The sequence below is a fragment of the Dawidia soli genome, assembly GCF_018598185.1.
In the GTDB taxonomy this organism is placed as follows: domain Bacteria; phylum Bacteroidota; class Bacteroidia; order Cytophagales; family Cyclobacteriaceae; genus Ohtaekwangia; species Ohtaekwangia soli.
Genome location: NZ_JAHESC010000015.1, coordinates 57672 through 115342 on the forward strand (window position 1 = coordinate 57672; position 57671 = coordinate 115342).

The following is a 57671-nucleotide window of genomic DNA, read 5'->3' on the forward strand; positions in this document are numbered from 1 at the left end:
GACCTTTTTCGGCGCCTTTCCCTCTGTCCATTTCAGTACCGCTTCCTCGGCCAGCACGACCTTCTCCATGTCGGCCGTCGGCATGTCCAACGCGAAGTTCATCTTTGCCCGCACTTTGCCGTTGATCGAAATGGGATATTCGAACGAGCTTTCGGTGAGGTACTGCTCGTCCACCTTCGGGTATGCAGCCTGGAGGATCGACTCGGCGTGGCCCAGCTTGCTCCACAGCTCTTCGGTGATGTGCGGGGCGAACGGTGACAACGCAATGACCAGTGGCTCCAGCGCGGCGCGCTTGTTACACTTCAGCGTGCTCAGCTCGTTGCTGCAGATCATAAACTCGCTCACCGACGTGTTGAACGAGAAACGCTCGATGTCTTCGGCTACTTTCTTCAGCGTCTTGTGCACGACCTTCCACTCGTCGCGGGTAGGCTCGTCGTTACTCACCACGAAGTTGCTCTGGTTGTCGTGGAAGAGGTTCCAGAAACGGCGCAGGAATTTATACACCCCGTCGATGCCGGCCGTGTTCCACGGCTTTGACAGCTCCAGCGGGCCGAGGAACATTTCGTACATGCGCAGCGTGTCGGCGCCGTAGCCGCTGACGATATCGTCGGGGTTCACCACGTTGTAATAACGCTTCGACATCTTGTCGACTTCAGAACCGCAGATGTACTTGCCATTCTCGAGGATCAGCTCGATGTCTTTCAAATCATCGCGCCAGTTCTTGAACTTCTCAACGTCCAGCACATCGCCGTCGACAAAGGTCACGTCAACGTGCAGCGGGGTGACCTCATATTGCTTGCGCAGGTTATACGACACAAATTTATTGGTGCCGTTGATCCGATACGCCAGCTTGGAAACACCCTGAATGTGGCCCTGGTTGATCAGCTTGCGGAAGGGCTCTTCCGATTTCACATGCCCCAGATCTTTCAGCACCTTGCACCAGAAGCGCGAGTACAGTAAGTGACCCGTGGCGTGCTCGGATCCGCCCATATACAGGTCTACATCCTGCCAGTAATCGATGGCTTCCTTGCCCGCAAAAGCCTGGCTGTTCTGCGGATCCATATACCGGAACCAGTACCAGCTGGAGCCGGCCCAACCGGGCATGGTGGTCAGCTCGTAGGAAAAGCCTTTGTAGTTCCAGTCCTTCGCGCGGCCCAGGGGCGGCTCGCCCGTCTCTGTCGGTTTATAGGCGTCGATCTCGGGCAAGGTCACCGGCAGGTCGTTGGTGTCGACCAGCTTGGGGACGCCGTTTTCGAAATATACCGGGAACGGCTCGCCCCAATACCGCTGACGACCGAAGATCGCATCGCGCATGCGGAAGTTGACCTTGCGTACGCCGATGCCCAGCGTCTCCACTTTCTGCAGGGCCTTCTCGATCGCTTTATTCCACGGCAGGCCGTTCAGAAAATCGGAGTTGATCATCGTGCCCGACTTGGGCTCGAAGTTGTCTTTGGTGATATCGCTGGTAGGGCCTTCCAGTACGTCGACGACGGGAAGGTTGAAGTGTTTGGCAAAAGCATAGTCGCGTGTGTCGCTAGACGGCACTGCCATGACGGCGCCCGTGCCATAGCCCGCCAGCACATAGTCGGCGATCCACACCGGCACCTTGGCCTGGTTGAACGGATTGACGACATACGCCCCGGTAAAAGCACCGGTGATGCGCTTCACCTCGCTCATGCGGTCGCGCTCGCTGCGGTTCCTGGCCACCTCTACATATTTGCTCACCTCGTCGCGCTGCCCGGGCGTGGTGATCTTCTCCACCAGCTCATGCTCGGGCGCAATGACCATGAAGGTCACGCCGTAGATCGTATCGATGCGCGTGGTAAAGACGCGGATAGAATCGTCTGTGCCGTCCACCTGGAAATCGAGCTCGCAGCCGGTCGACTTACCGATCCAGTTGCGTTGCATTTCGCGCACGGGCTCGGGCCAGTCGATCGTGTCCAGCCCTTTCAGCAGGCGCTCGGCATAGGCGGTGATCCGCATGCTCCACTGCATCATTTTGATGCGCTCCACCGGGTAGCCCCCGCGTTCGGACACGCCGTCTTTGATCTCGTCGTTCGACAACACCGTGCCCAGCGCCGCGCACCAGTTCACCATGGTCTCGCTCAGGTAGGCGATGCGATATTGCTGCAGGATGTTCTCCTTCTCGGCAGCGTTCCATGCCTGCCACTGAGAGGCGGTAAAGGGCTGCGCGTTATCGTCGCATACGGCTTCGATGCCCTGGTTGCCCTGCTTTTCAAACGCGGCGATCAGGGTCTCGATCGGCTCAGCGGCGCCGTCGGGTGCCGGTTGGCCATGCACCGTGCGGGATTTTTTATTATACCAGCTGTTGAACAGCTGCATGAAGATCCACTGCGTCCATCGGTAATATGCCGGGTCGGACGTTTGTACCTCGCGATCCCAGTCGTAGGAGAAGCCGATCTGGCGCAGCTGGCGTTTATAGGTCTCGATGTTCCTGGCGGTCGTGACGGCCGGGTGCTGGCCGGTCTGAATGGCATATTGTTCGGCCGGAAGCCCGAAAGCGTCAAAGCCCATCGGGTGCAATACGTTGAAGCCCTGGATGCGCTTATAGCGCGCAACGATGTCCGAAGCGATGTAGCCGAGCGGGTGCCCTACGTGCAGCCCTGCGCCCGAAGGGTAGGGAAACATGTCCAGCACATAATATTTAGGCTTGGAAGTGTCGTTCGTGACCTTGTAGGCCCCGGTTTTTGCCCACGTCTCCTGCCATTTCTGCTCGATGCGTTTGATCTCGTCTTTGCTGTAATCGGCCATTTTTGAAGATTCTATTGATAACGAACGGCAAAAATAAACGAATTCCTGGTACTGTAAGGGCCTACGCGCGGGGAATGCCGGCATAGGATAGCAGGCGCCGGCAGCTTTCCCCGCCGGGCAGGAGAAAGCCCGGGGCCGGCATTTTACAGTTGGTCGCGCCGGTCCGACAGTTCGGTAACCCTTTTTTGAGCCGGTGGTCGCAAACGTGAATTTTTGGATCATAAATCAAATAATCCAATACCCACGGTCCTTATCCCGAAACTACCATGCGACTATTCTACACCGTCCTGCTGCTTATCACGCTCTCGTCCGCCCTTGCACAGACCAGGCTTACCGGCCGTGTGACCGACCGGCAAGGCAACGGCATACCCCTGGCCAATGTGATCCTGGCAGACACCTACGACGGTGCCACCACCGACAATGCGGGCATGTTCGCCTTCGAAACATTCGAGACGGGCACACAAAAGCTGGTCATCCGATTTGTGGGATATAAAGATTTTGAGCAGGCGGTTATACTGGGCGGCAAGCCCCTCGTGATACAGGCCACGCTGGAGGAGGCCATCAACGAGCTGGACGCCGTGGAAATCACCGCGGGCTCGTTCATGGCCAGTGACGAGTCGCGCCGCACGGTGCTCAAGGCGATCGACATTGCCACCACCGCCGGCGCGACGGCCGACATTGCCGGCGCGCTGAACACGCTGCCGGGCACCCAAAAGGTAGGCGAGAGCGGCCGCCTGTTCGTACGCGGCGGCGACGGTAACGAAACCAAAACATTCATCGACGGCATGTTGGTGTTGGATGCCTATGGCCCGGCCGCGCCCAACACGCCTTCGCGCGGACGCTTTCTACCGTTCATGTTCAAAGGCACCAGCTTTAGCACCGGGGGGTATTCTGCCGAATACGGCCAGGCATTGTCTTCCGCCCTGGTGCTGGACTCGCGCGACAAGGCCGAGATGACGCGTACAGACATCGGGTTGTTGTCGGTGGGTGGCGACGTTGCGCACACGCAGGCGTGGGAGCGCGGCTCCATCGCGGGCAAGCTGCAATACACCAACATCCGTCCTTACTTCGGACTGATAAACCAGGAGATCGACTGGAAAACACCGCCCGCATCGTGGGAAGGGGTCGGCGCCTTCCGTCACCAGGTCGGTAAGACCGGTATGGTAAAAGTATACGGCAACATGAGCCGCACCGACTTCTCGTTATACCAGCACGACATCGACAACCCCGCCAGCCGTGTAGCCTACGCGCTGCAAAACGACTACCGCTATATCAATGGGTTCTACAAAGACGTGCTGAGCGAACGCTGGACAGTGCGGGGCGGGGCCGCCTATACCTATCAGCGGAACGACGCGCACACCGGCACCACCGCTACGCTGGAGACGGAGGAAGGTATACATGCCAAAACGGTGTTCGAAGGCACGCTTACCGACAAGATCGAGTTGAAGACCGGCGCGGAAGTGCTGCAACGCCACTATCGCCAGGACATTCGCACAGCGGACATGCCCACCGGCGTCCGGGCGTTTGATGAAACCTGCGCGGCCGTATTTGCCGAAGCCGACGTGTATACCAGCAACCGTTTTGTAACACGCGCCGGTGTACGGGGAGAGTATAATACGCTGACCGACAAGACTTCCGTCGACCCGCGCGTATCCATGGCCTATAAAACGGGCAAGGTGGGTCAGGTGTCCCTCGCGTATGGCATCTTCCGGCAGACAGCCAATAACACCTGGGTGCGCCTGCAATCCGACCTGGAGGCCGAGAAGGCCGAGCACTACATCCTGAACTACCAGCGCATTACCGGCGGCCGTACCTTGCGCGTGGAAACGTACTACAAGCGCTATCGCGACCTGGTAAAGTATACCGGCACCGCGGACGAGCCGATCCTGTTAAACAATACCGGACATGGCTATGCGCAAGGCGTGGAGCTCTTCTGGCGCGACAATGAAACGGTGCGGGGCGTGGACTATTGGGTGTCATACTCGTATCTCGACACACGGCGCAACTACCTGAACTACCCGGCGTCGTCTATGCCCGCGTTTGCCTCCCGGCACAACGCTTCGCTGGTGGTGAAATATTTCATCGAGCCCTTAAAAAGCCAGGTGGGTACGACGTATTCGTATACCAGCGGCCGCCCGTATGACAACCCTAACCAGGCGTCGTTCAACAACGGGCGCACGCCGTACTACAGCGACCTGAGCCTGAACTGGAGCTACCTGCCCAAGCCTTACCTGATCGTATACCTCTCGTGCACCAACGTGCTGGGCCGCGACAATATCTTTGGCTATACCTATAGCGATACCCCCGGCACGGACGGTCTCTACAACAGCCGCCCCGTACGTCAGGCCGCGCCGCGCTTTTTGTTCGTCGGCATCTTCCTCACGCTGTCGAAAGACAGATTGGTCAATCAGCTACCGACGCTTTAATGAATACACCTTTTAATCTATCACGAATATGAAACATCTACGTCTTTCACTCCTCGTACTGCTGCTGAGCGGCATCAGCCTTTCCACCATCGCCCAGGGCGATCGTTATACGTCGGCCATGCAGCCGCACATCCACACGGTGTATACCGTCGATACGGTGCCGTCGCTGCAAAATGCCGTGAACGCCTTTGAGCGGATCGGCGCGGCCGAAAAGACCCGCTGGGAGCCGCACTACTACGCCGCGTTCGGTTGTGTGATGATGATGAACCACGAGCAGGACAAGCTTCAAAAAGACCGCTACCTCGACCAGGCGGAGAAAGCGCTGGCGCAGGCCACCGCCCTGGTGCCGCAGGAGTCGGAGGTGGTGGCGCTGGAAGGCTTCATCTATATGATGCGCCTGAGCATCGATCCCGCGGCCCGCGGTCAGAAGTACGCGGCCCTGGCTTCGCAGACGTTTGGCCGTGCCGTGGCGTTGAACCCCGAAAACCCACGGGCGCTGGCATTGCAGGCGCAGATGCAGTATGGCATGGCCCAATTCTTTGGCTCGCCTACCACCGAGGCGTGCGCCACCGCGCGTGCCGCTATGGAAAAGTTTGCTACCTTCCGGGCGGTAAGTCCGCTGGCACCCCAGTGGGGCCAGTCCCTGGCAGAGAAACTGCAGGGCGCCTGCAAAGAATGAAGCTGACCCGAAAGATCATACTCTCTGAGTTACGCGACATGGCGATCCTGCTCGTGGTCGGATTCCTGATGACGTATACCGGCCTGAGCTGCCGCGCGTGCGACATCCACACACAGCGGTTCTGGATCACGGCGTCTTTCACCGGACTCTCCTGGATCCTGCTGTTCAAAGGAAATTCATACCTGGCAGACGCCGTGTCGCTGAAGCTGTCGTGGTTCAAATACCCGGTGCGGCGCGTCGTGGCCGGCGTACTGGTAACGATAGCCTATACGACGCTGGTGATGTACCTGCTCAATGCGTTTTACTTCCTGACGTTCGATATCAAATTCGGGAACAGTGCCCTCTACACCATAGCCTTTACGCTGGTCATCTCGCTGGTCATGCACGGGCGGGCGTTTTTGCTCGGCTGGCGCCAGGCGGCGATCGACGCCGAGCGGCTGCAAAAGGAAAACATCGAGGCGCGGTATGAAAACCTGAAGAGCCAGGTCAACCCGCACTTTTTGTTCAATACGCTGAATGTGTTGTCCAACCTGGTGTATGAAGACCAGGACAAGGCCGTCAAGTTTATCAAGCACCTGGCCGAGGTCTACCGGTATGTGCTCGACACCCATAACCAGGAGGTTGTCACGCTGGAGGAGGAGGAGAAATTCCTCCATGCCTTTCTGTACCTGCAGCAGATGCGCTTTGGCCATAAGCTGGCTGTAGACATACGGTTGCAGGGTGTGCAGAGTATGGTCCCTCCGTTGGTGTTGCAGATGCTCTTTGAGAACGCCATGAAACACAACGTGGTCTCCGAAGAAAATCCCCTCACGATCCGGGTATATGCGGAAGACGCGTACCTGGTGGTGGAAAACAACTTCCAGCAAAAAATGGTCTTGCCCGAAGAGTCCACGGGGCTGGGCCTGGAAAACATCCGTCATCGCTACGAATTTCTGAGCAAACTGCCCGTGGAGGTCATTCAAAACGATAAATTTATAGTAAAGCTTCCCATCATCCCGGTAAACGCATGACGGTATTGATCATTGAAGACGAGCCGCAGGCCGCCCAACGACTGGAAACCCTTGTAAAAGGCCTCGAACCCACGGCCGCGGTACTGGACAAGATCGATACGGTCAAACGCGCGGTGGCCTGGCTGACCGACAACCCGCCACCGGATCTGATCTTTATGGACATCCAGCTGGCGGACGGCATCAGCTTTATGATCTTCGACCAGGTGTCCGTCAAGTCGCCGGTGATCTTTACCACCGCCTACGACGCGTACGCATTAAAAGCCTTTAAGGTCAATAGCATCGACTATATTCTCAAGCCGGTAGACAAAGACGAGCTGGGGGCGGCGTTGACCAAGTTCCGGGGCCTGACCCGGAGCGAACCGGATACACGCCACATGCTGGCCAATCTCTCACAGACCATTCAGGGGCTGACCAAAAAGCACAAGACGCGGTTTGTGATCAAGGTAGGAGAGCACCTGCGCACGGTGGAGGTAGACACCATTCTTTATTTCTATAGCCAGGACAAAACCACCTTCTGCTGCACGACAGACAACCGCAGCCACATCCTGGACTACACGTTGGAGCAGGTAGAGGAACTGTTGGATCCGGCGCGGTTCTTTCGCATCAGCCGGAAATACCTGGTGGCGGCGCCCGCCATTCAGGACATTATCAGCTATACCAATAGCCGGCTGCGGCTGGTATTAAAGGGATCGCAGGATAACGATATTATCGTGGCCCGGGAACGCGTACAAGAGTTCAAGGACTGGCTGGACCGTTAGTAAGGTGACTGTCAGGCTTTCACGATCAGCATTTTCAGCTCTTCAATGTCCTTTTGCTTGAGGGGCTTGGTAATGAACTGGATGACATTGTCGTACGAGAAGGCCTCTTCGCGGTCTTTCAGGTTGTTGGAGCTTGTCAGAACAACGATCCTGGACTTGGAGCGAACCGCCTGGGGAAGGTCGGAAAACGTCTTCAGGAAGGCAAAACCGTCGGTTTCGGGCATGTTCAGGTCCAGGAAGATGATGTCAGGCGCCGTGTCCTCGGTCAGGCCGCGCAGCCAGTCGAGGGCATCGTCGGCCGATTTATAAAGTACGAGTTGATTGGAGAAATTGTAAACTTCCAGAAATCTACGTTGGATGAACAGGTCTATGTCACTGTCATCGATCAACACTGTTTTATCAACAAGTCTTGCCATAACATCTTTTTCGAGGGTGCATCACTAAACTTACAAAAAAGTAACCGAAGGCGGAAAAAATCCCCCGAATTTGTAATCGGTCCGTTTTAAAGGATTGAAAAATGTATTAAACTTGAAACTCTAAAAACCTAAGCTTCTGTGTATGAAATTAAAACGACTGATTTTCTTCTGTTTGAGCGGGGCGTTGGCGGTCACGCTGGCATCCTGCGGTGGTTCTTCCGATAAAAATAAGAATGCTGACGAGTTTACGGCTTCGGAAGACAGCCTGAAAGAGCAGATTGAAGAAGTAGTCTACAATATACCTTCTCCTTCTGAAATTCCCTACCTGCTCCAGGCTACCGGCGCAGAATTTAACGAGTCGCTGCTGAATCCGCGCACCAAGGTAGATCAGTACGCTGCCCGCACCGACAAAGCAGCCCTCAACCTGGGGGTATATGCCGCAGATATCGGTTACCTGACGTCGTATGACAAAACCCAGGAAGCGATCGATTACCTGGGCGCCTGCAAGACACTGGCCGACAACCTGGGCATTATCGGTTCTTTCGATACCGAGATCCTGAAGAAGTTCGAAGCCAACATCTCGAACAAAGATTCCCTGACACACCTGCTGGATAAGTCTATCAAAAAGACCGAAATCTTCCTGAAAGACGACAGCCGCAATAAACTTTCGTCGTTGATCGTAGCGGGTAGCTTTATCGAAGGCCTGCACATCTCTACCGGCCTGATCAAGACCTATCCCAAGAACCTGCTGCCCACCGACCAGCGTGTACAGGTCCTGACCCCACTTACCCGCGTGGTGCTGGAACAAAAGAAATCCGTCGGCGAGCTGCTGAAGATGCTCCAGACCGTAGAGCAAACAGAGCCCGTAACGACCATGGTAGCGGACCTGACCGCCCTCGAAAAGGCCTATGCAGCCCTGAACATCGAGGAGCAGATCAAAGAGAACCGCGGTGACCTGATCCTGTCTGACAAGAACCTGGTAGAAATTACCTCGATCGTAGAAAAGCTCAGAAAGAACGTCACCGAATAAGCTTGGTACACATAGCGTAATGAATACAAAGAGGACTGGCCGACACCAGTCCTCTTCTCTTTGCAGCACATCTTTAACTATCTTCGCGTACCGAACGTAAGTGTATGAGCGAACCTTTACTGAAAGCCATTCTCCGGCTGTTTGCCGTTGTAGCCAAAGAAGACGATGTTACGCACCAGGAGCGGGAGCACATCCGCACATTTATAGAAGACCACGTCAGCCGCGCGGCCGTAGCCCGGTACCTGGCGTTGTTCGATGAATACGTTCAGGCCATGCCGGCCCAAACGGGTGACCTACAGGCCACCCTGCAGCGCGTACAGGCATTGTGCACCGAGGTGAGCGCCGAGCTCACTCAAAAACAGAAGGTGGTGATCCTGCTGGAGCTCATCAACATCGTGCAGGCGGACGGTGCCATTTCGGCACGCGAAGAAGAGCTGGTACAAGCGATCGGCACGGCCTTTAAAGTATCGCCCGCGTCGGTCGATGCCATCAAGACTTTTGTGCTGGGCAACGAATCGCGCCAGCTGGACCACGATCACATCCTGGTGATCGATGCTTCCACGCAGGGCTCCTTCCGGCAGGCACATCACCTATACCGCCCGGCGCTCAACGGGTTCGTGGCGGTTGTATACATCGAGCAGGTCGAGATCTACTTCATACGCTACCTCGGCCAGACCGACGTATACCTCAACGGTGTGCCCGTTAAAAGCGGCAAGATCGCCGTGCTCGCCGTCGGCAGCATGCTGCGATGGGACAAAGACGAGCCGGTATATTATGGCGACCTGCTGAACCGCTTCAAGAAATTCAGCGATTACCCGCGGCTGTCGTTCGAGGGTAAGGCCCTGACCTATAAATTCAGGAACGGCCGCCTGGGGTTGCGCGAGGTGAACGTCAGCGAAGAGTCCGGCAACCTGGTAGCCCTGATGGGCGCCAGCGGCGCGGGCAAGTCCACGTTGCTGCACGTGCTCAACGGTTCGGAAAAACCTTCGGGGGGGCAGGTACTGATCAACGGCATCGATATACACCGCGCGCCGCAACAGGTGGAAGGTGTGATCGGCTTCGTGCCGCAGGACGACCTGCTGATCGAAGACCTGACCGTATACCAAAACCTGTACTATGCCGCTAAGCTGTGCTTTAGCACCAAGCCCGAAGCGGAGATCGACGCGCTGGTGCTGCGGGTGCTCGAAGACCTGGGCCTCGAGCAAACCAAAGACCTGAAGGTAGGCTCGCCGTTGCACAAGACCATCAGCGGAGGCCAGCGCAAGCGCCTGAACATCGGCCTGGAGCTGTTGCGCGAGCCGGCCGTACTCTTCTGCGACGAGCCGACCAGCGGACTGTCGTCGCGTGATTCCGAAAACATCATCGACCTGCTCAAGGAGCTTTCGCTCAAAGGCAAGCTGGTATTTGCGGTGATCCACCAGCCCTCGTCCGACATCTTCAAGATGTTCGACAAACTGCTGATACTCGACACCGGCGGCTACCAGATCTATTACGGCAACCCGGTGGACGCCGTGGTATATTTCAAACGCAGCATCAGTCTGGTCAACAGCGACGAAGGCGAGTGCCATTCGTGCGGTAACGTAAACCCCGAGCAGATCTTCAATATTATCGAAACGAAGGTCATCAACGACTACGGGCATTTCACCAACGAGCGCAAGATCACCGCCGAACAGTGGAACACCGTTTTCAAACAGAACTACCGGCCCTTTACCGTCGAGACTTCCCGCGAAGTACCGCACTCGACGTTGAACATCCCGACGCGGCTGAAACAGACACACCTGTTCTCCTTGCGCGACCTGCAAGCCAAACTGCACAATACGCAGTACCTCGTCATCAACCTGCTGGAAGCACCGTTGCTGGCGTTCATCCTCGCGTTCATCGTTCGGTATTATAATCTCGACGATACCTCCCTGGCCGGCTATGTATTCGGCAAGAACCTGAACATCCCGGCGTACCTCTTTATGAGTGTGATCGTGGCGCTGTTCATGGGCCTCACGGTGAGCGCGGAAGAGATCATCCGCGACCGCAAGATCCTGAAGCGCGAAGCCTTTCTGCACCTGAGCCGCAGCAGCTATATCCTTTCGAAGATCTCGATCCTGTTTATGCTGTCGGCCATCCAGACCTGTATGTTCGTGCTGGTAGGGAACTATATCCTGGAGATCAAGGGCATGTTCCTCAATCACTGGCTGATCCTCTTTACCACGTCTTGCTTTGCCAACCTGCTGGGGTTGAATATCTCTTCGGGTTTCAATTCGGCCGTGACGATCTATATCCTTATTCCGCTGTTGCTCATACCGCAGTTGATCCTGAGCGGGGTGGTGGTAAAATTCGACAAGCTCAATCCCACTATCGGCAACACGGCCGGCGTGCCGTTCGTCGGAGACCTGATGGCCTCCCGTTGGGCCTTTGAGGCGGCCATGGTCACGCAGTTTAAAGACAACGCGTTCGAGCAAGAATTCTTTCTGTACGACAAGGTCATGGCGGCGGCTGACTATAAAAAGGTGTATTACCTGCCGGAGCTGGAAACACGGCTGCAGTATGCGCTTAACAACTTCGGATCGAAAGACGAAGCGGTACGCGCCCGTCTGACGTCCGACCTGGCGTTGATCCGCCACGAGATCGATAAGGAACTGGCTGTGGCCGGACAGACGCTTCGGGCGGCAGCGGGCCTGGCGGTGGGTAAGTTCGACTCGGCCACCTACGCCGAGGTATCGCGCTTTATCGACGCCCGCAAGCACTACTATATAAAACGCTACAACCTGGCCGACGGCAAACGCGAGCAGCTCGTCAAGCAGTATACCGACACGCCGGCGAAGGACGCCGCGTTCAGCGCCTTCCGCGAAGCGTATCACAACGATGCCATTACCGACCTGGTGAAGAACATTTCAGAAGGCCACCGCATCGTAGCCGTGGAGGGTAAGCTGGTGCAGAAGATCTTCCCGATCTACAAAGATCCGGATCCCGCGCATAAGATCGACTTTGATGCACAATTTTACATGCCGGCGAAACACTTCCTCGGCCGGAACATTGATACCTTGTATTTTAACATGGGTGTAGTCTGGTCCATGAGTTTGGTATTGGCGCTGACGCTGTACTTCGACGTGCTGCGCCGCATCATCGAAGGGCTGGGCAACCTGTCGAATCCTTTGTATAAGAAACCGTAATATTATCAGCCGGCTATGTTCTTCATTCTGTCCAAGACCCTGAGCTACCTGGTCATGCCGTTGACCATCGTCTTTATGCTGTTGGTGCTGGCCTTGGTGCTGCGCAACGCCCGGTGGAAAAAGATCTCGTTGTGGACGGGCATTGGGCTGTTATACCTGTTCTGCAACAGTTTCCTGGCAAACGAAGCCATGCACGCCTGGGAGATTGAAACCGTGCCCTATGTCGAAATGCGCCCGCACGAGCTCGGCATTGTGCTGACCGGGGCGACCATTCCCTTTCGCACCCCCAACGACCGGGTATACTTTCAGCGCGGTGCAGACCGCGTAACCCATACCGTGCAGTTGTATAAGTTGAAACTGATCAAAAAGATCCTGATCAGCGGAGGCAGCGGTATGTTGCTGCACGAAGAGGAGCCGGAAGCCAATAAGTTCAGGAAAGCGATGATGCTGATGGGGGTGGATTCGGCCGATATCCTGATCGAGAACGAAACCCGTAACACGGCGGAGTCGGCCCAGGAGGTTGTCAAATTGCTCGACTCCCTGCAGTACCGCCCGGAAGACTGCCTGCTGATCACGTCGGCCTTTCACATGCGCCGCTCGCTGGCGTGCTACCGCAAGGTAGGCCTAGCGTTGGAGCCGTTCTCCACAGACTTCTATTCGCATCCCGAAAAATATTACCTGGATGCTTACCTGCTGCCCAAGCTCGAAGCGCTCATAATCTGGCACAAGCTCTTTAAAGAGTGGGTGGGCCTGGCGGCATATAAGGCCGCGGGGTATGTATAGGGGCGCCCTATTGAGGCGTGTCGGGAGGTGAACGGTTCACAAATAAAAAGAGACCGTCCTGTGCGAACGGTCTCTTTCATGATAGGCAATATTTCTTTACAATCCGGCAGGTGACACCGGCAACCCCGTCGGGGGGCCGTACGAACCGATTTTTACCAGCGGTATCGTTGAACCAAACTTAGCATTGATTGCATTGATAAAGATGTTTGCTGCGTAAGCATATCCGCGGCTGTTGGGGTGTACGCCATCCTCCGAAAATGCACCGTAAGGAGGTGTAAAGTTCGGCGTGATCGATACATTGTCCTGGTACAGCAGACCGGCTTTTACAAACGCTGCGAATGTAGCATTGACATCGGCCAGGGCGATGCGCGAGTTTTGGGCTGCGACGCCCTTGATATGGTTGTTAAAGGCTTCCGTGCGTACGCGAACAACGTCGACCTCGGCTTTGGTAAGTGTATACTGGTCTGCCAGGGGCACGGTCAGGCCGATGATGGTGGTGGCATTACCGCCATTCGGAATGGTACCCAGCACAGAGCCGGCGGAAAGCGGAAAGAGATCTTCCGCCGTGGCCTGGCGCGCTTGCTCATAGGGCGCAAGGGCAGCGCGCTGCGCGTCGTTGATGGCATTGGCGGCGCGGAGCTGGTCGAACTCGGGGCCCAGATCGCTCAGACTTTCGTCTACAATCACGATGGCATTGTTGCCGGCGGCAAAGTTTATCTTTCGCCGGGTGGCATCGGCAGCATTGTGACCAAGGTATGCAACGACTGCATCCAACGCAGAATTAAAGCCCCCGAAGCCGGCATTTAACATGTTGGCGGTGGCGACATCCAACGGAATGTTGTTATACTTTACCGTTGTGAAATGCGGAATGGACGTTACATCGGGCACGTTGCCGATGACGCCTTTTATTGTTTCGCTGGAGCCCAACAGCGAAGAGATAATAGCGTTGTATCGTATTTGGAAGTCAGCTTCGCTGGTCAGTATCAGCTCGTTCGATCCGCCCGAGATGGCATAGCCAAGGACATCGTTGTTACCCCCCCAGAACAGAAAAAACGTGGGTTGTGTGGCCAATGCGTCGCCCAGTATTGTACTGGTGCCCGGGTTACTGGCGAAACGTTCATACAATCTGTTGTAGAGAGGATTTTCAGGGACGGCGGGTCCTCCGGCCTCCGGTCGTATGAAATGTAGTAGTTGAACGCCCGGCACCGCGAAGTTGTTGAGCTTTGACTTGTCACCCGCATAATTCGCCGGCACATCGGCCGTGTTATACGGCGCCGGCACGCCAGGCGCACCGGCCGGCGTCGGTAGCGGTCCTTTCGGCCCGGCACCGTCAGAGTCAAACAGGATCATACGGCCGAGGATAACACCCGCGCCGGGGTTTGAATAGGTGGCGTTATAGCCATTCACCGAGTTGATATCGGGCTGGTTAAAGGTCGCGGCCCCGCCCACACATTCCAGTTGGTTGGCAAGGATCACACCGAGTGAACTGTTCTGCCCCTCGGTAAACAAGGCTCCCGCCTGGAATCCGGCCACGAGCGATTCGCCGATGGTTACAAACTTCGAAAAGTTAGCGGAGCCAGGATCCGCACCTTCGCATTTGTCGATTACTTCCGGCTGCTGCAGGTCGATCACCTCCTGATCGCACGCGCTGACCAGGAGCATAAGCGAAAGGGTATAACCCAGGTATATAATCTTTTTCATGATCGTCGGAGTTGAAGCTTATTTAAAGAATTCGTCAAACGTGAGGGAAATATAATATTGCTGTCCTACGAAAGGACCACCCAGGTTGGTGCGGTAGTCGCCGCCACCAATGTTGGCACCACCAATTTTTGCGATGGTTTTGATCGCGGTAATTCTATAGCTCACTTGTGCATCAATTACACCGAAAGAAGGTACGTTCCACGAGCCGAAGTCAGATTCCCACAGAAACTCATCCTGCCACCGGTAGCTTATGTTGAAACCCAGTGTCTTCGTAAGCTTACGGTTGCCGATGCCCACGGAGAACTTGTTCTCCGGCGTGTTAAAGCCTGACCGGAAGTTAGGATCCTGATCCTTATCTTCGTCCAGCGTAGCGTAGTTGTAGTTACCGGTAAGCTGATAGCCTTTTGGCAGGTTATAGGTTGCGCCCACGCCCACACCGAACGAGCTTACCGTAGCCGCCGAGTTGACATAGGGTGAGAATACCGTGCCTGCCGGTACATTGTCGCCCTGGTGGGTGGTGGCATGGTTGCTGACCACATCCAGCGAGCCGATAAAATCTTTATAGGCATTGTAATAGGCATTGACATCCAGCAGCAGGTCGCCGCCGAAAACGCCTTTATAGCCTACCTCATAGGCGCGCAGCTGCTCAGGCTCTACATAGTCGACGTTGGCAATGACGAGCCGTGATGCATCGCCCGAAGCGATCGAGCCGTCTGCATTTATCCGGCCGCCATTGGCCACGAAATCTTCGTACGACGCCCGTGTCCAGCCGCCACCGTTGTGGATGCCGTAGCGTTCGGCATTTTTCTTCGCGCTGCCCAACAGTATGTTGGTGCCGGCGGGGAAATAAATGAACTGTGCTTGCGTGTCGGGATTGCGGAAACCTGTCTGGAACGACGCCCGGATGTTATGGTTTTCGTTCACGGTATATACGGCCGAGATGCGGGGCGTTACACGACCGTCGAAATTCTGGTTCTTGTCATAACGGAGGGAGCCGGTCAGCTTGAGGGCCTCTGCCAGTGTTTTGGAAATCTGGCCGTAGACACCGAACTCGTCGATGTTGATCCGCTCGAAGTCCGTACCGTCATCCGGCGCTTCGTTAAAAATTGTACCGTCGGAGAAGAGGCTGTACCGGCGGAAGTTACCGCCTACCTGAATTTCCGCAAACTTAATGCGGTCGGCAAAGTTATAGTTGAACTCGGCGTGGTACAAACGCGATTGATCTTTGAATTTGGCGCCGGCCGGGTCGCGCTGGAAGTAGTCGTTGCGCACGGACTCCACCAGGTCGTTGTACTCTTTTGTGCCTACCGCAGGCCGGGTTCCATCGGCAACTCTGCGAGCTTCGGCATGTGCGGCGGCAGGATCACCACCCGTTACACCGGGTACGTAGCCTTGCAGTGCAAGAAAATACTGGCGCGCATACGCAGGAGCCCATACGGTAGCGGTGGGGCTGATACGTTCATTCATGAGCCCACCAAGGGCCGCCATATTGTAGGAGTCACCGGCGTCAGTAGCGGTCATGTAGCCGCGCACAAAAAAGTTCTGGCCGCGCAACTCAACTTTGTGAAACTGCTGCGTGAAGTCGCGCAATGCATATTTCTGTGAGCCCTGGTATACAGAGCTGCCACCGCCGTAACGATAGTTATACAATGCTTCGATCTTGTCCGTAATGCGATAGTGCAGCGCTACGTCACCTTTTATGCTTTTTGCGTCATAGTTGTCGACAATGTCCTCTTCTCTCCAACCGGTACGACGTACGTCGAGCGAACCACCCTGGTACCCCGCCGGAAGCGCGGATGCCGGTATATTGATCACGGCTTCATCACCATAAGTATTCACACCATTGAAGTTCGGCTGGCCGCTCAGGTCTAGCGTAGACTCGGGCCGGTTCACATCGGTCTTATAGTCGTTGCTATGCCAGTCTTCAGCATCCATCATCGAGAAATTGACTTTGAAGGCAAACTTGTTGTTGAACGCCTTCGCATAGCGAATGCCGAAACTGGTCATCGGGTACGATTTGCCCTGTGCATCCGACGTTGTCAGTCCACCCTTGAACTGTGCGCTGAGACCCTGGTATTCAAACGGGCTTTTGCTTTTCATGATGAGAATGCCGTTAAACGCATTCGGGCCATACAGTGCCGATGCGGCGCCCGGCACCAGCTCCATGCTTTCCGCATCGAGCTCGCCGATGCCTACAATGTTACCGGTGGGGAAGTTCAGCAGGGGAGCCTGCGTGTCCATACCATCCACCAGCTGCACAAAGCGCACATTGGCGATGGTCGCAAAGCCGCGTGTGTTGACCTGCGGAAAGTTGAGGCTGCTCGAGGTGAACTGCACGCCTTTCACGTTGGCCAATGCGTCGTAAAAGTCGGGTGCGGAGGCCTGTTGGATCGCCAGCAGGTCAACCTTCTCGACCGTTACGGGCGAGCGCATGATGCTTTCTTCCACACGCGAAGCCGAGATCACGACTTCCTGGCCGAGCACGGTCTGCTCTTCCAGCTTAACTTCCAGGCCTGTGGTGGTAGCGTTGGTTACGGCCACTTCCACCGTCTGGTAGCCCACAAACGAGAAGGCCAGGGTGAGGGGAGGCGCGTCATTGGCTTTCAGGGAAAACTCGCCCCCTGCATCCGAAATAGTACCGATAACCCGTCCTTTGACGAGAATGTTGACCCCCGCCAGGGGTTCGCCGGTAGCGGCATCCGTAACTTTTCCGGAAATAGAGGTCTGAGCGTGAACGGCGGCCGACAACAGCGCCATCAGCACAATCGCTAACGAAGCTTTGTAGATTTTTTTCATGGGTTCAATACGGAAATAGGTTAAGTGAAAGGGGTCCTATTGGTGCCCGATTTGTTATGCATACCGAGCTTCCATATGGAAAAGTACAAAAAATCTCAAAAAAACAAACGTTTGAACAAGGCCGTTTGCATAATTTGAAGTGGTTATGAGCAAAATTTAATATACATCCGGACTTTTCGGGGGTAGGCATTTTAACGCGCCGGAAAAGGCGTTTTCGGGTGTAACGCAAACCCGAAGGGGTAAAAAAAGCCCGCCGTAGCGTTAGCGACGGCGGGCAAGCTCGCTGAAATTTTCACGAAGGCGGGCTTGCCCGCCGATGTGTCAGCGAAAGTGGGTTATTGCGGATTTTTAAGAACGTGCTTCACCAGGCGTTCGCACAGGGCGTTGATCTCGTTGCTCATGACTTCGTCGTTGGTGGCCCGTAGAATGCTCTCGCCGATGCCGCCGATACAGTCAACGTAGAACCGCTTCATATCCTCTACGGGCATGTCCTTGGCCCACAGGGCAATGCGCAGGGTGTTCTTGAGGTTGTGATCCCACAGGGCCACCATCATGGACTTGGTCTCACTCTGGCCCGGCTCCGGCTTATCGGTCGCGTCCCACAGGATCTTTTCGGGCATATTTTTGTCGTCAAGCTCGACGTCGAATTGGATCGATGATTTTTTCATGGCCCAAATATAACAGGTGCCGGCGGTTTAGTGTTCCCGGCTCAATAGCTTGTTTCGTCCAGCGTCACTTTACCTTTAAAGGTCCAGAATACGAACGTGGTATAGGCCGCCACCAGCGGCACGCCGATGGCCGCCACCGTCAGCATAATGCCCAGGGTCTTTTCGGACGAGGCCGCGTTGTACACCGTCAGGCTATTGGCCGGCGCACCGGCCGAGTAGAGAATGACGGGAAACAACTCCAGGCAGACGATCATCAGGGCCACGCTGATCACCAGCGCCGACGACAGGAACGCCAGCAGGTATCTGCGTTTCGCCACCATGCGGGTGATGCTGGCAATGCCCAGGATCATGATGACCGGTAGTACGAACATGGACGGACTGTCGTGGATCTGGTCGGCCATGTGCGGTATATACAATACCGTGTAGAACGACGTGATGACAAAGCTGATGACAAAGAAAATGGTCGTGCGCCGCACGATGATCGTGAGCTTGGCATACAGGCGGTCTTCGGTTTTCATTACCAGGTAGATCGCGCCGTGCATCATAAAGAGCGCCAGCGACGTGGTGCCGACCATACAGGCATACGGGTTGATGAACGACATGTCCGAGCCGCGGTATATATGATCTTTGTCGAGCGGGATGCCTTGCGCCACGTTGCCGAGCATCATGCCCAGCAGAAATGCCAGCAGCGCGCTCGAAAGGCAATAGCTCACGTCCCACAGGCGCCGCCACCACACCATCGGCTCTTTGCTGCGAAACTCAATCGAGATCGCGCGAAAGATGAGCGCCACCAGAAAGATCATAAACGGTGTATAGAACGCGGAGAGCAGCGACGCATATACCTCCGGGAAGCCGGCAAACAACGCGCCCCCGCCAATGACCAGCCACACCTCGTTACCGTCCCACACGGGGCCGATGGCATTGAGTGCAATGCGCCGGCTGTTCTCTTTGTTGAGGAAAAGGTGCAGAGCACCGGCGCCCAGGTCGAAACCATCGAGGATGGCGTAGCCCGTAAAGACGGCGCCGATCAGCAGGAACCACCAGGTAGCGTAATCAATACCGATAAAGGTTTCCATGGGCTAGGAGGGGTTAGCGGGGTGTGACGATTTAACAGACTCGGCCATTTCCAGGTGTCGCGGGCTGTGGTCTTCGCTGTGTGTGTCGTACGGACCGTGCGTGATCTTTTTGTTTAATAGATATATAAACAACGCGAACAGCAGGATGTACACCAGCGTAAAAAGAATGAGCGACGACAACACCTGGTTGGCTGTAACCGCTTCGGACAGCGCATCGGACGTGCGTAATAATTTATAGACCACCCACGGTTGCCGCCCCACCTCGGCGGTATACCAGCCCACCTGGTTTGCGATCTGCGGCAGCAGCACCGCCCACACATACAACCACAACAACCAGCGTTTGTCGAAGAGCGTGCCCCGCCACCAGAGGAAGGCAGCGTATAACGACAGCGCGATCAGGAACATGCCGATGGCGATCATGGTATGATAGGTCTGAAAGACAAAGTTCACCGCACCCGGCCGGTCTTTTTCAGGAATGCTGGTAAGCCCGGGCACCGGCTTGTTGAAGTCGCCGTGGATCATAAACGAAAGCCCGCCGGGTATAGAAACGCCCGAGGTCGTCTGCTCCTCTTTGTTCACCCAGCCGAACAGATACATATCGGCTACCGCGAGCGAATCGAAGTGCCCTTCCATGGCCGCGAGTTTTGCCGGCTGGTGATGCGCTACGATGTCGGCCGAGCGGTGTCCTGTAAAGAGCTGGAACAGCGAGGCGGCCAATGCCACCGTCAGCGCGATCTTAAACGATGCCCGCGACAGCCCGATATACTTCCCTTTTAAAAGATACCACGCGCTCACGCTGGTGACGAGGAAAGCACCGGCTAAGAAAGAGCCTGACCACACATGCAAAATGCGATCGACAGACGAAGGATTAAAGACCATCGCCCAGAAGTCGGTGATCTCCGCGCGGGCATCCATGCCTTCGCCCACCACGTGATATCCCGCGGGTGTTTGCTGCCAGGAGTTTGCCACCACGATCCAGATGGCAGAGAACATCGAGCCCAGCGTGACCATAATGGTCGAGAAGAAATGTACACGCGGGCCTACACGGTTCCAGCCAAAGATGAGGATGCCGAGGAAGCCCGACTCGAGTGCAAACGCAAATATACCTTCGGCCGCCAGGGCACTGCCAAACACATCGCCGACATAGCGCGAGTATACGGCCCAGTTGGTACCGAACTCAAACTCCATGACAATGCCGGTGGCGACACCAATGCCGAAGATCAGCGCAAAGATCTTTACCCAGAAGCGGGTCATCTTTTCATAGATGACATCACCGGTCTTCAGGTACATGCCTTCCATCAGTACCATCACTAAACCCAGCCCAATGCTCAGCGGCGGATAGATATAGTGAAAGGCAATGGTAAAGGCGAATTGTATACGGGAGAGAATTTCTACGTCCATCGGGACCTAAAGCTACAGCCTGAATGGTTATGGCACAAGCAGGAAAACATGTTAAAAGAAGTACCGCCGGGTATGAAACAATGATCCTGTTTAATACGTTTGTTCCAACGAATGCATGCGGTCCATTTCAGGCCATTCGTCAATCATTTTTTTACCAGCCCTAAAAAGAAATCCATGGAGGCTGGGTTTTTTAACGACCCGGTGTTCAGCACGGCCTTTGGATCTTTTCCCAACAGGATTTTCTTCACCGGCGTTTCGGTCTTTTTGCCACTGATAGTATACGGCACATCCGGCACGGCGATGATCTCATCGGGCACATGGCGTGGACTGTAGTCCGTGCGGATGGCGGTGTTGATCTTTTTACGGATGTCGTCCGTGAGGGCCACGCCATCCTGCATCACCACAAAGAGCGGCATCCAGAACTCACCGCCTGATTTTTCCAGGCAGATCACCAGGCTGTCTTTCACCTCCTTCACCTTGTCTACAGCGCGGTATATTTCGCTGGTGCCGATGCGCACGCCGCCGCGGTTGAGCGTGGCGTCTGACCGGCCGTAGATGATCACGCCCTGGTGCGGTGTGATCTGGATCCAGTCGCCATGGCGCCAGGTGCCGGGGTACATGTCGAAATAACTTTCGGTATACCGTGTAAAGTCGGGATCGTTCCAGAAATAGACCGGCATGGAAGGCATGGGGCGGGTAATGACCATTTCGCCTACTTCGTCCAGCAAGGGGCGGCCGTCTTCACTCCACGCCTCCAGGCTGCAGCCCAGCGCCCGGCATTGGATCTCGCCGGTGTATACCGGCAGGGTAGGGTTGCCGCCTACGAAGGCACTGCACACATCGGTACCGCCGCTCATCGATGCCAGCCACAGATCGTGCTTCACGGTGCGGTAGATCCACTCAAAACCTTCCGGCGGCAGGGTACTGCCGGTGGAGCTGACAGAGCGCAGGGCGCTCAGATCACCCAGTTCCGCCGGATGTATACCAGCTTTGATACACGCCAGGATAAAGCCCGCGCTGGTACCAAAGTGATGTATACGTGCCTGCGCGGCAAACTTCCAAAGCACGTTCAGGTCAGGATAACCGGGGCTGCCGTCGTAGAGTACCATCGTGCCCCTCGCCAGCAGGCTGCCGTGTATATAATTCCACATCATCCACCCGGTAGTGGTGTACCAGAAGCAACGTTCGCCGGGTTTAAAGTCGTTGTGAAACGTACCGTACTTCAGATGCTCCAGCAGGATACCGCCGTGTCCCTGTACAATGGCTTTGGGCAGCCCGGTAGTTCCCGACGAGTATAGGATCCACAGCGGATGGCTGAACGGCACGCGTACGAACTGCAACGCGGCGTCTGTCGGTTTGGTAACATCGCGCCACGAGACGACCGGCTTGGCCAGTGTGGGCGGCTCCGGGTGCGCGGAGAGGAGGATCACGCACTGTAAGGAGGGCAATGCGTCGACGAGCTCCTGCACGACGCTACGCTTGTCGAAGGTCTTACCGCCGTAGGTATAGGCATCGACGGCGACCAGGATCTTCGGCTCGATCTGCGCAAAGCGGTCAATGACCGCCGGTGTGCCAAAGTCGGGTGAGCACGACGACCATACTGCGCCCAGCGCGCTCGTGGCGAGGAACGCCGCCGATGCTTCGGGAATGCCCGGCATGTAGGCCGCGATGCGGTCGCCGGGGGTGACGTTTTGCACGCGGAAGAACTGCTGCAGCGAGGCTACCTGCCCGCGCAACGTAGCCCAGGAGGTTTCGTGCAGGGCGCCGCCTTCGCGCTGAAAGACAATGGCCGGATGCGCATCGGAGGCGCGGCGAAAGATGTGCTCGGCGTAATTCAGGCGCGTGCCTTCAAACCATTGCGCGCGGGGCATGGTGCCTGTCACGGCGTGTTGGTAGGAGCCGTCGTGTTGGATGTCGAAGTATTCCCACAGGCTTTGCCAGAAGTCGCCGGCCTGGGCTGTCGACCATTGCCAGAGAGCGTCGTACGCCGCGAAGGAAAGACCGCGGGTGCGGGTCAGCCATTGCGTGTAGCGCAGCAGGTTGGATTGCTGTATCGTTTCTTCCGAAGGAATCCAAAGGGGTTGCATAGAGGGATTGGGGTATGCGTTACTGTTCTTGCAGCAAGCGCAGGGCATCGATTTTATCCTGGGCCAGCTTGTGTTTCAACGTGTCAAGGTCCGGGAACTTCTCGTCGCCGCGAATAAACGCGTGGAAGCGCAGCGTTAGACTTTCGCCATACAGATCGCCGTCGAAGTCGAAGAGGTTTACTTCGATGGCGCGCTTCGTACCGTTTACGGTCGGTCGGTTGCCGATGTACAACATGCCTTTATAGAAGGCGCGGCCATGCTGTACGGTAACGGCGTAAATGCCGTCGGCAGGGATCAATTTATAATGTGTATCGACGTCGATGTTGGCGGTGGGGTAGCCCAGCTGCCGCCCGATGCGGTCGCCTACGACGACACGCCCCGTCAGGCTATACGGCTGGCCCAACAGGTGCGAGGCCGTGTCGAGGTCGCCTTCTTCCAGCGCCTTTCTGATCTTGGAGGAGCTCACCGCCACGTGGTCGACATCCTGCCGCGGGATTTCCTCTACGTCAAACCCGTAGCGCGGGGCGTTGAGCTTCAGTTGCTCGAAGCTGCCTTCGCGGTTGTGGCCAAAGCGGTGGTCGTAGCCGATCACCAGTTTTTTGGTGCCGATGGTCTGTACCAGGATCTTCTGGATAAACTCTTCGGAGGTGAGCTGCGAAAATTCCTTGGTGAACGGAATGCGCACCAGGTGCTGAATGCCTTGCTCTTTCAGCAGCGCGGCCTTTTCTTCAAAGGTGTTCAGCAGCTTGAGGGAGCGGTCTTCGGGCTGCAATACCAGTCGAGGATGCGGCCAGAAGGTGATCACCACGGTCTCGCCACCGTGTTTCAGCGCCACCTCGCGCAGGCGGTTCAGTATTTTCTGGTGGCCGACGTGCACGCCGTCAAACGTGCCACTGGTGACAACGGCATAGTCCAGGCGGGTAAAATCGTCGATTCCATGATAGATCTTCATGCTCCTGAGTGGTAGGCAAACCTACTGTATTTCGTCAATATACAGGGCGTTTTCGAGCGTATATTTCCCAATGCGCGTGCGGCACAATTCGGCCAGGTAGGCGCCCACGCCGAGGGCTTCGCCCAGGTCGCGCGCGATGCTGCGAATGTATGTGCCCTTGGAGCAAACAATGCGGAACGATACTTCGGGTAGGTTCACCGCCGTGATCTCGAACGCGCTGATCTCGACCTCACGCGGTGTCAGCTCGACATCTTTTCCTTTGCGGGCAAATTGATAGGCGCGTTTACCTCCGATGCGGATGGCCGAGTGCAAGGGCGGCAACTGTTGTATGCGTCCTTGCTGTTTGGCGGCGGCCGCGCGGACCATGTCCGGCGTGATGTGAGCGATATCCCGGGGCTCGCTCACCTCGGTTTCGAGGTCGTAGGAGGGGGTGGTCTGGCCGATGATGAAGCGGCCGGTATATTCTTTCTCCTGGCCCATGAACTCCTCGATCTTTTTGGTCATTTTGCCGGTGCAGATGATGAGCAGGCCCGTAGCCAGGGGGTCGAGCGTGCCGGCATGGCCGATCTTTTTCATCTTGAGCTTATAGCGCAACTTGTTGACCACATCGAACGAAGTCCACTCCAGGGGCTTGTTGACGAGCAATACGCGGCCTTCGCTTTCAGGAGCGCTTTCCATCTAAATAATGGTAAGGCCTACGTTGAGGTAATACAGCACCAGGATGAGGATGCCCAGTACGATGCGGTAATAACCGAAGAGCTTAAAGCCGTAGCGTGTCAGGAAGGTGATGAACGACTTGATCGCCAGGATGGCCACGACAAACGCGACAACATTGCCCACGGCCAGCAGGGTGATCTCATGCGAGCCGAAGTTGTTGCCGTCCATAAAGAATTTCAACATCTTGATAAACGTGGCACCGGCCATGGTCGGCACCGCCAGGAAGAACGAAAACTCGGCGGCGGTTTTTTTGTTGAGCTTCTGCGTCATGCCGCCGATGATGGTTGCGGCCGAGCGCGACATGCCGGGGATGAGCCCAAAGAGCTGGAATGCACCGACCTTGAAGGCGGTGGGGTAATCGATCTCCTTCGTGCTGTTTTCATTGTCTTTGAAGATCTTGTCAATGAACAGGAAGAAGATACCGCCGAGCAACAACGTATAGCCCACTACATCCACACGCTCCAGCAGGGCATCGATAAAATCGTTCAGGAGCAGCCCCAGGATGGCTACCGGCAGAAATGCCACGACGAGCTTATAATAAAAGTCAAAGGACTGAAAGAACCGTTTCCAGTACAGTACGATGACCGACAGGATGGCCCCCAGCTGGATGGCCACGGTGAACATCTTGACAAACGGGTCGGTGCCGATGCCCATCAGCGACGAGCCGATGATCATGTGGCCGGTAGAGGAGATCGGCAGGAACTCCGTAACGCCCTCGATGATGGCGAGGATGATAGCTTGCAGGATAGACATGGACGAAGTGTACTGAGACTATTTGACTGGTTTGTGGAGAATGGCGTAGATCTCCATGATAAAGCCGGCCATCACCACGATCGGGCCCAGCGTCAGGCCCAGGAAGCCAAACCCGTGCGGGCTGCTATCGAGGGACATGATGATGAAGCCCAGCAAAAGCGTTACGACGCCGATGATCATCCATTGATAATTCTTTTTTCCAAAAGGAAGCTTGCTTTGCATGATGGTTGGTTTATCAGTATAGTTCGTCTAAAGACATTTTGAGGTACCGGTGGATCGAAAAGAACGTGCTGATGACAGCGACAATCATACCGGTGCCGAGCAGCAATGCGAGTAAGAGCAGGAAGTGCTGCTGGTTGTGCACCAACATGATATCCGGAAGTTTTTTCTGTGAGTAATCGGACAGCATCCACAGCAATGCGCTCGTCAATGCACCGGCCAGGAGCCCGTAGCCCGCGGCGCGGAACAGGAACGGCCGCTGAATGAACCAGCGCTTGGCGCCCACCAGCTGCATGCTGCGGATCAGGAAACGCTGTGAGAACAAGGCAATGCGCAGGGTATTGCTGACGAGCAGGAACGTGATCACCAGCATGATGACGGCGATCACGATCAGCACGATCGAGATGTTGAAGAAGTTTTTATTGACAGCGTCAAACAGGTGCTTTTCGTAGGTGGCTTCCAGGATGCCGTTGACGGTCTCCAGGTCGGCCTTGATCTTCTTCAGGTTGGTGGTGTCCTGAAACCCGGGTTTGATGCCGACAATGAAGGCATCTTTTAGGGGGTTCTCGCCAAGGATCTCCTTATAGTCGCCGATCTGGGCCACGAGGTCTTTTTCGGCTTCTTCCTTGGAGATGTATTTCAGGGCAGTTTCGCCAGAGGCGACATATTCCTTACCGAGCAGGGTCTTTTCCAGCTGGCTGCGCTGGGTTTCGGTCAGCGTGCTTTTGAGGTATACTTTTACGTTGAGGTTGTCGCGCACCATCTTCCCGAATTCGCGGGAGTAGATCATGAGGGTGCCGAACAAGCCCAGGGCAAAGAGCGCCAGCGTGATGCTGAACACCACACCCATGGCGGGGTAGCCGCCCAATTTCTTCTTTCTTGTTGCTTTCTCCATGCTGTAAGGCCCAAAGTTATGAGAAAATACGAAATACCGTAGTCTCCCGGGGGCCACCAGGGCCTGTAAAAAACGGGGCCCACCGGGTGCCGGCCCTTGGAATCTGGCATTTGAAATCTATTTTGCCGGCGGTAATTCAAGTCAATGAAAGTTAAGAAAGCAGTGGGCTGGCTGCACCTGTGGCTCGGGCTGGCCTCCGGCGTGATCGTGGTCGTGCTCGGTGTCACCGGATGTTTGTATGCATTTGAAAAGGAGCTCAAGGGTATTTTTCATTCCGACAGACTGTATGTAGATCCGCAACCGGGCCACCCGTGGCCCCTGACCCGACTGATGGACATCGCCCAAAAAACGTTGGGGGAAGACAAGCCCATCACGCGGATCGAGATCCCACAAGCGCCCGGCCGCACCTATATATTCCGGGCTACCCGGACCAATCCGGATAACATCTTCTACTGGAACTATTATACCTACTACAATAAGGTCTACATCAATCCGTACGACGGAACGGTCGTTGCTACGGAGAACACCAAGGCCGACTTCTTCCAGCTTGTCTTCAGCCTGCATACGCAACTGTGGCTGGGCGACACGGTAGGCCACGCCATTACGGGGTACGCCGCCCTCTTGTTTGTGATCCTCCTCGTTACCGGCATGATCCTCTGGTGGCCGAAGAAGTGGAAGTCGCCCAAGCTTAAACAGTATTTTACCATCAAGTGGCACGGCAAGCTCAAACGCGTCAATTATGATCTGCACCGCACGCTGGGCCTGTATGCCTTTGTCCTGCTGCTGATCGTGGCCATTACCGGATTGGTATGGTCGTTCGAGTGGATGGACAAAAGCGTACAGTTCGTGGCGAACGGCGGGGCGTCGCCCAGGAAAGAAACATTTCCCGGATCCGATACCACCCGTGCCCAACAGCCTTTGGTGATCGATAAAATATGGATGGATGCCCGTGGCGTTAGTCCCCGGGCTGTATCGTTTCTGGTGGTGCTGCCGGCGGCAAGGACCGGCACCGTGAATGTCTTTGCCTATGAGACCGTTAACAACCATTACGAACGTATCAAATCTTCTTATGACCGCTACACGGGAGAGCGGGTACAATCCGGCTCGTTCGACGACCTGGATCGCGCCGCCCGGGTGAAGCTCCTGAACTATGATCTCCACACCGGTACCGTGCTGAACCTGCCCGGAAAGATGCTGGCTTTCTGCGCCTCGCTGGTTGCTGCGAGCCTCCCCATTACTGGCTTTATAATATGGTGGCGACGAGGAAAAAGCCAAAAACAAGCGCGGTAGGGCTGTTTTTTATCATGTTCTTATTTGGACTGGATATAAATAATAGCTTACTTTGGGCTATAACCTGTAATCTTTGCAGTCTTTGCACGGTTCAGCCGAACATAGCATTTCAGAATCCCTACCGCTGCTTATCGCTGACGAAAGTGCGTTCAAGGCGCTTTACGATCGATACTGGGAAAAGGTACTAGCCGTCTGTTTTCAGGCCACAAAAGACATTCCGCTCGCCGAGGACCTGATGCACGAATTGTTTCAGTCGTTGTGGGAACGCAAGGATGAGCTTCGTGTGGAGGGGCCGGTGGAAAACTACCTGATGCGCGCCGCCCGTCTGAAAGTATTGGCGCATTACCGAGACACCAGCAACCGCACCGCGCACTTCGGTCATGCCATGCAGGGATATTCCGGCGCAGAAGAGTCCACCGAAAATGACGTGAACTATGTGTTCCTGACCGAGCAGGTCACGACCCTCGTCGCCCAGCTGCCGAACCCCTGCCAGACCGTATATAAGATGAGTCGCGAGCGGGGTCTTTCGAACAAGATCATCGCTTCATCGCTCGTGCTCTCCGAAAAAACGGTAGAGTACCATCTCACCCGGGCTCTTCGTTTTCTGAGCAAGCACCTCGGCGGATACCGCTTTTAAAAAAAAATCATCCTGCCGCCAGGGTAATCGTCGTCCCACGCAACTACTGCATGAATGGGCCTGAACCCCGTTTGCTATAAAACGTCTTGAATGGGAATCAATCCGGAGTTATTGAGCCGTTATAATCGGGGGCTTTGTTCCGAACAGGAGCGAAGGGTGGTAGAGGATTGGCTAAACGGTGAGCGCCTGGAAGATGCGCCGGATACCGGCCACATTCCGGCCGCGCTGAAACAACAGATAGGACAGCGGGTATGGCGCCGGTTGGACCCGGTCGGGCAACGGCCCTCGGCATTCATCCTGCGTTGGAAAGAATACTACCAACCCGTAGGCATTGCCGCCAGCATTACGCTCGCAGTGGCGCTGACGTACCTCGTGATCTTACGATCTCCCCACGTGTCGCCCGTGCCGCTGCAGACTGTCAGGACAGGCATGGGACAAAGGGCCAACGTTACCCTGCCCGACGGCACACAGGTAGCGCTGAACAGCGATAGTGAGCTGCAATACCCGACGTCATTCTCAGACACCCTGCGCCGGGTATTCCTGCGGGGTGAAGCGCTGTTTACGGTAACAAAAAATGCCGGCAAGCCCTTCCTCGTTCGTACCGGGCACAGCGAGACCCGCGTGCTGGGCACGGTATTCAATCTCAAGGCCTACCCGACGGAAACGACCACCACCCTGGCGGTGGCGGAGGGACGCGTCGTCTTTTCCAACGCGGACGTGGCGGGTGACGCCGATACCCTTCTGGCCAACCAGCAGATCGTGCTACGCGATGGCCTGCTGCAAGCCAAAACCGATGTCGACGCGTCGCGCGCGTCGGCCTGGCAAAAGAGCATCCTGATCTTTGACGACCTTACGATCGCGCAGATCGCTACCGCGCTGGAACGCTGGTATGGCGTACAGGTCAACATCGAATCGGACGCGCTGAAAGATCAACGCTACACGGGCACCTTTACCCGCGCAACGCTGCCGGCCGTTCTTCGCAGTATGGCGTATGCCATCGATTTTCACTATGAGATTCACGACAAGACTGTAACGCTATACGCGCATGAACGCTAACGCTATGCCTCCTTAACCCGGAAGAGATCAAAAAAAGAAACCCGGTGTGCCGTCGCCAAACTTTACACCGGGCCAATGTCCATCAATCGTCATGATCAATTAAACATCAATTAAAAGTATGCATTTATCGCTCGCTTCTCCTATCGACCGAAGCAAAAACTATTTTTTTACCGTAAACCGGTACATCCTGTTTCTCTTGACCCTGCTGCTGGGTGCCGGCAGTGTCTATGGCCAGCAAAATGTTCTGGATAATCCGGTTACAGTGCAGTTGAATAACGTTACCCTGGCCGAGGCATTGACCGCCATCGGCGAAAAAGCCGGTGTGTCGATATCCTACAGCAGCACCCAACTGAGCACGGATAAGAAAGTATCCGCCGACTTGAAGGATGTTCCCCTCAAAGCAGCCCTGCGCAAGGTGCTGGGTGCGTCCACCAATTTCCACGTGCAAGGAACGACGGTCACCATCCAGGCCCAGGCGAACGCGGGCGGGAAAGGCACCGTGAAGGGTACCCTCAAAACATCTGACGGGCGCCCCGCCGAATTTGTGAACGTGAGCATCAAAGGCACCGGCAAGGGCATGCCGAGCGATGCGCAGGGAAATTTTCTGATCAAGGGCGTACCGGCGGGCGAGCAAACCCTCGTCGTACAACTGCTCGGCTACGAGCCCATCGAAAGAACGGTGCAGGTCGCGGCCGGCGAGACGCTGGAAGTGGAGCCTATTGCGATGAACGAAGACAGCAAGATGCTGCAAGAGATCGTTATCAGCGGTGATGTCAATAAGTTCTCCAAGCGGGAAAGCGACTACGTCGCCAAGCTGCCCCTCAGCAACCTGGAAAATCCACAGGTATATAGCGCGCTGTCGAAGACCCTGTTCACCGAGCAGCTCATTACCGACTTCGGTAACATTGTCAAGAATGCACCCGGTGTATACAAGATCCAGGGCAACCGCGGTATCAACTCCGACGGAGCGACTTTCTATACCCTGCGCGGATTCAGGACCGAAGTGTCGCTGGTAGACGGTGTGCCGGTGCAGACAAACGGCGAATTTGATCCTGTAAACGTAGAGAAAGTGGAAGTGCTCAAAGGCCCGTCGGCCACGTTGTTCGGCAGCTCGGTAACATCGTTCGGAGGACTGCTGAACATCGTTACCAAAAAGCCCGTCGAGATCGCCGGCGGCGAGATCGGCTATACCACCGGTAGCTACGGTCTGAACCGGTTCACGGCGGATATCTACAGCCCGATAAACGAAAAGAAGAACCTGCTGCTGCGGGTCAACGCCGCGTATCAAACCCAAAACAGCTTTCAGGATGCCGGCTTCCGCAAGAGCCTTGTGATCGCACCATCGCTCGAATACCGCGTCAACGACCGGCTGCGCATCAACCTCAACGCCGGGATCTACAATGGCGAAATGACCAGCCCGTCGGTGGTCTTTCTGAACCGTACCCGCACGTTCGTGGCCCATACACCGGATGAGCTCGGTTTTGACTGGAACCGCTCCTATACCAGCAACGACCTCAGCATGAAAACGCCTACCACCAATGTATACGGGCAGGTGACGTACACGCTGGCCCCGGGGTGGACATCGCAGACCAACTTTTCCAGCAACACCCGCAAGTCCGACGGTTTTTATCAATATGAATTCCTGCGGGGTACCGTAGCCGACACGTTGCTGGAGCGCAATATCACGCTGCAGAACACGACGAACACGGCCATCGACATTCAGCAGAACTTCATTGGCGACTTTACGATCGGGTCCCTGCGCAACCGCCTTGTGGTAGGCCTTGACTTCCTGAGCCGCGGCGTCAACAACAGCAACTCGCCGTATATTGTATTTGACAACATCAGTGGCATCAGCGCCGATCCCAATTATATCAAGATCTCGCGCTCGGCCGTCATGGCAAAACTGGCGGCGAGCACGGATGCTCCTACAAAGAACGACAACACGTCCAACGTATACAGTGTGTATGCATCCGATGTCATCAACGTTACCGATCGTCTGCTGGCGATGCTCAGTCTGCGGATAGACCGTTTTGAGAACAAGGGTACGCGGAACCATGCCACCAACACCTACGTGCCCAACACGGAGTTTGATCAGACGGCCGTCTCGCCCAAGCTCGGCGTGGTGTATCAAATCATTCCCGACCAGTTGTCGGTCTTTGGTAACTATATGAACGGTTTCTTCAACGTGGCTCCCGTTACGCAGCCGCTTCCCGACATCTCGGGCGTATTCAAGCCTCAGCAGGCCAACCAGCTGGAGGGTGGTGTAAAAATGGAGATGTTGCAGAACAAGCTGAACCTGGTCGTGAGCTACTACGACATCAGCGTCGAGAACGTTACGCGGACGGAGGTCGTGGTACGCGACGACCGGAACTATAACGTCACCGTGCAGGATGCCACGCAGTACAGCAGAGGTCTGGAAGTGGAGCTGATCGCGAACCCGGTCATGGGGTTGAATCTGGTGGCAGGCTATAGCCACAACGACAGCGAGTTCACCAAATCGACGGCCGCGCTGGAAGGCAGAAGGCCCGCGGCGGCCGGACCCGCCAACCTCGCGAACGCCTGGATCAGCTACGCCCTGCCCCACGGCAAACTAAAAGGTATCGGTGCCGGCATCGGGGGCAACTACGTGAGTAAGCACCTGACCGCCAACTCTGCCATCACCGGGGTGTTCACCATTCCGTCGTACACCGTGTTGAACGCGACCGTGTTCTATAGCACTCCGGACTGGCGACTGGGTCTCAAGCTGGACAACCTTACCAATGAGCGATACTTCGTCGGCCAGGGCGTGCTCAGCCCGCAGATGCCCAGAAACTTCTCGGCAAACCTGGCGCTCAAGTTCTGAGATCACGCGAATTATAAATCGGAGAGGCTACCCGGAATGGGTGGCCTTTCTTGTTAAGGTGCAGAACGCAAAGAACGGAGCCCTGAAAGAGCATAACAAATCAGCATGTGCGTGCCTCGAATTGTTACTAGGGTATAAATGAAAGAGGGTATCTCGACTGGAGATACCCTCTTTTCGTAAAGCGTTTGGCGGTACCGGCTGCGGTTATTTGCCGCGGTAGTCGGTCAGTTTCTTGAGCAATACCGGGTCGCTGATGGGCGTTAACGGCCGGATCTTCTCAGATTCTTCGTTCAGCAAGTAGTAGTTCTCTTTGTAGAACAGGAATACCGTGCGTTTGTTGTCGCTGAAGAACTCCATGATCTCGTACAGGTTCTTTTCGAACGAGCCATACAGATAAAGCTTACCTTCTTTAAACTGATAGTGGAAGGTATATTTCTTGTTGTTGCTGTCGGTGCGAACTTCGATTTCGGCTTTCGCGCTCTTCGGCTCGGCGGAAGATTCACGCAGCGTGCCATCGTCGTGGGCGGCGGTGTTGCCGGCTTCTTCGCTCGGGTCGAACACGGTAATGTTCGGCTTGGTCACGGCCGGTTCCTGGGGTGCCGCGACGGCGGTGTCTTTGGGACGGGCCGTTTTGTTTGTCGCGGGGGCTTGCCGGGTAGGAGCGGTGGTCGTCTCGTGTTGTTCGGCCAGCGGCGCCGCCGGTGTTTCCGTAGCCGGTGTCGTGTCGGGCGTTGCTACCGCCCCGGGTTGTGTTTCGGTTGCGGGTGACTCTTGCTGTGCGGTGCTTGTATTGTCCTTGCCCGGCTTCAGGTATAGGTATACACCTGCGCCGATCGCCCCGGCGACCAACAGGCCTGCCAGTGTTTTGGCCAATACGGCTTCGCCGCCCGTAGGAGCGGGAACCGGTATGCTGTTCAGCAGGGTCTTCAACTGAACCCGGCGGGCCTGGCGGATACCTTCGGCAATGCTTTGTTGCAACGTGTACTCGCGCTTCAATTCAGGATCGGCGTTCAACTGTTGTTCGAAAGCCGCTTTCTCCTCGCCCTTCAGCCCATTCGCAATGTAGCGGTCTAATAATTCCAAGTCTCTTTCCAGTGCCATAGTTCTAATCCAAAAAATCACGCTCAGAGTACTGAGCTTTGACTAATTCATCTAATTTCATTTTACACTTGTACTTCTTCGTTTTGGCCGTGTCGGTGTTGGCGAATCCCAGTTTGTCTGCGATCTCCTGCATGGACATCTCTTCGAAGTAGTAGTACATCAGCACTTTCTTGCAGGTTTCCCCTAATTGCTCGATGCAGTGTAAAATTATCTTATCACGTTCGGCCGTTTCTGTATCTAACGACACAGCCGTGTCTTTTTCTTCATTCGAGAGGCGTTTTTTTCTATCCAGCTCTTTTCTCCACAGGTTCTGACAAATGCTGTAGATGTAGGTACTGATCTTGGAGGTCATGACCAGGTTACCTGAGGTGGCCTTTTGCCAGAAGACGATGAGTGCGTCCTGGTAAACGTCGCGGGCCTCTTCTTCGGTTCCACTGTTGGTGATGACGAGCTTGGTCATCATCCGGTAGTATTTCTTATACAAGAACTCGAGAGCTTTCTCATCGCCTTTACAAATGCGCTCGAAAATCTCTTTTTCGTCCATGTGTGAGCTCGACCTGTATACCATCGTTTAGCGGGGTTGTAACCTCTGAGGTTGTCTTTTTGTGAATTTTCCGGCGAATGGGGCCTGCCTGTCGGCGGGCAGGCCTGCCTGCCGGTAGGCAGGGTTCTTCCAGGAGGTTAATGGGCCCTGTTCCAGGTTTGGGTTCGGTAAAATGGCCCCCAATATCCGCGGACCTTCAGATTATCGCCCTCCAGCCAGATCTTGCATCCATATACCTTGCCGCTTTCGGGGTCGAGGATCTTGCCGTCGGTATATTCGGTGCCTGATTTGACCATATCCTGCATAATTTCCATGCCGACGATCTTTTTCTTGTAGCGAGGGTCGTCTTCCGAGCACTCGTCACAGATCGGGTCGGGGTCGTCTTCGGGGGCGCGGACAAGCTTCGTGATCTTGCCATGCACTTTGCCGTCGCGCTCGTAAAGCTCCACGATAGATCGCTCTTTGCCGGTGTTGTCATCGATCGTCTTCCATTTTCCCAGCACCGAGGGGGGCTGGGCCAGGCCGGCGTGTGCCCAGAAGAGCAACGCCATTGTCAGAATCCGGAGGGGCATAGGCGGATAGTTTTACCCGTCAAAAATAGAAAAAGCCCCGGCATTCCCGAGGCTTCTCCTGAATTTGATGGCGTATTTTGCCGTTACTGAGCGCTTTTTTCGGGCGCTGCGACAGATGTGATCACTTCGGTCTGGGCTTTGGCCGGGGTGGCCTGGGCGGCTGCCGAATGGTCTTTGTGTGCAATGTGCGGGGCGATGATCAGGGCCACGATGGAGGTCAGCTTGATCAGGATGTTCATGGACGGGCCGGAGGTATCCTTGAACGGGTCACCTACGGTATCGCCCGTTACGGATGCCTTGTGCGGCTCCGACTTCTTGTAGTACATCTGGCCGTTGATCTCCACGCCCTTTTCGAACGACTTCTTGGCATTGTCCCACGCGCCGCCGGCGTTTGACTGGAACATGCCCATCAGCACGCCGGATACGGTCACACCGGCCAGCAGACCACCCAAGACTTCGGGGCCGAAGGTAAAGCCTACCAGCACCGGGGCCAGGAGGGCAATAGCACCGGGGGCGATCATTTCGCGGATCGATGCACCGGTTGAAATGGCCACACACTTTTCATATTCGGGCTTGGCCTTGTATTCCATGATACCGGGAATTTCGCGGAACTGGCGACGTACTTCGTTCACCATGTCCATCGCCGCACGGCCTACCGCCGCAATGGCCAGCGAGGAGAAGATGAACGGGATCATACCGCCCACAAACAAACCGGCCAGGACCGGTGCTTTGTAAATATCGATCGAGCTAATGCCGGAGATCCCCACGAAGGCGGCAAAGAGGGCCAACGAAGTAAGCGCGGCAGAAGCAATGGCAAAGCCTTTACCGGTTGCGGCGGTCGTGTTGCCCACGGCGTCGAGGTTGTCGGTACGATGGCGTACTTCTTCGGGCAGCTGGCTCATTTCAGCAATACCGCCTGCGTTATCGGCGATCGGACCAAACGCATCGATCGCGAGCTGCATGGCGGTGGTGGCCATCATACCTGCTGCGGCAATGGCGACGCCATAGAGTCCGGCAAAAGCATAGGAGCCGATGATACCCCCCGCCAGTACAAAGATGGGCAGTACGGTAGATTCCATACCGACAGACAACCCGCCGATGATGTTGGTGGCGTGACCGGTGCCCGATTGTTTAATGATCGACAATACCGGGCGCTTGCCCATGGCGGTATAATATTCGGTGATCACGCTCATGAGCGTGCCCACGACGAGACCGATGATGATGGCGATGAACACATCGGTGGATGTGAATGTCACGCCGCGGTGTACCAGTGTTTCCGGCAGCAGGTGCTTTACGGCGAAGAACGAGGCGATGGCGGTCATCACGATCGAGGACCAGTTGCCGATGTTCAATGCGTTTTGGACGCTGTCTGTTTCTTTGCTGATGCGTACGAACCAGGTACCGACGATCGAGAAGATCAGGCCCAGGCCGGCGATGAGCATCGGCAGGAGGATGGGAGAGAGGCCGCCGAATTTGTCGGCCGATGCGTCGATCTCCTGGCCCAGCACCATGGTGGCGAGGATCGTGGCTACGTATGAACCAAAAAGGTCGGCGCCCATGCCGGCTACGTCGCCTACGTTATCGCCTACGTTGTCGGCAATGGTGGCGGGGTTGCGCACGTCGTCTTCGGGTATGCCCGCTTCTACTTTCCCTACGAGGTCGGCGCCCACGTCGGCCGCTTTGGTATAGATACCGCCGCCCACGCGGGCGAAGAGTGCGATCGACTCGGCACCCAGCGAGAAGCCCGCGAGCACTTCGATAGCCTTCTTCATTTCAAGACCGGTGATGGCCGCGCCGGCCGGCACATACATGTTATACAATACGATGAACAGGCCGCCCAGGCCGAGGATCGCAAGACCGGCTACGCCAATGCCCATGACCGAGCCGCCGGTGAACGACACCTTCAGGGCGTGGGCCAGGCTGGTGCGGGCGGCTTGTGTCGTGCGTACGTTGGCTTTGGTGGCGATCTTCATGCCGATGTAGCCTGCGAAGGCCGACAGCACGGCGCCGATCAGGAACGAAATGGCAATGAGGGGGCTTGAATCCGGCACGAGCGTACCCGACCAGGCCAGCAGCAGGGCGGCGATGACCGCGAAGTAGGTCAACACTTTCCATTCAGCCCGGAGGAACGCCATGGCGCCCTGGGCTATGTAACCGGCAAGCTCCTGCATTTTTGCGTCGCCGGCGTCCTGTTTGGACACCCAGGCGGATTTAATGGCCATAACGATCAGGCCGACGATTCCCAGCAGCGGGACAAGAAGTAAAATACTGTTCATATGATGTTAAGGATCTGATTGATACATAAAAACCACCCGGTGTGCCGGATGGCTTTTTACTAAGGATGGCAAAGATAGGAATCGCCCGGAATCTGCCAAATGATCAATACAATCGGTTGTTCCCGAGCCGGGAAGGGGGTATGATGCGCCATCCGGCGCCGTCCGGAAAATATCCAGAGGAAGAGGCCGTACCGGGTCAGACGCCGAACATCTGGCGCAGCGCCAGCCAGAGATTTTTCTTCTTGAGATCGTCCAGGCGCGGCAGGGCATCGGCCACTACTACGGGCAGGCCGTCGTGCGTAAAGCTTTCGTACAGGCGGCTGGAGCCTTGCAACGTGGCGCCCAGGGCAATCACTTTGGTGGGCGCATAGGCGGCGAGGTCGGCCGCGGTAAAGGCCGCGCGCGTAATGATCTGTACCGCGGCGATGTTGAGCCGCAGCGCCGTGATCATTTTTGTCAGCGTGGTCTGATCGGCCTCCGACAGGTTCTCCCACGGGTCCGACAGGATCACCAGCACGCGGGGCGGGAGGCTGTACAGATCTTCCGGGTAGAGGTATGTTCCGATGGTGGCTGCCTGGCTCATAAGTGCTTAGGGTTCCTTGATGTCGAAGATAGATCGTAACTCGGCGGCTTCAGAAGGTTTCATTCTTCCGGCCAGGATGAGGCGCAGCTGGCGGCGGCGCAGCGCACCTTCGTAGAATTCGGCTTCTTCCGCCGTCTCGGTTACGACAGCCGGTACGTCGGTAGGCTTCCCATCCTTGTCGAGTGCGACAAAGGTAAAGTAGGCGGCATTACTTTCAAACTTGTGCGCGGCCGGCACGTCTTCCGCATCGACATCGATGCGCACTTCCATGGACGATTGGAACGCGCGGGTCACGCGTGCCCGCAGCGTCACGACGTTCCCCAGGCGAATGGGATGCTTGAACGAGATGTTGTCGACCGAGGCGGTCACCACGTGGCGGTTGGAATGCTTCTGCGCGGCGATGGCCGAAACGATATCCATCCAATGCATGAGTCGTCCACCCATCAGGTTGTTGAAGGTGTTGGTGTCGTTCGGAAGAACGAGCTCTGTCATGCTGACAAAAGACTCGCGCGGGAATTTGGTTTTTCGTGTTTCGTTCATGGTGAAAAAGATCGCGGCAGGTTCCGGCAGCGGTGTTATCGTGAGATGTTGTGACGCGTGATGTGAGCGGTGTTGGCGTGTATAAGCATGCTAGGTCGTGATGTTTTAAGGAAATGATACCCGTACTTTTTCGGGTAATATTTTCAAGAGACTCGTTGCATACGATTGCAATGCGCTAATAACCGTTAGTTCGTGCAAAAATCATAAATTTTCTGTTGGAAACAAGGCGTGTGTTTCATTATTTCGGGATATCAAATGACACTGGCGAAACCATATATACTTTCCTCCGGAAGCTTTTTCACAGAAGCTTCTATCGCCATGGCTACCGTTGTGACAATGATTATTACCATCATTATTACCATTACCATCATTACGGGGTAACCCGTATGCAGCTATACCTCCGCCCCCATTAGGATTACGTCCACCTCCAGGAAGTGCTACGCGTAATCGAAAAAATAAATCACCTCAACAACCAGAAACCATTTTGTCATGAAAATATTGAAGTTCGGTGGCTCATCGGTCGCCACCCCCGCGCGGATACAGTCGGTCATCGAGATCGTCAAGCCGTACCTGCGCGAAGACGTAGCCGTCGTGTTTTCCGCCTTTGGCGGTGTGACCGACGTGCTGATCCAGATCAGCCGGCTGGCCCTCGAAGGCAACCTGGAATACAAAGCCACCCTGGCCGACATTGAACGCCGTCACCTCGACGCCGTACGGGCACTGGTAGGTGTGCAAAAGCAAAGCAGCATCCTGGCGCAGGTCAAGTTTACGATCAACGAACTGGAAGACGTACTGCACGGTGTGTACCTCGTAAAAGAACGCACACCCCGCACCCTCGACTACATCATGAGCTTTGGCGAACGCCTGTCGGCCTATATCATTGCCGAAGCCTTTAAAGACAACGGTGTCGCTGCTGAGTTCCTCGACGCCCGCCGCGTGGTGCGCACCGATGCAAACTTTGGATACGCCAAGGTAGACTTCGACACCACCAACACACAGATCCGCGAGCACTTCAGCCGCCAGCAGGCGCTGCAGATCATTACCGGTTTTATCGGCACCAGCGAGACGGGAGAAACGACCACGCTCGGCCGCAGTGGCTCGGATTATACCGCGGCGATCTTTGCCGGTGCCCTGCAAGCATCGGACCTCGAGATCTGGACCGACGTGGACGGTATGATGACTGCCGACCCGCGCCTGGTGAAGAAGGCGTTTACCGTGCCGCAGATGAGCTATGAAGAAGCGATGGAGCTTTCGCACTTTGGCGCCAAAGTGATCTTCCCGGCCACCATGCAGCCCGCGATGGTCAACCGTATCCCCATCTGGATCAAGAATACATTCAACCCTACCTTTCAGGGCACCGTCATTCACGCCGAGTCGAAGAACGGCAAGGTGATCAAGGGTATCTCGTCCATGAATGCCATCAGCCTGCTCAGCGTACAGGGCAGTGGCCTGCTGGGCGTGGTGGGTGCTTCGGCGCGGTTGTTCGCCACCCTGGCCCGCGAGCGCGTCAACGTGATCCTCATCAGCCAGGCATCGTCCGAGCACTCTATCTGTCTGGCGATCGAAAGCCAGTATACCCGTCAGGCCAAGACGGCCATTGAAAAAGAATTTCAATACGAAATACGCAACGAAGAGATCGACGAAGTACACGTAGAGACAGACCTCTCGGTGATCGCTGTCGTCGGCGATAATATGAAACAAAGTCCAGGTACCAGCGGGCGCATGTTTAGCGCGCTTGGTAAAAACGGTGTAAATGTCATGGCTATAGCACAAGGCTCTTCCGAGCGTAATATCTCCGCCGTTGTACGGCAAGCCGACGTAGCCAAGGCGCTGAACGCCTTGCACGAGGCCTTCTTCCTGTCCGATCGCAAGCTGCTCAACGTGTTCCTGGTGGGCACCGGCCTGATCGGCAAAGCCCTCATCAACATGGTGCGCGAGCAATTCAACAAGCTCGCCGAAGAGAACCTGCTGGAGGTAAACATCGTGGCGATCGCCAACAGCCGCAAGATGCTTTTCCAGGAAGCGGGACTGCCGCTGGCCACTTGCCTGGACGAGAACGAGGCGAAGGGCGAGGCCATGCACATGGAGAAGTTCGTGGAGCACATGGTATCGCTCAATCTGCCCAACAGTATTTTTGTAGATTGTACTTCCAGCGAAGAGGTGACGTCGTTCTACGAGGCGATCCTGTCGGCCAGCATCTCGGTCGTTACACCCAACAAGAAAGCCAACTCAGCTTCGCTGGAAAAATACAAGTTGCTGAAACATACCGCCTTCCGTCGTGGTGTGAAGTTCCTGTACGAAACCAACGTAGGCGCGGGCCTGCCGGTGATAAATACCCTGAACGATCTGCTGCTGAGCGGTGACAAGGTCATCAGCATCGAAGGGGTGCTGAGCGGCACGTTGAACTTTATCTTCAGCTCGTATACCGCGGGTAAGAAATTCAGCGACGTAGTCAAAGAAGCCAAGGCCAAGGGCTATACCGAACCCGATCCGCGCGACGACCTGAGCGGCATGGATGTGGCGCGCAAGATCCTGATCCTTTCCCGCGAAGCCGGCCTGCCGTATGAGCTGAGCGATATTACCGTAGAGAACCTCGTGCCGGCCGACTGCCGCGAGCAAACTTCGGTGGATGCCTTCTTTACGGCTTTGGAGAAACACGACAGCGCGTTTGAAAAGCTGCTGGCAGAGGCCACCGCGCGGCAGGAGAAACTGCGCTATATGGCGGTGTTGAAGGACGGTAAAGTGGCGGTGTCGCTGGGTACGGTGAACGATAAACATCCGTTCTACTCCCTGTCGGGCAGCGACAATATCATCCTGCTGACGACCGAGCGTTACCACGAGCGCCCCATGGTCATTCGCGGGCCGGGCGCCGGCGCTGCCGTAACCGCCGCCGGTGTCTTTGCCGACGTGATCCGCATCGGGCACTATGCGCGCTAAGGGTAAAACGAACAGAGTATAACGACAAACATTGGATTCATGAAATCTGTAAGAGCATCAGCCCCAGCAACGGTAGCAAACGTTTCGTGCGGCTTTGATATATTCGGCTTTGCTGTAGCCTCGCCTGCCGACGAGGTGGTGGTGACCCTGACGGACAAGCCGGGCGTCGTCATTCGCGAGATCGTGGGCGACGGCGGCCGCCTGCCGCTGGACGCATCGCGCAACACTTCCAGTGTTGCCGTCATTGAATACCTGAAGGCTATCAAGAGCGAGCAGGGCGCGGAGATCACCCTGTATAAACACCTGGCCCTGGGCAGTGGCATGGGCTCGAGTGCCGCCAGCTCCGTGGCCGCGCTCGTGGCCATCAACCACCTGCACGGCGAACCGCTGTCGCGTAAGGAGCTGTTGCCGTTTGCCATGGAGTCCGAGCGCATCGCCTGCGGTTCGGCGCATGCCGACAACGTGGCGCCTTCGCTGCTGGGCGGGTTTGTCCTGATCCGCGGGTACGACCCGCTGGATGTGACGAGCATTCCCACACCCGAAGGTTTATACGCCACGCTGGTACATCCGCACCTGGAGCTGAAGACTGAAGACTCACGCCGTGTGTTGAAGGCTTCGATACCCTTAAAAGATGCTATCACGCAGTGGGGCAACATCGCCGGCCTGGTGGTGGGGTTAATGAAACCGGACTACGGGCTGATCGGCCGGTCGTTGAAGGACGTCGTGGCCGAACCGATCCGTTCGGTATTGATCCCGGGCTTTGACCGTATCAAGGAAGAGGCGGTGAAGGCCGGCGCATTGGGCTGCGGTATATCCGGTTCCGGGCCGACGATCTTTGCACTGTCGACCGACGAGGCCACTGCGCAACGGGTAGGGCAGGCCATGCAGGCTCAATTTACCGACCTGAAATTGAAGAGTGACGTGTATGTGTCGGAGATCAACAACGCCGGCGCCAAAATATTATAAGCCTATACCAGACGATGAAATTCTACAGTACCAACAACAGCGCGCTGCAAGTCGACCTGCGCGACGCCGTAACGCAGGGCCTGGCGCCGGACAACGGTCTCTATATGCCTGAGCGTATTCCCGCGTTGCCGGCCGCGTTCTTTGATAAATTACCGTCTATGTCGTTTGCCGACATTGCCTATGCGGTGGCTCACAACCTGCTGGGCGACGACGTGCCTGCCGATGAGCTGCGGCGCATCGTAGACCATACCATTCAGTTTGATGCCCCGGTGGTGGAGGTAGACGACCACCTTTACGCGCTGGAGCTTTTCCACGGCCCCACGCTGGCCTTTAAAGATTTTGGCGCACGCTTTATGTCGCAGTTGCTGGGCTACTTTGCCCGCAGCCAGAAGCAGGAAATCGTTATACTCGTCGCCACCTCCGGCGATACGGGCAGTGCCGTGGCCAACGGCTTCCTGGGTGTACAAGGCACACGCGTGATCGTACTATACCCTTCCGGTAAAGTAAGCGACATCCAGGAGAAGCAATTCACGACCCTGGGTCAAAACATTACGGCCCTGGAAGTGGACGGAACGTTTGACGACTGCCAGCGCCTGGTAAAACAAGCCTTCCTCGACGACGACCTGAAGAAAAAATACTTCCTGACATCGGCGAACTCGATCAACATCGCGCGGCTGATACCGCAGTCATTTTATTATTTCTATGCCTACGCGCGCGTGCAGCATCTCGGCCGGCCGGTGGTGTTCTCCGTACCGAGCGGCAACTTCGGCAACATTACCGGGGGCTTACTGGCGCGGGCCATGGGCTTGCCTATTCACGCTTTTGTAGCGACGACCAATGTTAACGACGTGGTGCCGGAGTATCTCAAAACACAACTGTTCACACCACGCCCGTCGAAACAGACCATTAGCAATGCGATGGACGTCGGCAATCCCAGCAACTTCCCGCGCATGCTGGAGCTCCTGGGGCAGGACTACAAAGCATTGTCTGCGCTGATCAAAGGCTACGCCTTCACCGACGACGAGACCCGCGCCGCCATGCGCCTGATAAAAGCCTCGTCGGGCTATGTCATGGATCCACACGGTGCCATCGGCTACCTGGGCTTACAGCATTACCTGGATGAAACGACCGAAGATGTAACGGGCATTTTCCTGGAGACCGCGCACCCGGCCAAGTTCAAGGAGGTAGTAGACGACACATTGGAGGAGCCTATTGCCATACCGCCGGCGTTGCAGAAGTTCCTGCAACTGTCGAAACACACCGTGCCGATGAAATCGGACTTCGCGTCGTTTAAGACTTACCTGCAGGGAAATCTCTAGACACCGGCTGTGTTGCTACGCCGTGGTTGCGGAAGACGATATACTTACGGGTAAAGAAATTCCAAACCACGGCGACGGCAATGGCCAGGGCCTTGGCAATTTTGTCGTCCATCGACACATGCTTTACGAGTGCCCACAGCACGGCCTGGTTTACGGCCAATGCGCCCGCCAGGCAAACAGCGAACAACAATGCTTCGTACCCTTTATGGATCTGCGAGGAGGAGGTGAAAACGTACCGTTTTGTGAGAATGTAGGTAACGACGTTTGTCAGGATAAACGCCAGCACGTTGGCAACCCGGTAATCGGCTATGGTCTTGAATGCAAAGTAGAGGGAATATTCCAGTACAGCAGAGATCCCGCCGACAATCACGAAACGGGTAAACTCGGCTTTGAGCAATCGATGCAGGGCTTCCATAGTGGCTTTTCAGAATACTAAACCACAAAGAAACGATTTTAATTTGGGAATACCGCCGGCCGCCCGCGTGGGCACCTGCCATCAGCAGGTAGCCCACGGAGGGTGCGGAACCGGTTAGCGATGGTATGCCAACGGCTGCGGCTCGCAGATCCGGTTGGGTAAGGTCCAGGTAATGGTTTTCAGCGCGACCGGTTCCACGATCGCGCTGCCTTCGGTAATGCGGATAAACTGATCTGCGCGCAGGTTCGTAAACTTCTGCACGGCGCCGCTGCCGTGCCAGGTGATCTCCAGCTCATCGATGATGGTTGCCTGTCCCAGGCCGATCTCCCGGCGCAACGGCGACGCACCGAAGCTGCCGCCGCTGTTGACGTCGCGGTAGATCGTGCGGCGCACGCCGTTTTCGGTGCACACGATCCGGAGTTGTGTTCCGATGGCATCCCGGTTTGCTTTTGTACCGGTCAGCAGGATTGTGATCCAATGGTTGTTGCCCTGCCCCGGATTCAGGAAGAACGAGTTAGGATAAGCATCGCCGATAAAGGCGCCGCCCATCTCGATGTGTATATCCTGGTCGCCGTCGTTGTCCATGTCGGCAAACGACACGCCGTGTCCCTTCTGAAGGTGGCCGACGCGCGCCGACGCGGTCACATCGGCAAATTTTTTACCACCCAGGTTCCTGAACATCTTGTTCGGCACCAACGACTGGTAATTGGGATTGCCCGAGCCCAGGTACATATCCAGGTAGCCGTCGTTGTCGATGTCTCCGAAGTTGGAGCCCATGGCGAATACATTGCCTGTCAGCCCCATCGCTGCGGCCACGTTGGTAAAGGTGCCGTCGTGGTTATTGTGGTACAGCAGCATCTTCTCGGGGCTGCCGGCGGGAATGCCCAGCTTTTCGGCGGCGGTATAAAACGCGAGCGATGCCTGTCCAAACGTATAATCGCAGGCAAAGATATCCAGCCAGCCGTCGTTGTCGTAATCAAAGAACCACGATGGGAAGGTCTTGCCTTGCTCGTGGTGCAGGCCTGCTTTGACGGACACATCTTCAAACGCCACCTCGCCGTCCTGAACTCCCGTGTTGCGCAGGAGCTTGCGCAGGCCGTCCATGGTAGAGAGGAACAAGTCTTTCCTGCCGTCGTTGTCGAAGTCTCCCGAGGCGACGGACTTGACGTAAAACCGATAGTCGCATTTTGCACGGTGTGCTACTTCGCGGAAGGTGCCGTCCTGGTTATTGATGAACAGCTCGCACGGATGCTGCAAGTTGTAGCCGTTGTGGTCGGTCTCGTTGCCAATAAACAGGTCGAGCCAGCCGTCGTTGTTGAAGTCGTTCCAGGTCGCGGCCTGGGTAGGGTGGAAGGAGAGCAAGCCTGCCTGCGTGGTAACGTCGGTAAAGGTACCGTCGCCGTTGTTTTTCAGCAGCGAGTTCGGCTCCTGCCCGTATTCGCCTTTCCAGGCCCCTCTGAGCACGAGTATATCGCGGAAGCCATCATTGTTGTAATCGGCCTGAACGATGTTTAAACCGCCTGTAATGCCCTCCAGGCCGGCGCTGTGCGAGCGGTCGGCGAACGTACCGTCGGCGTTGTTGTGGAAGTAGTGCATTTCTTCGTCCAGCCCCCAGCCAGACGTGACCAGGTCGAGGTAGCCGTCGTTGTCAAAGTCTTCGGTAATGCTTCCCCCCGCCATGTTGATGGTCGCCAGGCCCAGGTCGCCGGCAACGTCCTCGAACGCGTTTACCCGGTGCGTGGTATCTCCTTCCATGTCGGGTATGTAAAACGCGGCGGGCACACGTTTGGGATATTCACCCAGGGTCATGTATGCCAGGTTCAGCAGCCAGCGCGACTCCAGGTCGTCAGGATGCCGTCGCAGCACTTCTTCGTACAACGGAATGGCCTTGCGTGAGCCGGCGATGTCGCGGTGCACCCCCATGCCGCGGATCGGCAAGACGCACGAGGCCGCGGCATGGCCCGTAATACAGTTGGACCGCTCGCCCAGGCGCAGGTACGCCAGCGCCAGGTCTTTGCGGATCTTATCCTGCTGGTAGGGGTTGGCATCTTTCAGCAACGGCTCGAATAAGGCGATGGCTTCCTGCTCTTCGCCAATCTCTAAGAGAATGTTTGCCTTCAGGTATTTGCAATACGCGGTCTGTGCCGGCGTGCTGTGGGGCAGCGCCAGCAGCGAGTCCATGAACTCAAGCTTGGCCTGTGGTATGTATTGATTTCGCGCTCCGAACTGCTCGGTTCGTTTTTTCTGGAGGAGCTCCAGCATTTCTTCATGGCACGACGGCTTGTGCTGGCATGCCGCGGCCAGTATGATCAGCGCTGCCACACGGAACAGCGCGGGAATATGGGGTTTCATCGGGTTATCGGGTTATGGTATAACAGGTTCACACGACAATACAGCCTAAGGCTGCTGCCGCAGGAAAGTAAAAAGGTCTATAGCAGGGTGGGTATTATGCCTGTTCGGGCGGAGGGGTAATGATGCGTTGTGCGGGTGGGCGCCAGCGGGGAGTATGTGTTACAGGGTAGCGGAATTTTTGTAGTAAGCAGGCGGTGTTAAAAGCCAGGACACCTGCCGGAAGGTAGTCGAGGTTGTCGGGCAGCTTGGGCACTTTCAGGGGTGCGGCTACTGTGTTATTCATGGGGTCGGCCAAGCGCGCGAAGAGAGACGCTACACGGCGCTCTTCCCGGTTTGGTAAACAGACCACATACAAGGTATCAGCATCGATGCGTTGGCTTACCAGCGTATAGGAGTTACCCTGGTAGCGTATGGAGCCGTGCAGACGGTGATTCTCTCCTTGTCCGGCCAGCAGGTAGGGCAGATTGAGCGGAAGCTTGAGCGTGATCGTTTCGGTGGCCTGGTATGCGCCGGCGTCCACACGTTGATCCTGTGTGCGGGTGGCACGCAGCCGCAGCAATGGATATAAACCATAATACCCCAGCGTATTGAACAGGATGAGCAGTAACAATATAATAGCTATCGGTCTCTTCATTTGGGTTACCGAATATAGCTATTATACTATAAAAAGCAAGACCAGACGCTAGGATACCTTCTCCACGCTTCTGTTCAGGTCTTCGTAAGCTCTCAGGATGTCCTGACGGCTTTCGTTACGAACATGGAGGATAGTGGATACGGGCTTGACAAAGGAGTACTGATCTTTCAGGTCTGAAATACGGCCGCCGTTTTGAATATGTGCCCGGATGGCATTTTTATCTTCCAGCATTTTCTGGAAGATGGCCGCACCCTTGGAGATGCCTTTGCTGGAGTTGTTGGTGTCCTTTTTCATATACTTTAGACAACTATTTTTTATCTACCACTAAAAAACGAAAATTTATCCAGGGAGTTAACGCCCTTCACAAAAAAGATTCTCATTTCCCAAAAATTCATTTATCGCTGAACGAAATAAGCTGGGGATACTATTTCCCCCAGCCCTGCGCACCCAATAGCGGTACAAAAGCAAAGTTGTCAAACTCTTCGCGGATCAGCTTACCACCCTTCTTACGAATGCGCAGCATCAGTTGCCGCTGGCGATCACCGACCGGTATGACGAGAATGCCGTCTTCCTTCAGCTGCGCTGTCAACGCATCCGGCACGATCGGGGCACCGGCGGTGACAATGATCTTGTCGAACGGTGCTTTCATCGGCAGGCCCTTGGAACCGTCGCCATGAAAGAAGTAAGGCTTGTAGCCGATGCCGGGCAGGAAGTCGCGCGTGCGTTCAAAGAGCACGCGATTGTATTCGATCGTATACACCTTTGCGCCCAGCTCCAGTAAAATGCAGGCCTGATAGCCCGAACCAGTGCCGATCTCCAGCACTTTGTCGCCGGGTTTGATCTCGAGCTTTTCAGATTGAAAAGCCACCGTATACGGTTGGGAGATCGTCTGCCCTTCGCCGATCGGAAACGCCTTGTCCTGGTAGGCGTGTTCCAGCAGGGCGCTTTCAAAGAAAAAGTGTCGCGGCACCCTCCCAATGGCGGCCAGGACGCGGTCGTCTTTAATGCCTTTTTCCGCCAATTTTTTTACCAGCTTATTGCGCAATCCCTGGTGCCTGTAATTGTCTTCCGTCATGATTTTTCAACTGGATTTTTGTCCTTGTGGATTAAATGTGGATCGATTGTTGATAAGATGTAAGATATTTATAATCAGTTGCTTAAAGTTTGGTTTTACATTTTTCGTGTTCAAAAAACCGCTTAAAAATCGAAATTTTTTAGGCCTCTCAAAGTTCAAAAAAAACCTTAGGAAAATTCCCGGCTTTGACCTTACTTTAAATCCTCTCCACACAGTGATAAGCTTTTTGCCATAGCGTTTCACAGTGTCCTGTCCCAAAAAGGGACAGGTGAGCAGTGTAAATAAAGGCCAGCGACGGTTACATCGCTGGCCTTTCACTTTTCAGGCCATCAGGCTTTCTGAAACCTTGCCGAAGGCTTAAGTTCTTTACTGCCAGGCGTATACGTATAAAATCCTTGCCCTGATTTAACGCCTTTGTGACCCGCCTGCACCATGTTCACCAGCAACGGGCAGGGGGCATACCGCGGGTTTCCAAACCCGTCGTGCAGCACACGCAGGATGGATAAGCACACATCCAGCCCGATGAAGTCGGCCAGCTGCAGCGGCCCCATGGGATGCGCCATGCCCAGCCGCATGACGGTGTCGATCTCCTCCACACCGGCAACGCCTTCGTACAGCGACGCGATCGCTTCGTTGATCATGGGCATCAGGATACGGTTGGCTACAAAGCCGGGGTAGTCGTTTACTTCCACCGGCGTCTTTTCGAGCTTACCCGACAGTTCCATGACGGCACGTGTCGTTTCATCGCTTGTGCTGTAGCCGCGGATCACTTCCACGAGCTTCATTACCGGCACCGGGTTCATGAAGTGCATGCCGATCACTTTCTCCGGCCGCTGGGTGGCCGAGGCAATGCGTGTGATCGAGATGGACGATGTATTTGTCGCCAGGATGGTGTGCGCCGGCGCAGCGGCATCCAGGTTTTGAAAGATCTTTAGTTTGAGCTCGATATTTTCGGTGGCCGCTTCTACCACGAGGTCGGCGTTCTTTACGCCCGCGGCCATGTCGGTCAATGTCGTAATGCGCGTGAGCGCTTCGGCCCTTGTCGCTTCTGTGATCGCGCCCTTCTCTACCTGGCGACTCAGGTTCTTTTCGATCGTGGCGAGTGCTTTCTTTAACGCCTCCGCGGCAATGTCGATGAGCGTAACGTGGTAGCCGTGTTGTGCAAAGGCATGTGCGATGCCATTGCCCATGGTGCCGGAACCAATAACTGCAATGTTTTTCATACTGGGTTTTTCGGGTTAATGAGTTGGGCGCAAAGATAGGATTTCATGGCACGTTGAGAAACTGCGCCGTGTGCTAGAATTCCTTCTTGATGTTGAAGAAGAAACCACTCATTCCCTCGGCATTGTAGGTGTATTCAAACCGAAAGACTGCATCATAGGAGCCCACGATATCAATGCCCGCGCCGATGCCCGACAGCATTTTGCCGGTAAGCCGGTTGCTCATCGTGTAATTGTCATAGTTGTGCACGTACCCCAGGTCGCCATACGCCTTTAAGTATACCGCCAGCGGTATGTGGCGGAACTGAGGAATAGGCATGGCCTTCCAGTGGTAGGTGCGCGCAAAGAGACGTTTCTTGAATGTAGTTTTATTCAGCACATAGCGAGGGCCTTCGATGACATACACTTCGTAGCCCCGCACAATTTCTTTTTGATATCCCAATGCGCTGTAGTTGTAATATGGCAGCCGGTCGGGTTTGCTCCAGTTGATGACGGTGTTGTTGGAGAGGAAGAAGTTCTTGCGCAGGTCAAAAAAGGCGGCACCGGTAAGGGAGGCCTCGAATTTTTCCAGGTCGTCGTTCTTCATGATGCCGCTGCGCATGGCCGTGACTTGAAGATAATACCCCCGCAGCGGATACCCCACATAGTCGCGGTGGTCGGTGGTAAACGAGTAGCCGATCGCGCCGAATTGCTGCATGCGTTTACCCTCCCCCAGGTAATTGGGGTTCAGCGTCATGATGGTATCGTTGATGGTAACACTTTCGTACGACACCGACAGGGCATGCGATTGGTAAAAGGAAGGCCGGAAGGTATAGGTCAGGCCGCCGGTACGTGTGGTGCGCAGCACACGCTCAGACTCCAGAAAAACCATTTTGTGGTCCAGCGTCTGGTAGGCCAGGTTCTTCGCCTGCGCAAAGTCCAGGTTGATGATGAGGCCTTGCTTTTGTTTTTTATCGATGTAGGGAATACGGTACGTCAGGTTAAAGCGGCGCGTAAAGCCCAGCTGTGTGATCAGGCGCAGCGTTTCGTTGCGGCCCCGCATGTTGTATTGATACAAGCGCAGACCGTAATAGACGCGGCTGAAGTCATGGTCATAGTTCTGCCACCATTCGTTAAAGTTGCGGTCTGCGAGCTCGAAGATGGGCGCGGGAAAGGTATACCACCGCTCATTGACATCGACCAGCAGGTCTACGTGATTGGGATCGTTCTCCAATGCGCGGATCTCGACCGTGTTGAACAACCGCGTGTTGATCAGCTTTTTTTTGTCCAGCTCCAGCATGCTGGGCAGTTCCCGGCTATAGACGAAGTCCCCCGTCTTAAACGACAGCTCGCGGAGTATGATCGGGTCGCGTGTAATGCGGTTGCCGACGATAAAGATGCGATTGATCTGCAGGAAGCGGCCGGCGCTGTCGGGCAGCAGTTTGGTATGGACAGGCCGAATCAATGAATCCGCCGCTGCAGAAGCAACCGTATCCTGACGGTCTTTCCCCAGCGGAAAAAGACTAAGCAAACCGAAGATAAATGCTAACATTTCGTAGCGCTATGACACCTGCCCGTACGACAAGTTTAACGCTACTTTTCTAAATATTAGGTGTTTTTCGGTTCCTTTTTTCGACCCGTGTAGAGGAGAATGGCGATTCCGGCGAGTACGAGCGGAATACTCAGGATCTGGCCCATGTTGATGGGCAATTTATCTTCGAACGCCTCCTGGTTCTCTTTCAGGAACTCGATGACGATGCGCATGCCGAAGCACCACACCAGGAAGATGCCAAAGATCCGGCCGGTTACCAGGTTCTGACGGTGACGATTCCAGATCGCAAACAGCACCAGGAACAGGATTACGCACGAAATGGCTTCATACAGCTGGCCCGGGTGGCGGGCGATGCCCACGGTATTGATCTTGGCAACAAAGCCCTCGGCGTCGGGCTTCGCAATTTTATAATTCAGGCGTAACTGCGGGGTCTCATCAAAGTACTCGTACAGCCGGCCGCTGAGCAGAGGCAATACGCGGTTGTTTACCAGCCCATCGACCTGGGCCTCGGTTGCCTGCGGTGTAAAGAAAATGTAGATCGTGATGGGCTTGCGGCCGTTCTCGCCGGCGGGCAGCGAGTCGTTCTGCACGTACACCATGTCCTTCACGATGTGGTCGGGGTCGATCCGGTCGTCTTTCAGCGACTCGGTGAGGCGGCCGGTAAAGACAATGCCCCAGGGTTTATCGGTAGGCGTGCCGATAATTTCGGAGTTAAAGAAGTTGCCGAGGCGGATCAGCGCGCCCGTCAGGGCCACCAGGATCACGATCCGGTCGAGGATCTGAACATAGTTCTGTCCCGGCTTGCGCTTGCGGCTGTAGAGCCACAGGGCGAACAGAATGCCAATGGCGCCACCGTGGCTGGCCAGGCCTTGAAGGCCGGTGAATTTGAATGGGCTGAACTCAAACGGCAGGAAGATGCTGAGAGGCTCCTGCCAGATGATCTCGGGCTGGTAAAACAGCACATGGCCCAGGCGCGCGCCGATGATCGTGGCTACGATCATGTAAATGGTCAGCGTGTCGACATCCTTTTCAGGCTTGCCCTCTTTGCGGAACATGTAATACAGGATCTGCTGGCTGATCAGAAAGCCCAGCGCGAAGAATAGTCCGTACCAACGAAGTGCAAATGAACCGACAGAAAAGATCTCGGGATTGCCGTTCCAGATAATGTAACTCAGTGTAGCCATGAGGGCAAATATAGTGTTAATTGTCTACAGACCAGGGGTTGCCCCCGGTGGCAGGCAGTTTTTATGCGCGTTCCAACGCTTGCAATTCACGGGCGAATCCCGAGGAGAGGATCGGGAACCGGCACCACGTTCGCGGGTCTACGTTGATGTCATCCAGGTGGAACGCGGGGGCGATACGCTCGCGCTTCCATTGGTTGATCGACCACAGGCGGAAGAACTTGGTGATCCATGCCTTGACCTGCGCCGGCTCGCCGACGTGCTGCAGGTGGTGGTACACCTCTACCGGCGACTTCCGTTCCTGTATCGCCCAGCGCTCGATCTCCGCCAGCACCGCATAGGGCATCAGGTCGGCTTCGTCGGTCTGGTGCCGTTCGAGTGGCCGCAGCTCGGCGGTCGGCTGAAGATTGTTGACGAGATATAGGCCATCGTGACCCAGCTCCTGTTGCGCCCAGCGCAGCCACTGTAGGACAAAGACCTTGGTGAGCCCGGCAATAGGAGCGAGGCTGCCGCTGGTGTCGCCGTCCATCGTGGCATACCCCACGTCGCCCTCGCTTCGATTAGACGTCGTCAGCAATACGGCGCGGTGGATGTTGGCGAGCATCCAGATGATCGGCGAACGCGTGCGCGCCTGTACATTCTGCAGGGTGATATCGTCTTGCTCCCAGGTAAGCGTGCGGCCGATGGCCTGCTCGATCTTCTGCGTATAGGCCGTTACGGTATCGTCGATCGTCCAGGAATGGAAGACCGCACCGATGGACGCCGCCAGCACGCGGGCGGCCTCGTAGGTGTTGGTGGACGAGTTGCGAGTACCCTGGTATGCGCACGTGAGAAGCCTGCCTACGGTTTGTTGCCAGGTATCATCTGCCGCGGGCAGGCCGACGCGCTCCGCAAAGCCTTTGGCGCCAAGCTCGCGTATGCCACGTATAACCATCTCGGCCACAAAGACGGCACAGGCCGACGAGTCGGCGCCGCCGCTCAGCGAGAGCACAAAGCCCTTTGCGCGGCTTTTGCGCACATAGTCGAAGAGTGCCAACGCTACGGCGCGGGTCAGCTCTTCATTACGCTCTTTGGTATCGGTGGAAGGTATAACTTCGCTCGCCGCGGGCTGACGGAAGTTTACGTCGCAGACGAGGATATTGAACGGCAGAAAAGAAAAACGTTTATTGACCGCCAGCAGCCGGCCGTGCTGGGCCAGGATGATGTCGCCGTCGTAGATCATACGGCCGGCTTCATTGCCCAGCAGGTTGGTAAAGAGATATGCACAGGCAAACAGCGACGAGCCCTCTTGTACGACATCGCGTTCGCGCACGGTGCTCTTACCCATGGCAAAGTGGCTGGCGCTGGGGTTTAAGATCAGGTCTACACCGCGGTCGCGCAGCCGGTAGCCCGGGCGCAGGTCTTTGCGCCAGCCGTCCTCGCAGATCTCGAAGCCCATCTTGATACCGGCAACATCGTAGATCAGGTCGCCGGCGGGGATCGACTCTTCGCCGCGCGCCAACGTCACCACCTTGTGCGCCGGCCAGGCATCGAACCAACGGGGCTCGTAGTGTACGCCGTCACGCGCCAGGTATTGCTTGAATGTAATGCCCAGGATCTTGCCGTCGCTGATGACACAGGCACCGTTGTAGGTAATGCCCGCGATGCGCACCGGCAGGCCTACGCTGACGGTAATGCCCATACAGTGTGCGCGGATCTGCAGCACTTCTTCCCATGCCTTTTCGGCAAGCCAGTCGCTGAGAAAGAGGTCCTCACACCCGTAGCCCGTAACACTTAATTCGGGCAGGCAAAGTATAGCGACCTGCTGGCGGCGGGCTTCCCCGATGGCATCGATAATGTTCCGGGTGTTGTTGTCCCAGTCCATCGGGACCTGGTTTACGGTGGCTCCGGCTATTTTCATGACGAATGGATCAAGCGCGTTTTAATGAACTGCGCTGCATTCTACAGACAATTAAATTACCGGTCAAGTTCGCCGATCGGAGGGAATCGCGGGGGTGGTGGGGTGCAACGCCTAGGGCGTCAGCAGGTCGAGCATTTCACACGTTTTAAATGCTGCATCCTGCTCGGCCTTCTTCTTGCTGTTGCCATACCCGGTGCCCTTGGGCTCGTTGTCGACAATGACCTGCGCGGTGAATTCCTTGTGGTTTTTACCCTTCTTCACATTGAGGATCTCAAAGCGTACTTCCTTGCCTTCGCGCTGGGCCCACTCGATGATCTTGCTCTTGAAGTTGGAGTTGGAGTTTACGAGCTCTTCCAGGTCGTAGTTGGGGCCGATGAGCTTGTCGATCACAAACTTCTTGGTGCGCAGGTAGCCTTTGTCAAGGTAAATGGCGCCGACGATCGCCTCGAGCGTGTTGCCCAGGATGACCTGTTGCAGGTGCGCGTTCTTCTGGTCGTACTGCACGATATTTCCCACGCCGATCTTGCGTGCCAGCAGGTTGAGGGTCTCGCGGTTTACAATGCGCGAGCGGATCTCCGTCAGGAAGCCTTCCGAGCGGAAGGGGAATTTCTTGAAGAGGAAGTCGGCTACGGCGGCACCGAGAATGGCATCGCCGAGGTATTCGAGACGCTCGTTCGATTCTTTAAAACCCTGTCCGTTTTCTTTCGCAATAGAGCTGTGAACCGTTGCGAGACGATAAAGTTCAAGATTGGAAGGAGTAAAGCCAGCGATGTTTTGTATGGCGCTGACCAACTTCTCGTCGCTCTTCGTTTTTCCTTTCGGAAGCTTAAGGATTTTCCAGACCAAGGTTTATGTCAGTTCATTTTTGTCCGGATGCTAATGTAGTAAGAATATGCACGATGGTCAATGCTATCGCCGAAGTCCCTGTGCTGGTATACTCGCCCAACGTACGATCAGGCCTATAGCAGGTGCTATACCGGCGGTGTTGAGGCCGCCTGTAAAAAGCCATGCCAATGCCGGCTGTTCGTGCAACGAGCAGAAAAACTCAGGGATAATCGTGTCGGAATTTCCGGCGATCAGATCTTCTTGAAGAGCACCGAGAAGTTGTGGCCTCCGAAGCCGAAGGTATTGCTCAGGGCAATATTCACCGGGCGTTCTTGTGCTTTGTTGAAGGTCATGTTGAGCTTGGGGTCAAGCTCCGGATCGTCCTCGAAGTGGTTAATGGTCGGTGGAATGATCGACTGGTTGATGGCCATGATACAGGCAATGCTCTCGATCGCACCGGCGGCGCCGAGCAGGTGCCCGGTCATAGACTTCGTCGAGCTGATGTTTATTTTGTATGCGTGCTCGCCGAACACTTTCTGGATGGCGCGGATCTCGCCGATATCGCCCAGGGGGGTCGATGTGCCGTGGGTATTGATGTAGTCGATGTCCTCGACGGTAATGCCTGCGTCTTCCAGCGCGTTGTACATCACCTGGATGATGCCGGCCCCTTCGGGGTGGGGTGCGGTGATGTGGTAGGCGTCTGACGACATGCCGCCGCCGATCACCTCGGCATAGATCTTGGCACCGCGTTTTTTGGCGTGCTCGTATTCTTCCAGGATCAGCGCCCCGGCGCCTTCGCCCAATACAAAGCCGTCACGCTCTTTGTCGTAGGGGCGTGATGCCGTTTCGGGCGAGTCGTTACGCTCGGAAAGCGCCTTCAGCGAGTTGAACCCGCCGACGCCGGCCTCGCACACTGCAGCCTCCGAGCCACCCGATACAATGATGTCGGCCTTTCCTAAGCGCAGGAAGGTGAAGGCATCGTACAGGGCGTTCGTCGAAGAGGCGCAGGCGGATACCGTGACGTAGTTAGGACCACGGAAACCGTATTTAATAGAGATATGACCCGCGCTCAGGTCGGGGATCATTTTCGGAATGAAGAAAGGGTTGAAGCGCGGCGTACCGTCGCCCTTGGCGTATACCTTTACTTCTTCCTGGAAAGTAAGTAACCCCCCGATACCTGAGCCCCAAATGACCCCAATGCGATTAGGGTTGAGCTCAGCCAGCGGGAGGTTTGCATCTTTTATAGCCTCGTCTACGGCCACCATAGCATACTGCGTAAAGGGGTCCATCTTGCGGGCCTCCTTCCGGTCCATAAAGTTGCCGATCTCGAAGTTCTTTACCTCGCAGGCAAACTTTGTTTTAAAGAGACTAGCATCAAAGCGCGTAATCGGGGCAGCTCCGCTTTTACCATTCTTTAAGCCATCCCAATACTCGGGAAGAGTATTGCCGATGGGTGTGAGTGCACCAAGTCCTGTAACGACTACTCGCTTTAATGTCATGCTGATCGGGGTGTGGTTGTAGAAAGACTGTTGTCAATTATTTCTTCACGTTTTGCTCCAGGTAAGAGATGGCCTGGCCTACAGTGGAAATATTTTCAGCCTGATCGTCTGGAATAGAGATGTTGAATTCCTTTTCGAACTCCATGATAAGTTCTACAGTATCGAGGGAGTCAGCACCCAGATCATTGGTGAAGCTGGCCTCGGGAGTAACTTCAGATTCCTCAACACCAAGTTTTTCGATGATGATCTGTTTTACTTTTTGTGCAATTTCAGACATGTTTTTAAGGTTTATGATTTAAAAATCTGTGCAAAGAAAGAGATTTGCGTCAATATTGTCAAACTTTTTTGAACTCGCTCCCAGGGGGTAAAAAATGGTACCAATAGTATAAAAAATGAAAAAAAGCAAGCTCGTCATCGACTATGAATACGACTTCGATCTGCTGGGGTTGACCACGGCGGCAAAAGGGTATAAGCTGGCCTGGGATATGAACCAGGCGCTCCACATTCAGCTTGTAAAACAGCCCGATTTGGTCGTTGGATTCAAAAATAACGATGAACGCAGCTTTTCTTTTTATGCCTTTGAAACCCAGATCAATCGTTTGAAACTGTTTAAAAACCGCCCTGCCGAAGGCGACACGGGAAAGTATTTCCTAATCCCTGAATTTCCTCACTTCGATTTTATAATTTTGGCAGCTATGAAAGATCAGTACGCCCATCCGCAGTTGCTGGAGTTGATCAAGTCCATATCCTCCGTGCAGTTCGCTGCATTCATTCCCATGGAAGGCCTGAAGTCAAAATCAAACTTTATCTTTTGATCGCCGGATGCTCACTGACGCCCTTCATAGTACCACCATATCCAGAGAAATATTCCTTTAACCTATGTTAGAAAAAGTATCGTACAACAAGACTAAAATTGTTGCCACTGTAGGCCCTGCTTCCAACTCAAAAGAAATGCTGCGTGCGTTGGTGAAAGAGGGTGTGGATGTATTCCGCCTCAACTTCTCACACGGTAAACACGAAGACCACCTCAAGGTGATCCAGTACGTGCGCGAGATAAACAAAGAGATGGGTACGACAGTCTCTTTGCTGCAAGACCTCCAGGGCCCCAAGATCCGCGTGGACGAAATGGAGCCGGGCATCATCATCGAGCCGGGTCAGGAACTGATCATTACCACGCGCGACCTGGTGGGCAACCGCGAGCTTGTAAGCACTTCGTATAAAAACCTCCCCAACGATGTGACGATCGGCGACACGATCCTGGTAGACGATGGCAAGATCGAGCTGAAAGTAAAAGAGGTACGCGGCAATGATGTTGTAACAGAAGTTGTCTATGGCGGACCGCTGAAGTCACGCAAAGGCATCAACCTGCCCTTTACAAAAGTGTCGGCCCCGTCGCTGACCGAAAAAGATCTGAAAGACCTGGAGTTCGGTCTGGCCAACGACCTGGACTGGATCGCCCTGTCGTTCGTTCGCAAAGCCTCCGATATTCAACAGCTCCGCCAGATCATGGACGAGCATAAATCGACCGCCCGCATCGTGGCGAAGATCGAAAAGCCCGAAGCCCTCAGCAACATCGACGAGATCATCAACCTTACCGACGCCGTGATGGTGGCCCGTGGCGACCTGGGTGTAGAGATCTGGTTGGAAGAAGTGCCGATGGTACAAAAGATGCTGGTAGAGAAGTGTAACCGCGCCGGCAAACCGGTGATCGTCGCTACCCAGATGATGGAAAGCATGATCGAAAACCCGCGGCCTACACGGGCAGAGACCAACGACGTGGCCAACGCCGTGATGGATGGCGCCGACGCCGTGATGTTGTCGGCCGAGACTGCCGCCGGCAAATTCCCGATCGAGGTGATCCGCTCCATGGTGCGCACGGTCGCCTCGGTGGAAAAGAGCCCGAACACGTACTACCGCTTCCGCGAAGTTCAAAAAGATTCGTCTACCTACATCCACGACAACTTCGTACTGGCCGCGTGTAAGCTGGCCAAAGACGTAGGTGCCAAAGCAATTGTAGGCATGACACAGTCGGGCTATACGGCCTTCAAGTCGTCGGCATACCGCCCGAATGCC

General features: G+C 55.5%; 47 protein-coding genes (2 of these 47 cut by a window edge). 16 read left to right on the forward strand and 31 right to left on the reverse strand.

The window, feature by feature from the left end:
- Window positions 1-2772, reverse strand: partial view of a leucine--tRNA ligase gene (gene leuS / locus KK078_RS11985; RefSeq protein WP_254090516.1) — the 5' portion only. Its footprint begins 39 nt before the window's first position; 2772 of the gene's 2811 nt are visible here — the first part of the coding sequence; it begins with the start codon at window positions 2770-2772; its stop codon lies beyond the left edge, outside the window.
- Between the two features lie 266 nt (window positions 2773-3038).
- Between leuS and KK078_RS11990 the strand changes: the two genes are divergently transcribed.
- Genes KK078_RS11990 through KK078_RS12005 form a run of 4 tightly spaced genes read left to right on the forward strand, consistent with a single transcriptional unit; the run spans window position 3039 to window position 7645 of the window.
- Window positions 3039-5198, forward strand: coding sequence for a TonB-dependent receptor (locus tag KK078_RS11990; RefSeq protein ID WP_254090517.1), 2160 nt, complete (start codon window positions 3039-3041; stop codon window positions 5196-5198).
- 28 nt (window positions 5199-5226) lie between these two features.
- On the forward strand, window positions 5227-5877 hold the full coding sequence (locus tag KK078_RS11995) for a tetratricopeptide repeat protein (RefSeq protein WP_254090518.1): 651 nt from the start codon (window positions 5227-5229) through the stop codon (window positions 5875-5877).
- Window positions 5874-6887 (forward strand): sensor histidine kinase, encoded by a 1014-nt coding sequence (locus tag KK078_RS12000; protein ID WP_254090519.1) that lies wholly within the window; start codon window positions 5874-5876, stop codon window positions 6885-6887. Before KK078_RS11995 ends, KK078_RS12000 begins: the two co-directional genes overlap by 4 nt.
- Window positions 6884-7645 carry a LytR/AlgR family response regulator transcription factor gene (locus tag KK078_RS12005; protein ID WP_254090520.1) on the forward strand — a complete coding sequence of 254 codons (762 nt, stop codon included), beginning with the start codon at window positions 6884-6886 and terminating at the stop codon, window positions 7643-7645. The genes KK078_RS12000 and KK078_RS12005 overlap by 4 nt, the downstream gene beginning before the upstream one ends.
- Before the next feature lie 11 nt (window positions 7646-7656).
- Here KK078_RS12005 and KK078_RS12010 read toward each other — a convergent pair whose 3' ends face one another.
- Window positions 7657-8061, reverse strand: a complete 405-nt coding sequence (locus KK078_RS12010) for a response regulator (protein ID WP_254090521.1) — start codon at window positions 8059-8061, stop codon at window positions 7657-7659.
- Between the two features lie 142 nt (window positions 8062-8203).
- On the opposite strand from KK078_RS12010, the gene KK078_RS12015 reads away from it, so the two are divergent.
- The 3 genes from KK078_RS12015 (at window position 8204) to KK078_RS12025 (ending at window position 13038) form a co-directional block, all read left to right on the forward strand.
- The gene (locus tag KK078_RS12015) at window positions 8204-9091 is read left to right on the forward strand and encodes a hypothetical protein (protein ID WP_254090522.1); all 888 of its coding nucleotides are present in this window, start codon (window positions 8204-8206) and stop codon (window positions 9089-9091) included.
- Window positions 9092-9195: 104 nt separating this feature from the next.
- On the forward strand, window positions 9196-12255 hold the full coding sequence (locus KK078_RS12020; RefSeq protein ID WP_254090523.1) for an ATP-binding cassette domain-containing protein: 3060 nt from the start codon (window positions 9196-9198) through the stop codon (window positions 12253-12255).
- Between the two features lie 15 nt (window positions 12256-12270).
- Window positions 12271-13038, forward strand: a complete 768-nt coding sequence (locus KK078_RS12025; protein WP_254090524.1) for a YdcF family protein — start codon at window positions 12271-12273, stop codon at window positions 13036-13038.
- Window positions 13039-13134: 96 nt separating this feature from the next.
- Here KK078_RS12025 and KK078_RS12030 read toward each other — a convergent pair whose 3' ends face one another.
- The 11 genes from KK078_RS12030 to KK078_RS12080 form a co-directional block, all read right to left on the reverse strand.
- The gene (locus tag KK078_RS12030; protein WP_254090525.1) at window positions 13135-14739 is read right to left on the reverse strand and encodes an SGNH/GDSL hydrolase family protein; all 1605 of its coding nucleotides are present in this window, start codon (window positions 14737-14739) and stop codon (window positions 13135-13137) included.
- Between the two features lie 18 nt (window positions 14740-14757).
- The gene (locus tag KK078_RS12035) at window positions 14758-17535 is read right to left on the reverse strand and encodes a TonB-dependent receptor (RefSeq protein WP_254090526.1); all 2778 of its coding nucleotides are present in this window, start codon (window positions 17533-17535) and stop codon (window positions 14758-14760) included.
- 335 nt (window positions 17536-17870) lie between these two features.
- Complete coding sequence (gene gldC, locus KK078_RS12040; protein WP_254090527.1) at window positions 17871-18203, reverse strand: gliding motility protein GldC; 333 nt, start codon at window positions 18201-18203, stop codon at window positions 17871-17873.
- A 41-nt stretch (window positions 18204-18244) separates the two neighbouring features.
- The gene (gene cydB / locus KK078_RS12045; protein ID WP_254090528.1) at window positions 18245-19279 is read right to left on the reverse strand and encodes a cytochrome d ubiquinol oxidase subunit II; all 1035 of its coding nucleotides are present in this window, start codon (window positions 19277-19279) and stop codon (window positions 18245-18247) included.
- 3 nt (window positions 19280-19282) lie between these two features.
- Window positions 19283-20680: a cytochrome ubiquinol oxidase subunit I gene (locus tag KK078_RS12050; RefSeq protein ID WP_254090529.1), complete on the reverse strand. Its 1398-nt coding sequence runs from the start codon at window positions 20678-20680 to the stop codon at window positions 19283-19285.
- 143 nt (window positions 20681-20823) lie between these two features.
- Window positions 20824-22767 carry an acetoacetate--CoA ligase gene (locus KK078_RS12055; RefSeq protein WP_254090530.1) on the reverse strand — a complete coding sequence of 648 codons (1944 nt, stop codon included), beginning with the start codon at window positions 22765-22767 and terminating at the stop codon, window positions 20824-20826.
- Window positions 22768-22786: 19 nt separating this feature from the next.
- Window positions 22787-23719 carry a bifunctional riboflavin kinase/FAD synthetase gene (locus KK078_RS12060; protein WP_254090531.1) on the reverse strand — a complete coding sequence of 311 codons (933 nt, stop codon included), beginning with the start codon at window positions 23717-23719 and terminating at the stop codon, window positions 22787-22789.
- Window positions 23720-23740: 21 nt separating this feature from the next.
- On the reverse strand, window positions 23741-24397 hold the full coding sequence (gene truB / locus KK078_RS12065) for a tRNA pseudouridine(55) synthase TruB (RefSeq protein WP_254090532.1): 657 nt from the start codon (window positions 24395-24397) through the stop codon (window positions 23741-23743).
- Window positions 24398-25189: an undecaprenyl-diphosphate phosphatase gene (locus KK078_RS12070; RefSeq protein ID WP_254090533.1), complete on the reverse strand. Its 792-nt coding sequence runs from the start codon at window positions 25187-25189 to the stop codon at window positions 24398-24400. It lies immediately after the preceding gene.
- An 18-nt stretch (window positions 25190-25207) separates the two neighbouring features.
- Window positions 25208-25411: a DUF3098 domain-containing protein gene (locus KK078_RS12075; protein ID WP_254090534.1), complete on the reverse strand. Its 204-nt coding sequence runs from the start codon at window positions 25409-25411 to the stop codon at window positions 25208-25210.
- A gap of 13 nt (window positions 25412-25424) precedes the next feature.
- Window positions 25425-26303, reverse strand: coding sequence for a cell division protein FtsX (locus tag KK078_RS12080; RefSeq protein WP_254090535.1), 879 nt, complete (start codon window positions 26301-26303; stop codon window positions 25425-25427).
- A gap of 144 nt (window positions 26304-26447) precedes the next feature.
- Here KK078_RS12080 and KK078_RS12085 point away from each other — a divergent pair, with 144 nt between their 5' ends.
- The 4 genes from KK078_RS12085 to KK078_RS12100 all read left to right on the forward strand — a co-directional run bounded on the left by KK078_RS12085 (window position 26448) and on the right by KK078_RS12100 (window position 32128).
- On the forward strand, window positions 26448-27593 hold the full coding sequence (locus KK078_RS12085) for a PepSY-associated TM helix domain-containing protein (RefSeq protein ID WP_254090536.1): 1146 nt from the start codon (window positions 26448-26450) through the stop codon (window positions 27591-27593).
- A 73-nt stretch (window positions 27594-27666) separates the two neighbouring features.
- Window positions 27667-28230, forward strand: coding sequence for a sigma-70 family RNA polymerase sigma factor (locus KK078_RS12090; protein WP_254090537.1), 564 nt, complete (start codon window positions 27667-27669; stop codon window positions 28228-28230).
- A gap of 90 nt (window positions 28231-28320) precedes the next feature.
- Window positions 28321-29286, forward strand: coding sequence for a FecR family protein (locus KK078_RS12095; RefSeq protein WP_254090538.1), 966 nt, complete (start codon window positions 28321-28323; stop codon window positions 29284-29286).
- Between the two features lie 118 nt (window positions 29287-29404).
- Window positions 29405-32128, forward strand: a complete 2724-nt coding sequence (locus KK078_RS12100; RefSeq protein ID WP_254090539.1) for a TonB-dependent siderophore receptor — start codon at window positions 29405-29407, stop codon at window positions 32126-32128.
- 204 nt (window positions 32129-32332) lie between these two features.
- Here KK078_RS12100 and KK078_RS12105 read toward each other — a convergent pair whose 3' ends face one another.
- The 6 genes from KK078_RS12105 to KK078_RS12130 form a co-directional block, all read right to left on the reverse strand.
- Window positions 32333-33229 carry a RodZ family helix-turn-helix domain-containing protein gene (locus KK078_RS12105; RefSeq protein ID WP_254090540.1) on the reverse strand — a complete coding sequence of 299 codons (897 nt, stop codon included), beginning with the start codon at window positions 33227-33229 and terminating at the stop codon, window positions 32333-32335.
- A 4-nt stretch (window positions 33230-33233) separates the two neighbouring features.
- Window positions 33234-33773, reverse strand: a complete 540-nt coding sequence (locus KK078_RS12110) for an RNA polymerase sigma factor (RefSeq protein WP_254090541.1) — start codon at window positions 33771-33773, stop codon at window positions 33234-33236.
- 137 nt (window positions 33774-33910) lie between these two features.
- The gene (locus KK078_RS12115; RefSeq protein WP_254090542.1) at window positions 33911-34345 is read right to left on the reverse strand and encodes a DUF2147 domain-containing protein; all 435 of its coding nucleotides are present in this window, start codon (window positions 34343-34345) and stop codon (window positions 33911-33913) included.
- An 83-nt stretch (window positions 34346-34428) separates the two neighbouring features.
- The gene (locus KK078_RS12120) at window positions 34429-36621 is read right to left on the reverse strand and encodes a sodium-translocating pyrophosphatase (protein ID WP_254090543.1); all 2193 of its coding nucleotides are present in this window, start codon (window positions 36619-36621) and stop codon (window positions 34429-34431) included.
- Window positions 36622-36817: 196 nt separating this feature from the next.
- Complete coding sequence (locus KK078_RS12125) at window positions 36818-37204, reverse strand: hypothetical protein (RefSeq protein WP_254090544.1); 387 nt, start codon at window positions 37202-37204, stop codon at window positions 36818-36820.
- Window positions 37205-37210: 6 nt separating this feature from the next.
- A complete protein-coding gene (locus KK078_RS12130) occupies window positions 37211-37744 on the reverse strand; it encodes an acyl-CoA thioesterase (protein WP_254090545.1) in 534 nt (177 codons plus the stop codon).
- 489 nt (window positions 37745-38233) lie between these two features.
- Between KK078_RS12130 and thrA the strand changes: the two genes are divergently transcribed.
- From thrA to thrC, 3 genes are read left to right on the forward strand one after another with little or no spacing between them, the layout of a single operon-like run.
- A complete protein-coding gene (gene thrA / locus KK078_RS12135) occupies window positions 38234-40681 on the forward strand; it encodes a bifunctional aspartate kinase/homoserine dehydrogenase I (RefSeq protein ID WP_254090546.1) in 2448 nt (815 codons plus the stop codon).
- A gap of 39 nt (window positions 40682-40720) precedes the next feature.
- Window positions 40721-41647: a homoserine kinase gene (locus KK078_RS12140; RefSeq protein ID WP_254090547.1), complete on the forward strand. Its 927-nt coding sequence runs from the start codon at window positions 40721-40723 to the stop codon at window positions 41645-41647.
- A 14-nt stretch (window positions 41648-41661) separates the two neighbouring features.
- Entirely contained in the window at window positions 41662-42966 is a 1305-nt protein-coding gene (gene thrC / locus KK078_RS12145) for a threonine synthase (protein WP_254090548.1), read from the forward strand.
- Here thrC and KK078_RS12150 read toward each other — a convergent pair.
- From KK078_RS12150 to KK078_RS12205, 12 genes are all read right to left on the reverse strand, one after another.
- Window positions 42938-43381, reverse strand: a complete 444-nt coding sequence (locus tag KK078_RS12150) for a GtrA family protein (RefSeq protein ID WP_254090549.1) — start codon at window positions 43379-43381, stop codon at window positions 42938-42940. The genes thrC and KK078_RS12150 overlap by 29 nt on opposite strands.
- A 114-nt stretch (window positions 43382-43495) precedes the next feature.
- Complete coding sequence (locus tag KK078_RS12155) at window positions 43496-45733, reverse strand: FG-GAP-like repeat-containing protein (RefSeq protein ID WP_254090550.1); 2238 nt, start codon at window positions 45731-45733, stop codon at window positions 43496-43498.
- Between the two features lie 94 nt (window positions 45734-45827).
- Entirely contained in the window at window positions 45828-46367 is a 540-nt protein-coding gene (locus KK078_RS12160; RefSeq protein ID WP_254090551.1) for a hypothetical protein, read from the reverse strand.
- Window positions 46368-46415: 48 nt separating this feature from the next.
- Window positions 46416-46661, reverse strand: a complete 246-nt coding sequence (locus KK078_RS12165) for a hypothetical protein (RefSeq protein ID WP_254090552.1) — start codon at window positions 46659-46661, stop codon at window positions 46416-46418.
- A 130-nt stretch (window positions 46662-46791) separates the two neighbouring features.
- On the reverse strand, window positions 46792-47442 hold the full coding sequence (locus KK078_RS12170; protein ID WP_254090553.1) for a protein-L-isoaspartate(D-aspartate) O-methyltransferase: 651 nt from the start codon (window positions 47440-47442) through the stop codon (window positions 46792-46794).
- Window positions 47443-47771: 329 nt separating this feature from the next.
- On the reverse strand, window positions 47772-48665 hold the full coding sequence (locus tag KK078_RS12175) for a 3-hydroxybutyryl-CoA dehydrogenase (protein WP_254090554.1): 894 nt from the start codon (window positions 48663-48665) through the stop codon (window positions 47772-47774).
- A gap of 73 nt (window positions 48666-48738) precedes the next feature.
- Entirely contained in the window at window positions 48739-50193 is a 1455-nt protein-coding gene (locus KK078_RS12180; protein WP_254090555.1) for a BamA/TamA family outer membrane protein, read from the reverse strand.
- Window positions 50194-50249: 56 nt separating this feature from the next.
- Window positions 50250-51377: a prolipoprotein diacylglyceryl transferase gene (locus KK078_RS12185; RefSeq protein ID WP_254090556.1), complete on the reverse strand. Its 1128-nt coding sequence runs from the start codon at window positions 51375-51377 to the stop codon at window positions 50250-50252.
- A 61-nt stretch (window positions 51378-51438) separates the two neighbouring features.
- Window positions 51439-53274: an NAD(+) synthase gene (nadE, locus tag KK078_RS12190; RefSeq protein ID WP_254090557.1), complete on the reverse strand. Its 1836-nt coding sequence runs from the start codon at window positions 53272-53274 to the stop codon at window positions 51439-51441.
- 111 nt (window positions 53275-53385) lie between these two features.
- Window positions 53386-54120: a ribonuclease III gene (rnc, locus tag KK078_RS12195; RefSeq protein WP_254090558.1), complete on the reverse strand. Its 735-nt coding sequence runs from the start codon at window positions 54118-54120 to the stop codon at window positions 53386-53388.
- A 230-nt stretch (window positions 54121-54350) separates the two neighbouring features.
- A complete protein-coding gene (fabF, locus tag KK078_RS12200) occupies window positions 54351-55598 on the reverse strand; it encodes a beta-ketoacyl-ACP synthase II (protein ID WP_254090559.1) in 1248 nt (415 codons plus the stop codon).
- 37 nt (window positions 55599-55635) lie between these two features.
- Window positions 55636-55875: an acyl carrier protein gene (locus KK078_RS12205; protein WP_025537672.1), complete on the reverse strand. Its 240-nt coding sequence runs from the start codon at window positions 55873-55875 to the stop codon at window positions 55636-55638.
- 115 nt (window positions 55876-55990) lie between these two features.
- Between KK078_RS12205 and KK078_RS12210 the strand changes: the two genes are divergently transcribed.
- Together KK078_RS12210 and pyk are read left to right on the forward strand one after the other, a co-directional pair.
- Window positions 55991-56413: an IPExxxVDY family protein gene (locus KK078_RS12210; RefSeq protein WP_254090560.1), complete on the forward strand. Its 423-nt coding sequence runs from the start codon at window positions 55991-55993 to the stop codon at window positions 56411-56413.
- A 64-nt stretch (window positions 56414-56477) separates the two neighbouring features.
- Window positions 56478-57671, forward strand: the 5' portion of a protein-coding gene (gene pyk / locus KK078_RS12215) for a pyruvate kinase (protein ID WP_254090561.1). It continues 237 nt past the right edge of the window; the window shows 1194 of its 1431 coding nt (coding positions 1-1194); it begins with the start codon at window positions 56478-56480; its stop codon lies off the right edge, out of view.

Coding starts and splice junctions, on each gene's coding strand:
- KK078_RS12185 (WP_254090556.1), bottom strand. CDS start 51,377: ATGGCTACACTGAGTTACATTATCTGGAACGGCAATCCCGAGATCTTT.
- KK078_RS12175 (WP_254090554.1), bottom strand. CDS start 48,665: ATGAAAAACATTGCAGTTATTGGTTCCGGCACCATGGGCAATGGCATC.
- KK078_RS12095 (WP_254090538.1), top strand. CDS start 28,321: ATGGGAATCAATCCGGAGTTATTGAGCCGTTATAATCGGGGGCTTTGT.
- KK078_RS12035 (WP_254090526.1), bottom strand. CDS start 17,535: ATGAAAAAAATCTACAAAGCTTCGTTAGCGATTGTGCTGATGGCGCTG.
- KK078_RS12170 (WP_254090553.1), bottom strand. CDS start 47,442: ATGACGGAAGACAATTACAGGCACCAGGGATTGCGCAATAAGCTGGTA.
- KK078_RS12085 (WP_254090536.1), top strand. CDS start 26,448: ATGAAAGTTAAGAAAGCAGTGGGCTGGCTGCACCTGTGGCTCGGGCTG.
- KK078_RS12005 (WP_254090520.1), top strand. CDS start 6,884: ATGACGGTATTGATCATTGAAGACGAGCCGCAGGCCGCCCAACGACTG.
- KK078_RS12075 (WP_254090534.1), bottom strand. CDS start 25,411: ATGCAAAGCAAGCTTCCTTTTGGAAAAAAGAATTATCAATGGATGATC.
- KK078_RS12110 (WP_254090541.1), bottom strand. CDS start 33,773: ATGGACGAAAAAGAGATTTTCGAGCGCATTTGTAAAGGCGATGAGAAA.
- nadE (WP_254090557.1), bottom strand. CDS start 53,274: ATGAAAATAGCCGGAGCCACCGTAAACCAGGTCCCGATGGACTGGGAC.
- KK078_RS12165 (WP_254090552.1), bottom strand. CDS start 46,661: ATGAAAAAGGACACCAACAACTCCAGCAAAGGCATCTCCAAGGGTGCG.
- KK078_RS12060 (WP_254090531.1), bottom strand. CDS start 23,719: ATGAAGATCTATCATGGAATCGACGATTTTACCCGCCTGGACTATGCC.
- KK078_RS12030 (WP_254090525.1), bottom strand. CDS start 14,739: ATGAAAAAGATTATATACCTGGGTTATACCCTTTCGCTTATGCTCCTG.
- KK078_RS12180 (WP_254090555.1), bottom strand. CDS start 50,193: ATGTTAGCATTTATCTTCGGTTTGCTTAGTCTTTTTCCGCTGGGGAAA.
- KK078_RS12105 (WP_254090540.1), bottom strand. CDS start 33,229: ATGGCACTGGAAAGAGACTTGGAATTATTAGACCGCTACATTGCGAAT.
- KK078_RS11990 (WP_254090517.1), top strand. CDS start 3,039: ATGCGACTATTCTACACCGTCCTGCTGCTTATCACGCTCTCGTCCGCC.
- KK078_RS12015 (WP_254090522.1), top strand. CDS start 8,204: ATGAAATTAAAACGACTGATTTTCTTCTGTTTGAGCGGGGCGTTGGCG.
- KK078_RS12100 (WP_254090539.1), top strand. CDS start 29,405: ATGCATTTATCGCTCGCTTCTCCTATCGACCGAAGCAAAAACTATTTT.
- cydB (WP_254090528.1), bottom strand. CDS start 19,279: ATGGAAACCTTTATCGGTATTGATTACGCTACCTGGTGGTTCCTGCTG.
- KK078_RS12070 (WP_254090533.1), bottom strand. CDS start 25,189: ATGTCTATCCTGCAAGCTATCATCCTCGCCATCATCGAGGGCGTTACG.
- KK078_RS12160 (WP_254090551.1), bottom strand. CDS start 46,367: ATGAAGAGACCGATAGCTATTATATTGTTACTGCTCATCCTGTTCAAT.
- KK078_RS12000 (WP_254090519.1), top strand. CDS start 5,874: ATGAAGCTGACCCGAAAGATCATACTCTCTGAGTTACGCGACATGGCG.
- KK078_RS12205 (WP_025537672.1), bottom strand. CDS start 55,875: ATGTCTGAAATTGCACAAAAAGTAAAACAGATCATCATCGAAAAACTT.
- KK078_RS12140 (WP_254090547.1), top strand. CDS start 40,721: ATGAAATCTGTAAGAGCATCAGCCCCAGCAACGGTAGCAAACGTTTCG.
- fabF (WP_254090559.1), bottom strand. CDS start 55,598: ATGACATTAAAGCGAGTAGTCGTTACAGGACTTGGTGCACTCACACCC.
- KK078_RS12130 (WP_254090545.1), bottom strand. CDS start 37,744: ATGAACGAAACACGAAAAACCAAATTCCCGCGCGAGTCTTTTGTCAGC.
- KK078_RS12210 (WP_254090560.1), top strand. CDS start 55,991: ATGAAAAAAAGCAAGCTCGTCATCGACTATGAATACGACTTCGATCTG.
- KK078_RS12050 (WP_254090529.1), bottom strand. CDS start 20,680: ATGGACGTAGAAATTCTCTCCCGTATACAATTCGCCTTTACCATTGCC.
- KK078_RS12115 (WP_254090542.1), bottom strand. CDS start 34,345: ATGCCCCTCCGGATTCTGACAATGGCGTTGCTCTTCTGGGCACACGCC.
- KK078_RS12010 (WP_254090521.1), bottom strand. CDS start 8,061: ATGGCAAGACTTGTTGATAAAACAGTGTTGATCGATGACAGTGACATA.
- KK078_RS12120 (WP_254090543.1), bottom strand. CDS start 36,621: ATGAACAGTATTTTACTTCTTGTCCCGCTGCTGGGAATCGTCGGCCTG.
- KK078_RS11995 (WP_254090518.1), top strand. CDS start 5,227: ATGAAACATCTACGTCTTTCACTCCTCGTACTGCTGCTGAGCGGCATC.
- thrA (WP_254090546.1), top strand. CDS start 38,234: ATGAAAATATTGAAGTTCGGTGGCTCATCGGTCGCCACCCCCGCGCGG.
- truB (WP_254090532.1), bottom strand. CDS start 24,397: ATGGAAAGCGCTCCTGAAAGCGAAGGCCGCGTATTGCTCGTCAACAAG.
- KK078_RS12150 (WP_254090549.1), bottom strand. CDS start 43,381: ATGGAAGCCCTGCATCGATTGCTCAAAGCCGAGTTTACCCGTTTCGTG.
- KK078_RS12025 (WP_254090524.1), top strand. CDS start 12,271: ATGTTCTTCATTCTGTCCAAGACCCTGAGCTACCTGGTCATGCCGTTG.
- KK078_RS12080 (WP_254090535.1), bottom strand. CDS start 26,303: ATGGAGAAAGCAACAAGAAAGAAGAAATTGGGCGGCTACCCCGCCATG.
- KK078_RS12155 (WP_254090550.1), bottom strand. CDS start 45,733: ATGAAACCCCATATTCCCGCGCTGTTCCGTGTGGCAGCGCTGATCATA.
- thrC (WP_254090548.1), top strand. CDS start 41,662: ATGAAATTCTACAGTACCAACAACAGCGCGCTGCAAGTCGACCTGCGC.
- gldC (WP_254090527.1), bottom strand. CDS start 18,203: ATGAAAAAATCATCGATCCAATTCGACGTCGAGCTTGACGACAAAAAT.
- KK078_RS12020 (WP_254090523.1), top strand. CDS start 9,196: ATGAGCGAACCTTTACTGAAAGCCATTCTCCGGCTGTTTGCCGTTGTA.
- KK078_RS12125 (WP_254090544.1), bottom strand. CDS start 37,204: ATGAGCCAGGCAGCCACCATCGGAACATACCTCTACCCGGAAGATCTG.
- KK078_RS12055 (WP_254090530.1), bottom strand. CDS start 22,767: ATGCAACCCCTTTGGATTCCTTCGGAAGAAACGATACAGCAATCCAAC.